The 57,169-nt window shown below is 37.8% G+C and carries 56 protein-coding genes, 3 tRNA genes and 1 rRNA gene; 5 read left to right on the top strand and 55 right to left on the bottom strand.

Annotation, left to right across the window (positions count from 1 at the left end; all coding sequences use genetic code 11):
• Positions 1 to 563: 563 nt before the first annotated feature.
• From lysS to ACIP9G_RS22390, 17 genes are all read right to left on the bottom strand, one after another.
• The gene (lysS, locus tag ACIP9G_RS22470) at positions 564 to 2,066 is read right to left on the bottom strand and encodes a lysine--tRNA ligase (RefSeq protein ID WP_340821416.1); all 1,503 of its coding nucleotides are present in this window, start codon (positions 2,064 to 2,066) and stop codon (positions 564 to 566) included.
• 237 nt (positions 2,067 to 2,303) lie between these two features.
• Positions 2,304 to 3,344 (bottom strand): tRNA dihydrouridine synthase DusB, encoded by a 1,041-nt coding sequence (dusB, locus tag ACIP9G_RS22465; RefSeq protein ID WP_401022437.1) that lies wholly within the window; start codon positions 3,342 to 3,344, stop codon positions 2,304 to 2,306.
• 117 nt (positions 3,345 to 3,461) lie between these two features.
• A complete protein-coding gene (gene folK, locus ACIP9G_RS22460; RefSeq protein ID WP_340821418.1) occupies positions 3,462 to 3,983 on the bottom strand; it encodes a 2-amino-4-hydroxy-6-hydroxymethyldihydropteridine diphosphokinase in 522 nt (173 codons plus the stop codon).
• Entirely contained in the window at positions 3,983 to 4,348 is a 366-nt protein-coding gene (gene folB, locus ACIP9G_RS22455) for a dihydroneopterin aldolase (protein WP_340821420.1), read from the bottom strand. Before folB ends, folK begins: the two co-directional genes overlap by 1 nt.
• The gene (folP, locus tag ACIP9G_RS22450; protein WP_401022433.1) at positions 4,348 to 5,202 is read right to left on the bottom strand and encodes a dihydropteroate synthase; all 855 of its coding nucleotides are present in this window, start codon (positions 5,200 to 5,202) and stop codon (positions 4,348 to 4,350) included. Before folP ends, folB begins: the two co-directional genes overlap by 1 nt.
• Positions 5,203 to 5,215: 13 nt before the next feature.
• Positions 5,216 to 6,055: an aminodeoxychorismate lyase gene (gene pabC / locus ACIP9G_RS22445; RefSeq protein WP_340821423.1), complete on the bottom strand. Its 840-nt coding sequence runs from the start codon at positions 6,053 to 6,055 to the stop codon at positions 5,216 to 5,218.
• 1 nt (position 6,056) lies between these two features.
• The gene (gene pabA, locus ACIP9G_RS22440; RefSeq protein ID WP_401022431.1) at positions 6,057 to 6,638 is read right to left on the bottom strand and encodes an aminodeoxychorismate/anthranilate synthase component II; all 582 of its coding nucleotides are present in this window, start codon (positions 6,636 to 6,638) and stop codon (positions 6,057 to 6,059) included.
• Positions 6,635 to 8,044 carry an anthranilate synthase component I family protein gene (locus tag ACIP9G_RS22435; RefSeq protein ID WP_401022428.1) on the bottom strand — a complete coding sequence of 470 codons (1,410 nt, stop codon included), beginning with the start codon at positions 8,042 to 8,044 and terminating at the stop codon, positions 6,635 to 6,637. The genes pabA and ACIP9G_RS22435 overlap by 4 nt, the downstream gene beginning before the upstream one ends.
• 538 nt (positions 8,045 to 8,582) lie before the next feature.
• Positions 8,583 to 9,512 (bottom strand): cysteine synthase A, encoded by a 930-nt coding sequence (gene cysK, locus ACIP9G_RS22430; protein WP_337980132.1) that lies wholly within the window; start codon positions 9,510 to 9,512, stop codon positions 8,583 to 8,585.
• A gap of 152 nt (positions 9,513 to 9,664) precedes the next feature.
• Entirely contained in the window at positions 9,665 to 10,630 is a 966-nt protein-coding gene (locus ACIP9G_RS22425) for a peptidyl-prolyl cis-trans isomerase (RefSeq protein WP_340821425.1), read from the bottom strand.
• On the bottom strand, positions 10,614 to 11,495 hold the full coding sequence (gene hslO, locus ACIP9G_RS22420; RefSeq protein ID WP_401022425.1) for an Hsp33 family molecular chaperone HslO: 882 nt from the start codon (positions 11,493 to 11,495) through the stop codon (positions 10,614 to 10,616). The genes ACIP9G_RS22425 and hslO overlap by 17 nt, the downstream gene beginning before the upstream one ends.
• A 21-nt stretch (positions 11,496 to 11,516) precedes the next feature.
• Positions 11,517 to 12,284: a type III pantothenate kinase gene (locus ACIP9G_RS22415; protein ID WP_340821428.1), complete on the bottom strand. Its 768-nt coding sequence runs from the start codon at positions 12,282 to 12,284 to the stop codon at positions 11,517 to 11,519.
• A gap of 239 nt (positions 12,285 to 12,523) precedes the next feature.
• Positions 12,524 to 13,357, bottom strand: a complete 834-nt coding sequence (locus ACIP9G_RS22410; RefSeq protein WP_401022423.1) for an aldo/keto reductase — start codon at positions 13,355 to 13,357, stop codon at positions 12,524 to 12,526.
• Between the two features lie 121 nt (positions 13,358 to 13,478).
• Positions 13,479 to 15,506 carry an ATP-dependent zinc metalloprotease FtsH gene (ftsH, locus tag ACIP9G_RS22405; protein WP_340821431.1) on the bottom strand — a complete coding sequence of 676 codons (2,028 nt, stop codon included), beginning with the start codon at positions 15,504 to 15,506 and terminating at the stop codon, positions 13,479 to 13,481.
• A 292-nt stretch (positions 15,507 to 15,798) separates the two neighbouring features.
• A complete protein-coding gene (gene hpt / locus ACIP9G_RS22400; RefSeq protein WP_228134267.1) occupies positions 15,799 to 16,341 on the bottom strand; it encodes a hypoxanthine phosphoribosyltransferase in 543 nt (180 codons plus the stop codon).
• A gap of 69 nt (positions 16,342 to 16,410) precedes the next feature.
• A complete protein-coding gene (gene tilS, locus ACIP9G_RS22395) occupies positions 16,411 to 17,817 on the bottom strand; it encodes a tRNA lysidine(34) synthetase TilS (protein WP_401022419.1) in 1,407 nt (468 codons plus the stop codon).
• A 28-nt stretch (positions 17,818 to 17,845) separates the two neighbouring features.
• Positions 17,846 to 20,239: a SpoIIE family protein phosphatase gene (locus ACIP9G_RS22390; protein WP_340821434.1), complete on the bottom strand. Its 2,394-nt coding sequence runs from the start codon at positions 20,237 to 20,239 to the stop codon at positions 17,846 to 17,848.
• A gap of 371 nt (positions 20,240 to 20,610) precedes the next feature.
• Between ACIP9G_RS22390 and ACIP9G_RS22385 the strand changes: the two genes are divergently transcribed.
• The 4 genes from ACIP9G_RS22385 (at position 20,611) to ACIP9G_RS22370 (ending at position 21,250) form a co-directional block, all read left to right on the top strand.
• Positions 20,611 to 20,685, top strand: a tRNA-Gly gene (locus ACIP9G_RS22385).
• Positions 20,686 to 20,695: 10 nt separating this feature from the next.
• Positions 20,696 to 20,772, top strand: a tRNA-Met gene (locus tag ACIP9G_RS22380).
• 5 nt (positions 20,773 to 20,777) lie between these two features.
• Positions 20,778 to 20,849, top strand: a tRNA-Glu gene (locus tag ACIP9G_RS22375).
• Positions 20,850 to 21,001: 152 nt separating this feature from the next.
• On the top strand, positions 21,002 to 21,250 hold the full coding sequence (locus tag ACIP9G_RS22370) for a hypothetical protein (protein WP_340821435.1): 249 nt from the start codon (positions 21,002 to 21,004) through the stop codon (positions 21,248 to 21,250).
• A gap of 202 nt (positions 21,251 to 21,452) precedes the next feature.
• Here ACIP9G_RS22370 and ACIP9G_RS22365 read toward each other — a convergent pair whose 3' ends face one another.
• The 25 genes from ACIP9G_RS22365 to metG all read right to left on the bottom strand — a co-directional run bounded on the left by ACIP9G_RS22365 (position 21,453) and on the right by metG (position 46,175).
• Positions 21,453 to 21,881: a S1 domain-containing RNA-binding protein gene (locus ACIP9G_RS22365; protein ID WP_219363866.1), complete on the bottom strand. Its 429-nt coding sequence runs from the start codon at positions 21,879 to 21,881 to the stop codon at positions 21,453 to 21,455.
• A 134-nt stretch (positions 21,882 to 22,015) separates the two neighbouring features.
• Entirely contained in the window at positions 22,016 to 22,420 is a 405-nt protein-coding gene (locus ACIP9G_RS22360) for an FtsB family cell division protein (protein ID WP_340821438.1), read from the bottom strand.
• A 16-nt stretch (positions 22,421 to 22,436) separates the two neighbouring features.
• Positions 22,437 to 22,928 (bottom strand): spore cortex biosynthesis protein YabQ, encoded by a 492-nt coding sequence (gene yabQ, locus ACIP9G_RS22355; protein WP_340821440.1) that lies wholly within the window; start codon positions 22,926 to 22,928, stop codon positions 22,437 to 22,439.
• Positions 22,925 to 23,224, bottom strand: coding sequence for a sporulation protein YabP (gene yabP / locus ACIP9G_RS22350; protein ID WP_004229167.1), 300 nt, complete (start codon positions 23,222 to 23,224; stop codon positions 22,925 to 22,927). The genes yabQ and yabP overlap by 4 nt, the downstream gene beginning before the upstream one ends.
• 285 nt (positions 23,225 to 23,509) lie before the next feature.
• Complete coding sequence (locus ACIP9G_RS22345) at positions 23,510 to 23,800, bottom strand: RNA-binding S4 domain-containing protein (RefSeq protein ID WP_228134262.1); 291 nt, start codon at positions 23,798 to 23,800, stop codon at positions 23,510 to 23,512.
• A 4-nt stretch (positions 23,801 to 23,804) separates the two neighbouring features.
• Positions 23,805 to 25,265, bottom strand: coding sequence for a bifunctional methyltransferase/pyrophosphohydrolase YabN (gene yabN / locus ACIP9G_RS22340; RefSeq protein WP_401022412.1), 1,461 nt, complete (start codon positions 25,263 to 25,265; stop codon positions 23,805 to 23,807).
• Between the two features lie 9 nt (positions 25,266 to 25,274).
• Positions 25,275 to 26,894 (bottom strand): putative polysaccharide biosynthesis protein, encoded by a 1,620-nt coding sequence (locus ACIP9G_RS22335; RefSeq protein ID WP_340821442.1) that lies wholly within the window; start codon positions 26,892 to 26,894, stop codon positions 25,275 to 25,277.
• A 161-nt stretch (positions 26,895 to 27,055) separates the two neighbouring features.
• Positions 27,056 to 27,592: a stage V sporulation protein T gene (gene spoVT, locus ACIP9G_RS22330; RefSeq protein ID WP_107896456.1), complete on the bottom strand. Its 537-nt coding sequence runs from the start codon at positions 27,590 to 27,592 to the stop codon at positions 27,056 to 27,058.
• A gap of 187 nt (positions 27,593 to 27,779) precedes the next feature.
• On the bottom strand, positions 27,780 to 31,292 hold the full coding sequence (mfd, locus tag ACIP9G_RS22325; RefSeq protein ID WP_401022408.1) for a transcription-repair coupling factor: 3,513 nt from the start codon (positions 31,290 to 31,292) through the stop codon (positions 27,780 to 27,782).
• A 278-nt stretch (positions 31,293 to 31,570) separates the two neighbouring features.
• Positions 31,571 to 31,798 carry an anti-sigma-F factor Fin gene (locus ACIP9G_RS22320; protein ID WP_228134495.1) on the bottom strand — a complete coding sequence of 76 codons (228 nt, stop codon included), beginning with the start codon at positions 31,796 to 31,798 and terminating at the stop codon, positions 31,571 to 31,573.
• A gap of 60 nt (positions 31,799 to 31,858) precedes the next feature.
• Positions 31,859 to 32,422 carry an aminoacyl-tRNA hydrolase gene (pth, locus tag ACIP9G_RS22315; protein ID WP_401022405.1) on the bottom strand — a complete coding sequence of 188 codons (564 nt, stop codon included), beginning with the start codon at positions 32,420 to 32,422 and terminating at the stop codon, positions 31,859 to 31,861.
• 213 nt (positions 32,423 to 32,635) lie between these two features.
• Positions 32,636 to 33,226, bottom strand: coding sequence for a 50S ribosomal protein L25/general stress protein Ctc (locus ACIP9G_RS22310; RefSeq protein ID WP_340821445.1), 591 nt, complete (start codon positions 33,224 to 33,226; stop codon positions 32,636 to 32,638).
• Between the two features lie 313 nt (positions 33,227 to 33,539).
• Complete coding sequence (locus ACIP9G_RS22305; protein ID WP_340821447.1) at positions 33,540 to 34,499, bottom strand: ribose-phosphate diphosphokinase; 960 nt, start codon at positions 34,497 to 34,499, stop codon at positions 33,540 to 33,542.
• A 24-nt stretch (positions 34,500 to 34,523) separates the two neighbouring features.
• Entirely contained in the window at positions 34,524 to 35,894 is a 1,371-nt protein-coding gene (glmU, locus tag ACIP9G_RS22300) for a bifunctional UDP-N-acetylglucosamine diphosphorylase/glucosamine-1-phosphate N-acetyltransferase GlmU (RefSeq protein ID WP_340821448.1), read from the bottom strand.
• A 272-nt stretch (positions 35,895 to 36,166) separates the two neighbouring features.
• The gene (spoVG, locus tag ACIP9G_RS22295; RefSeq protein ID WP_340821449.1) at positions 36,167 to 36,469 is read right to left on the bottom strand and encodes a septation regulator SpoVG; all 303 of its coding nucleotides are present in this window, start codon (positions 36,467 to 36,469) and stop codon (positions 36,167 to 36,169) included.
• 698 nt (positions 36,470 to 37,167) lie between these two features.
• Positions 37,168 to 37,542, bottom strand: a complete 375-nt coding sequence (locus ACIP9G_RS22290; RefSeq protein WP_340821450.1) for a RidA family protein — start codon at positions 37,540 to 37,542, stop codon at positions 37,168 to 37,170.
• Between the two features lie 3 nt (positions 37,543 to 37,545).
• Complete coding sequence (purR, locus tag ACIP9G_RS22285; protein WP_340821451.1) at positions 37,546 to 38,373, bottom strand: pur operon repressor; 828 nt, start codon at positions 38,371 to 38,373, stop codon at positions 37,546 to 37,548.
• Between the two features lie 56 nt (positions 38,374 to 38,429).
• Positions 38,430 to 39,296 (bottom strand): 4-(cytidine 5'-diphospho)-2-C-methyl-D-erythritol kinase, encoded by an 867-nt coding sequence (ispE, locus tag ACIP9G_RS22280; RefSeq protein WP_340821452.1) that lies wholly within the window; start codon positions 39,294 to 39,296, stop codon positions 38,430 to 38,432.
• A 213-nt stretch (positions 39,297 to 39,509) separates the two neighbouring features.
• Complete coding sequence (locus ACIP9G_RS22275) at positions 39,510 to 39,689, bottom strand: small, acid-soluble spore protein, alpha/beta type (protein WP_004229193.1); 180 nt, start codon at positions 39,687 to 39,689, stop codon at positions 39,510 to 39,512.
• Between the two features lie 113 nt (positions 39,690 to 39,802).
• On the bottom strand, positions 39,803 to 40,063 hold the full coding sequence (gene veg / locus ACIP9G_RS22270; RefSeq protein WP_010857021.1) for a biofilm formation stimulator Veg: 261 nt from the start codon (positions 40,061 to 40,063) through the stop codon (positions 39,803 to 39,805).
• 156 nt (positions 40,064 to 40,219) lie between these two features.
• Positions 40,220 to 41,101, bottom strand: coding sequence for a 16S rRNA (adenine(1518)-N(6)/adenine(1519)-N(6))-dimethyltransferase RsmA (gene rsmA / locus ACIP9G_RS22265; RefSeq protein WP_340821453.1), 882 nt, complete (start codon positions 41,099 to 41,101; stop codon positions 40,220 to 40,222).
• On the bottom strand, positions 41,094 to 41,660 hold the full coding sequence (rnmV, locus tag ACIP9G_RS22260) for a ribonuclease M5 (protein WP_340821454.1): 567 nt from the start codon (positions 41,658 to 41,660) through the stop codon (positions 41,094 to 41,096). The genes rsmA and rnmV overlap by 8 nt, the downstream gene beginning before the upstream one ends.
• Positions 41,661 to 41,827: 167 nt before the next feature.
• Complete coding sequence (locus ACIP9G_RS22255; protein WP_340821455.1) at positions 41,828 to 43,039, bottom strand: resuscitation-promoting factor; 1,212 nt, start codon at positions 43,037 to 43,039, stop codon at positions 41,828 to 41,830.
• Between the two features lie 135 nt (positions 43,040 to 43,174).
• Entirely contained in the window at positions 43,175 to 43,945 is a 771-nt protein-coding gene (locus ACIP9G_RS22250) for a TatD family hydrolase (RefSeq protein ID WP_401022397.1), read from the bottom strand.
• 253 nt (positions 43,946 to 44,198) lie between these two features.
• Entirely contained in the window at positions 44,199 to 46,175 is a 1,977-nt protein-coding gene (metG, locus tag ACIP9G_RS22245) for a methionine--tRNA ligase (protein ID WP_401022394.1), read from the bottom strand.
• A 346-nt stretch (positions 46,176 to 46,521) separates the two neighbouring features.
• On the opposite strand from metG, the gene ACIP9G_RS22240 reads away from it, so the two are divergent.
• Positions 46,522 to 46,800: a transition state genes transcriptional regulator AbrB gene (locus ACIP9G_RS22240; RefSeq protein ID WP_024362580.1), complete on the top strand. Its 279-nt coding sequence runs from the start codon at positions 46,522 to 46,524 to the stop codon at positions 46,798 to 46,800.
• A gap of 266 nt (positions 46,801 to 47,066) precedes the next feature.
• Here the strand turns inward: ACIP9G_RS22240 and rsmI are convergent, their stop codons facing one another.
• From rsmI to rrf, 13 genes are all read right to left on the bottom strand, one after another.
• Positions 47,067 to 47,942, bottom strand: a complete 876-nt coding sequence (gene rsmI / locus ACIP9G_RS22235) for a 16S rRNA (cytidine(1402)-2'-O)-methyltransferase (RefSeq protein ID WP_401022392.1) — start codon at positions 47,940 to 47,942, stop codon at positions 47,067 to 47,069.
• Entirely contained in the window at positions 47,939 to 48,202 is a 264-nt protein-coding gene (locus ACIP9G_RS22230; RefSeq protein WP_340821460.1) for a GIY-YIG nuclease family protein, read from the bottom strand. Before ACIP9G_RS22230 ends, rsmI begins: the two co-directional genes overlap by 4 nt.
• The gene (locus tag ACIP9G_RS22225) at positions 48,186 to 48,935 is read right to left on the bottom strand and encodes a tRNA1(Val) (adenine(37)-N6)-methyltransferase (protein WP_401022390.1); all 750 of its coding nucleotides are present in this window, start codon (positions 48,933 to 48,935) and stop codon (positions 48,186 to 48,188) included. The genes ACIP9G_RS22230 and ACIP9G_RS22225 overlap by 17 nt, the downstream gene beginning before the upstream one ends.
• A gap of 63 nt (positions 48,936 to 48,998) precedes the next feature.
• Positions 48,999 to 49,355, bottom strand: a complete 357-nt coding sequence (gene yabA / locus ACIP9G_RS22220) for a DNA replication initiation control protein YabA (RefSeq protein ID WP_228134245.1) — start codon at positions 49,353 to 49,355, stop codon at positions 48,999 to 49,001.
• A 27-nt stretch (positions 49,356 to 49,382) separates the two neighbouring features.
• Positions 49,383 to 50,198, bottom strand: coding sequence for a PSP1 domain-containing protein (locus ACIP9G_RS22215; RefSeq protein WP_340821463.1), 816 nt, complete (start codon positions 50,196 to 50,198; stop codon positions 49,383 to 49,385).
• Positions 50,191 to 51,195, bottom strand: a complete 1,005-nt coding sequence (gene holB, locus ACIP9G_RS22210) for a DNA polymerase III subunit delta' (RefSeq protein WP_401022387.1) — start codon at positions 51,193 to 51,195, stop codon at positions 50,191 to 50,193. Before holB ends, ACIP9G_RS22215 begins: the two co-directional genes overlap by 8 nt.
• Positions 51,196 to 51,347: 152 nt before the next feature.
• Positions 51,348 to 51,788, bottom strand: a complete 441-nt coding sequence (locus tag ACIP9G_RS22205; protein ID WP_340821465.1) for a YaaR family protein — start codon at positions 51,786 to 51,788, stop codon at positions 51,348 to 51,350.
• A 112-nt stretch (positions 51,789 to 51,900) separates the two neighbouring features.
• A complete protein-coding gene (locus ACIP9G_RS22200; RefSeq protein ID WP_024362572.1) occupies positions 51,901 to 52,230 on the bottom strand; it encodes a cyclic-di-AMP receptor in 330 nt (109 codons plus the stop codon).
• Between the two features lie 311 nt (positions 52,231 to 52,541).
• Positions 52,542 to 53,171 carry a dTMP kinase gene (tmk, locus tag ACIP9G_RS22195; RefSeq protein WP_401022385.1) on the bottom strand — a complete coding sequence of 210 codons (630 nt, stop codon included), beginning with the start codon at positions 53,169 to 53,171 and terminating at the stop codon, positions 52,542 to 52,544.
• A gap of 17 nt (positions 53,172 to 53,188) precedes the next feature.
• Positions 53,189 to 54,613 carry an aminotransferase class I/II-fold pyridoxal phosphate-dependent enzyme gene (locus tag ACIP9G_RS22190; protein WP_401022383.1) on the bottom strand — a complete coding sequence of 475 codons (1,425 nt, stop codon included), beginning with the start codon at positions 54,611 to 54,613 and terminating at the stop codon, positions 53,189 to 53,191.
• Between the two features lie 191 nt (positions 54,614 to 54,804).
• Positions 54,805 to 56,373 carry a S26 family signal peptidase gene (locus ACIP9G_RS22185; RefSeq protein WP_401022381.1) on the bottom strand — a complete coding sequence of 523 codons (1,569 nt, stop codon included), beginning with the start codon at positions 56,371 to 56,373 and terminating at the stop codon, positions 54,805 to 54,807.
• On the bottom strand, positions 56,366 to 56,899 hold the full coding sequence (locus tag ACIP9G_RS22180; protein WP_401022379.1) for a sigma-70 family RNA polymerase sigma factor: 534 nt from the start codon (positions 56,897 to 56,899) through the stop codon (positions 56,366 to 56,368). The genes ACIP9G_RS22185 and ACIP9G_RS22180 overlap by 8 nt, the downstream gene beginning before the upstream one ends.
• A 176-nt stretch (positions 56,900 to 57,075) precedes the next feature.
• Positions 57,076 to 57,169: ribosomal RNA gene (gene rrf, locus ACIP9G_RS22175) — 5S ribosomal RNA — on the bottom strand; the annotation flags it as partial.

Raw genomic sequence — 57,169 nt, 5'->3', positions numbered from 1 at the left:
ACTCTCCATAAAAGAAATTTGATTAGCTCAAATTGTTTTGCTGGCATCAATTTTGATGTCCAAAATTTTGTTTCGTTCACTAACGAAGTTAGCTACTAAAAACTATATTGATTACGTTTTGCTTGTTCAGTTTTCAAGGTTCATTTCGTTACCAGTTATTTTCAGTAACTTTTATATAATAACATTTTCGATTTTCTTTGTCAACAACTTTTTGAAATACTTTATTTCCTTAAGAAGTGACAACTTTTAAATCTTACCACTATGTAATGTTGGTGTCAACACTTTTTTTGTGATGTTATTAATAGTTTGTAATACTTAATGTTGCGTCGTCTTAGCGACAAGTAATAATTTAACACGATTCTTTAATCTCTGCAAGTGTTTTTCTACAAAAATATCATTTTATAAAAAAAACGTCATTAGTAAGCTATTAATAGCTTATTCTAGCTACAATGTTTTTGCATTTATTGTTCCTCTAAAACATTAATTTTACTATACCTCTGTTTTTGTAATTTCACAATAAAATAAGGAGACCCTTTTTATAAAGGATCTCCTTATATAAGATATTATTTTGTAGTGTGGCGCATTGTTGGGAATAATAATACGTCACGAATTGATGGAGAGTTTGTAAGAAGCATGATTAAACGGTCGATACCTATACCTAAACCACCTGTTGGCGGCATACCGAATTCTAAAGCTTCAATAAAGTCATTATCCATTTCGTGTGCTTCGTCATTACCAGCTTCTTTTTCAGCTAATTGCGCCTCAAAGCGTTCGCGTTGATCGATTGGGTCATTTAGTTCTGTAAAGGCATTTGCATGCTCACGTCGCACGATAAACAACTCAAAACGATCTGTAAAACGCTCGTCCTCTGGATTTTTCTTCGCTAAAGGAGAAATTTCTACTGGGTGACCGAACACGAATGTTGGTTGTACAAGAGTTTCTTCTACTTTTTGCTCGAAAAATTCGTTAATAATATGGCCGACTTCATGCGCAGCCTTTACTTCTACTCCATGCTCTTGAGCAAGTGCCTGAGCTTGTTCTTTCGTCATCGGTTGCCAGAAATCTACACCTGTAGCTTCTTTAACAGCATCTACCATGTGAACACGTCTCCAACCAACTGCTAGGTTAATCTCATCTTCACCGTATTGAACTAACGTTGTGCCAAGTACTTCTTGTGCTACATGTGCAATTAAGTTTTCTGTTAATGACATAATATCTTTGTAGTCCGCGTAAGCTTCGTACAGCTCAATCATTGTGAACTCTGGATTATGACGAGTTGAGATACCTTCGTTACGGAATACACGACCGATTTCATAGACTTTTTCTAGTCCACCAACGATTAAACGTTTTAAGTGCAACTCGATAGCGATACGCATATATAGTTCCATATCAAGTGCGTTGTGGTGAGTAATGAATGGACGAGCCGCTGCACCACCAGCAATAGTATGAAGCATTGGTGTTTCCACCTCTAAATAACCTGCGTTATCTAAATAGTTACGAATAGCACGGATAATTTTAGAACGTGTAATAAATGTATTTTTGCTATCTTCATTTGTCATTAAATCTAAATAACGTTGACGGTAACGTTGTTCTACATCTTGTAAGCCATGGAATTTTTCAGGCATAGGACGTAGCGCTTTTGTTAGGAATGTAAATCCTTCAGCTTTTACTGAAAGTTCTCCCACTTGCGTACGGAATACGTTACCACGTACACCAACGATATCGCCTAAGTCAGCTTGTTTAAATAAGTTATAAGCATCTTCACCAACATGGTCCTGGCGAACGTAGATTTGAATTTGGCCACCTAAATCTTGAATATGTGCAAATCCAGCTTTCCCTTTACCGCGCTTTGTCATAATACGACCTGCGATAATAACTTCTTGTAAGTTTTCTTCTAGCTGTTCTTTTGTTTGATCTGCGAATTGTTCACGCACTTCTGTAGATAAATGTGTACGTTCAAATCGACTACCAAATGGATCTTGTCCGTTCTCTTGAATAGCAGTCATCTTTTGACGTCTCACCAAAAGCTGATCATTTAACTCTTCTATGTTTGACACTTGTTTCACTCCTTATTAAATTGTCCGCGTTTACGTCCATAATATTTCTATTGTACACAATTTTAAAGCTGTATTCATCTGTTTCGGTTTAATTTCCAAAAGAGTTAAAATTATTAATAATTCCAAAAATTAAAGTGAGCATAAAAAGTTTTATTCCTTATACACTAGTTTGTTCTATATCTTTCTTTCCATGAATCACATAAAAAAGAGGCATCTCAAAATAAAATTGAGACGCCTCTTTTCACTTTATACGATTAATTCTTTCTGCTCTGGCACAAAAATTCCAGACTCAAGCTCTTCATATTCTTGCACAATCCCATTTAGTATAGCACGTAGCTCTACTGCTGTTTCCGTTTGGTTAATGGCACTACGAGCTTTACCATTACCGCGAATACCTTTTAAATACCATGATGCGTGTTTACGCATTTCGCGCACAGCCACACTCTCGCCTTTTAGTTGCAATAGACGTTCAAAGTGCAGTAAACATACATCCATTTTTTCACGAACCCCAGGCTCGTCTTTTAACTCACCTGTTTCAAGATATTGAACGGTACGATAAATCATCCACGGATTACCTAATGCCGCACGTCCTATCATAACCGCATCCACACCCGTTGTATCAAGCATACGTTTTGCATCTTGCGGTGTTTCAACGTCGCCATTGCCAAGCACAGGAATATTTACATTTTCCTTTACTTGACGAATAATATCCCAATTCGCTTTACCTTCATACATTTGCACACGGGTACGACCATGAACCGCTACCGCTGAAGCGCCAGCACGTTCTACAGCTTGTGCGTTTTCTATAGCAAAGACATGTTCATCATCCCAGCCGATACGCATTTTTACGCTGACTGGCTTTTTCACAGCATCTACAACTGCTGCTACCATTTCGTAAATTTTATTTGGATCTAAAAGTAAACGAGCGCCTGCTTCACACTTAATAATTTTATTAACTGGACAGCCCATATTAATATCAATAATGTCAGCAGTTGTGTTTTCGTCTACATACTTCGCCGCTTCTACTAATGTCGTTTTATCTCCACCAAAAATTTGTAATGAAAGGGGGTTTTCTCGTTCATCGATATACAGCATACCTAACGTTTTTTCGTTTTTATTAACGATCCCTTTATCACTAATCATTTCGGCATATACAAGCCCTGCTCCGAATTCTTTTACTGTTAATCGGAAAGCAGAGTTACAAATCCCAGCCATTGGTGCTAAGACGACACGGTTGTCCATGACAATATCGCCAATTTGAAACGGCTTCTCAGTTGTCTGACTCAACGTCGATTTCCTCCTTCTACGGGCTTTTACCCTACATTCCTAAAGATCTATTGTTAATGCTTAGACAGTTATTGTTAAGTTAACCACAAATAATAAGGCATCACCCACTTATGCTCGCTACTTCATAGACGGCATAAATCTCGTATCTGATGATTCCTTCCATAGCATTATGCCTTCCTCTTGGCAATTTAACTGTTTCAGCGTTTCATGCGCTCGTTGTAATTGCTCTCCTACTGGTGTAGGCGTAATTTCTATTAGTGGCACTAATACGAAAGCTCGTTCATACATTCTTGGATGTGGCACAAGCAAACTCTCTGTTTCAATATTTTCGTGATTGTAGAGCAAAATGTCAAGGTCAATGATTCGAGGTCCCCATCGAAACTCTCTAACACGACCTAGCTCATTCTCTACTGACTGACAAACCTTTAGCATTTCCGAAGAAGAGTAGCTAGTTCTAATATAAACCGCAATATTTAAAAAATCCGCTTGGTCAGTGTAACCTACAGCCGCTGTTTCATATATAGAAGATATACGAACAACCTCTACCCCTTCTTCTCCTATCAAAAGTTCGATAGCATGCTGAAGGTTTTCATAGCGTTCACCAATATTTGTTCCAATTGATAGATATACATCATTCATTAGAAATCACCTCTAATAAGCTCAACTGAAACTTCTTTATAATAACCATGTATTGGAGGATCTGGTTTGATGAGCTCAACTCGAACACCTTTCACCTTGTCAGGATAAGCAGAAAGTATACTGTTTGCAATTTTCGATACAAGTGCTTCAATTAACTTAAATGGTTCACCTTCAACAATGTCACGACATAGCTCATACACTTCCGCATAATTTACAGTGTACTTTAAATCATCTGTTTCTCCCGCCTCGGTCATATCAACTGCAAGCGAAACATTGGCACGAAAGCGTTGACCCAGTGTTGTTTCTGCCGCTAAAACACCGTGGTAACCATAAAACTGCATGTCCTTTAAATGAATATAGTCCATTATGCTTCCTCCTCATATACACGTTTGCCGACTAACACATCTGTCATCTGCGAAGCACGTGCCATTTCCTTCACATCATGCACACGAATCATATGGCAACCTTTTTCAATACCGTAAACAACGGTTGCAGTCGTACCTTCTATTCGTTCTTCTACAGGAAGCTGTAATACATTGCCGATCATCGATTTACGTGAAGTTGCTAATAACACCGGATAACCCATGTCCACTAAATCAGCAAGATGCTGCATCATTGCAATATTATTGGGTGTTGTTTTAGCAAACCCAATACCTGGATCTAAAATAATATGCGTGTCCGGCACACCCGCCTTTTTCGCAATTGCGATACTTTCTTCAAGATCAGCCTTTGCTGTTTTCCAAAAATCAGTTCCGTAGTCCATATTTTCACGATTATGCATTAAAATTATAGGTACATTTAGTTCTGCAGCAACCTGTGCAATTGCAGGTTCTGACTTTGCACCCCAAATATCGTTAATAATGTGCGCACCCGCTTCAATTGCGGCACGCGCTACGTTCGCTTTATAAGTATCAACTGAAATAATCGCTGGCACTTCTGCTATTAGTGCCTGAATTACTGGTACAATGCGAGCAATTTCATCTTCATCAGAAATGCGCTCATAGCCAGGGCGTGTCGATTCTCCGCCTACATCAATAATTTTCGCACCATCAGCGACCATTTTTTTAGCTTGTTCTACTGCCGCCTCGACGTTATTGTATTTCCCTCCGTCTGAAAAAGAATCCGGAGTGACATTTAAAATACCCATTACGTATGTTTCGCTTGTATAGTCTAATGTAATCCCGTTAATCGTTAACGGTGTTATATATTTTTCTAGCATTTTGACGCTCCTTCTATTCTTGTTCCACTTCTTTGACAAACGCTTCATGTAAACGCAAATAAATAGGTCCTTTATTACCTAACAACTGTATATCTTCTATTCTGCAAATGGGAACAAGCTCTTGCACAGAGTTTGTAATAAAACATTCGCTACCTTGTTCCACATCATTTTTAGTAAAAAGACCTTCTTGTACTTCAATTCCAAGTGATTGTGCGCGCTCAATTACCCACGCTCGTATAATCCCTGGCAAAATACCAGCTTCTAATGAAGGCGTATATAGTATATCATCTTTCATCCAGAAAATATTTGATGTGACACCTTCAGCAACATAACCTTCTTCTGTTAAAAAGAAACCTTCCTGTACGGCTAATGAAGGCATTTCAAATCTTCCTAAAACGTTATTGCCATAATGATGTGACTTTACACGATAGACTCCTTCAGGCGTATTGCGTCTTGTCTCTAGCCATTGTGCTGTTTTTTCTTGCCCACGAGGTGCATCAAGTAATTCCTTACGAAAGACAATAACATTTGGTTGCGTATACTCCCTCGGCTGTAACCCAATACCATGCTCACCAGCAGAGACATTTACACGAAAATAACCATCTGTTCCATCCGCCGAAGCATTTAGTTGTTCAAAAACAGCAAGCAAATTCTGCTTTGTATATGGCATGTGAATATGGAATTGCGATAGTGCCGCTTGTAATCTTTCCATATGCGCATCCCAAAATAGCACTTTTCCATTGTAAGTACGAAATGTCTCAAAAAAACCTAACCCATATAAAAAGCCGTGGTCAAATGGTGAGATTCGTAATTCATCCGCCGCTACGTAGTTTCCATTAATCCAGCACTGCATTTTACTTCGCTCCTTGTACGTACAATTCGATAAAATGACGCAGCAGCTTTTTCCCCTGTTCCGTCATAATAGATTCCGGATGATATTGCACACCTTCAATTGGATAGTCTTTATGGCGAATACCCATAATTTCTCCTTCTTCAGTCCATGCAGTTACGTCAAAGCATTCTGGTAATGACTCTTTCTCCACAATAAGGGAATGATAACGTGTTGCTTTAAACGGATTTGGCATACCTGCATGTAGACCTATTTCCGCATGTAAAACGGGAGACGTTTTACCATGCATTAAACGCTCAGCACGAATTACATTACCACCAAATACTTGAGCAATTGCTTGATGTCCGAGACAAACACCTAAAATAGGAATATTTCCCGCGAAATATCGAATGATGTTTAAACTTTCACCAGCTTCGTTCGGACTACAAGGTCCTGGTGAAATAACAATCATATCTGGCGCAAGTTTTTCAATATCTTCAACTGTTAACGAATCATTTCTTTTCACTATTAACTCATGTCCAAATTCTCCAAAATACTGCACAAGATTATATGTAAAAGAATCATAGTTATCAATCATTAAAATCATTTTGCTCGCTCCTCTGCCATTGCCTTAGCCTGCCACATTGCTTTTGCTTTATTTAAAGACTCTTGGTATTCTCTTTCTGGAACAGAATCTATAACAATACCTGCACCAGCTTGTATATGAGCCATTCCGTCTTTTACAAATGCTGTTCGAATAACAATATTCAATTCCATATCCCCTGTATAGCCTAGCCAGCCAATGGAACCTGTGTATAATCCTCGACGTACTGGTTCCAGTTCTTCAATAATTTCCATCGTACGAATTTTAGGTGCCCCCGTAATCGTACCGCCTGGGAACATTGCTCGCACAACATCTGCATTTGTCTTTCCGTCAGCTATTTCACCACGTACATTTGACACAATATGCATGACATGTGAATAGCGTTCAATCACCATAAACTCGTCTACTTCAACAGTACCGTATGCTGAAACTCTCCCTAAATCATTACGCTCTAAATCTACAAGCATTACATGCTCAGCTCGTTCTTTCTCGTTATCAATTAATTCTTTCGCCAATGCAATGTCTTCCTCTTCTGACTTTCCTCTCGGACGCGTACCTGCTATTGGTCGTGTTGATAACTCATTACCTTGGCGCTTCACTAACAACTCAGGAGATCCCGACACAACAGCAAACTCAGGCGCTTCAATATATGCCATATATGGTGACGGATTAAACGCACGTAATGCCTCATAAACATCCATTGCAGTAGCATTTAACTTTTTAGATTGACGCACCGATAAATTCACCTGAAACACGTCACCCTGTGCTATATACGTTTGGATTTTTTCCACTGCATCTTCAAAATCTGTTCCTGCGAATGACACAAGTAATTCACTTTCATCATTCACCACTTCAACAGCACTTGTCTTTTCAAATTTCCGTAAATGTAAACCTTCCTGTGCCGCAAATTGCCAAGCTTGTGCGCGCTCCTCTAAATCTACATCACTGTCTGCTAACTTCATAAGCGTCACTTCATTTGTCGTGACATCATGTACCGCCCAACAGTCAAATAAATAAAAATAAATATCTGGCACCATTAAATCATCCGATGCCACTATAGGCAGCTCTTCAATTTTTCGAGCGTAATCGTAAGACACAAAGCCAATTGCACCACCCTGAAAAACTGGTAGCTCATGGTCATAAGTTAATTGATAGGTAGCTACTAATTGTTCTAGTAAATCAAGCGGCTCGCCTGTTAACATTTCACTGTTCCCATTTCTCCACTTCACTAGCAGACCACCTTCAATTGATTGGGCTGTTGCTAAAGGTTGCCAAGCAGCAATCGAATAATGCCCCCCACGTCCACTCTCTAAAAAAACATGGGCTTGTTCATGTTCTGTTTGCTTCTTATAGCTATAAAAAAACGCATCTGCGTCCATCTTCATCGTTTTGGTTGATAATGTATTCACGTCGCTATTCCCCTTTGAATCATATGATGTGATTCCATCTTAACTAGAAAAATGAAAAGATGCGAATTTTTTTTGCTAACAAAAAATAACTATAAACACCCCACTAATTACAACCGATTGCAAGCACAATGCAAATACCATTTAGTAACAACCGCACCGTTTCTTTCACAAAAACGCAAAAATAAAAAGACTCCTATAATAGGTGTCCCTTTAGAGTATAGACAAACTGTTAATTTCGGTTTCATGCACTCCCTTTCAGCAGGTACGTCTCCAACTATTTTTGGTGGCGCCTGCCGCAAATATTGATTTTCCTGCTGGAGTGTCACACATCCCACAAAACGCAGCGTGCTAAAAATTTCGAGCTGAGTATAAACCTACTTCTTCTGTCTAAAGTAGTTTTCGCAAAAGGACAAACATTTAAGATAAGTCATTTATTTTCACGCGTCGTCACCGCCGTTCCAAAAAAAGTAGGCAAACTCAATAAATTGAGTTTGCCTACTTTTTGCAAGACTCATAGGTGAGCCTTTTTATATTCAAATTAGTCTTCGAATTGATATAAAGGTGTAGATAGGTAACGCTCACCGTTTGAAGGTACAATTGCAAGAACATTTGAGCCTTTACCTAAACGTTTTGCAGTTTCGATAGCTGCATAAATCGCCGCTCCTGAAGAAATACCGCATAGAATACCTTCTTCACGCGCAACTTTACGAGCTACATCAAACGCAATTTCATTTTCCACAGGGAATACTGATGAATAAACATCTGTATCTAATACTGCAGGCACAAATCCAGCACCAATACCTTGGATTTTATGTGGACCTGGTTGGCCTCCTGAAAGTACTGGAGAGTCTTTCGGCTCAACAGCAATAATTTCGATTTCTGGATATTTCTCTTTTAATACGCTACCAGCACCTGTAATCGTACCACCTGTACCAACGCCCGCAATAAATGCATCCAATTTTAAGCCATCAAATGCTTCTACGATTTCTGGACCTGTAGTTAAACGGTGTACAACCGCGTTAGCTGGGTTTGTGAATTGTTGTGGTAAAAAGTATCCGTGTTCTGCAGATAATTCTTCTGCCTTTGCAATAGCACCTTTCATACCTGCTGGTCCAGGTGTTAACACTAAATCGGCACCGTATGCACGCAATAGGTTACGGCGCTCTAAACTCATTGTTTCTGGCATTACTAAGATTGCTTTATATCCTTTAGCTGCAGCGATCATTGCTAATCCAATCCCTGTATTACCTGAAGTAGGTTCAATAATAGTGCCACCTGGTTTTAACGTACCGTCTTGTTCAGCAGCTTCGATCATTGCTAACGCTAAACGGTCTTTTACAGAGCTTCCCGGGTTAAAATACTCTAATTTAACATAAACAGTACCTTCGTTCTCACCTGTTGCATGATTTAATTTCACGATTGGTGTTTTACCAACTAATTCAGCTACCGAGTTTGCTAATCTACTCATTTATTAATCCACTCCTAATCCCTACTATTTTTATAGGTTTTACTTATTTTGTATTTTATCAATTTTTTAGTTGAATTGTCAATCAATAAAACTTATATTTTCAGAATATTTATTAGAAGCCAGAAAGTACGATACTCCCTGGCTTCCATTTATCATTTCTTTGCCTCACCATAGTACCAAGTTGCCTTAAACTCCGACCAAAATGCTTCTGGTGTTATAGATTGTTGCAATTGCTCCAACGCAAGCTCTCGTTCGATATGTTCTTTCACATCGTCATATGTAAAGGATTGACCTTCTATTACTTCTTGAACTTGCACAATTCCGTAATGTCCGTTATCTAGCTTAAATGCCTTACTAACCTCATTAGCTGATAAAGCTTTCGCTGCCTTCAAAATAGCTGGATCAATATTGCCCTGCTTTTCAGTTAGGAAACCGATATCTCCACCTAAGCTAGCTGATGCGCTATCAATTGAAATTTCGCGTGCAAGCACAGAAAAATCAGAGCCATTTTTCAGTTCACTTAACGCTTCGTCAGCTGCTTTCTTTGAATCCACCTCAATGAAATTCGTACGATAGCTTGTTTCAGTATTGTATAACGCTTTGTTTTCTTCATAGTATTTTTTTATACTATCTTCTTTAATAACTACATCTTTAGTCAGTACTTTATCTAAAATAAGACCTGAGCGAATTTTCTGTTTTAGCTGCTCAGCTGATAAATTTTGCAATGCTGTATCGAATTTATCTTGAGCTGAACGCATTAACGCAAGCTCTAAATCAATTTCTTTTTCAGACACTTTTATTTTATATTTATCTGCTGCCTTTTCCATCACTGATTCATTCACTAAATTTTGGAGTGTCTCTTTACCATAGCGTTCTTCCATAGCAATCATCCACTCTTGGCGTGTTATGACATCGCCATCAACGGCAGCGACTTGTTCGTCGCTACCGATTTCCTGACCGTTATTTGGAATTAACCAAGCAATGAACCATAAAAGATTTCCTAATAATAATATGGTAAAAATTATTAAAGCCGGTTTTGTTTTTAAACGGCGTTGCAATAAAGGCGTTTGGTTTGATGTTGAAGATGGTTGTGGTCTACGATTACGCGTTGAGCTCATCAATAAACCCTTCTAATTCTTCTTTTGAGAAATGGTATGTTTCTAAGCAGAAGTGACATTGTGCTTCTGCCTCGCCATCTTCATCGATCATTTCTTGAATTTCCTGTGAACCTAAGCCTAAAATTGCTGCTCCAAATCGCTCTTTTGAACATTGACATTTAAATTCAACCGGCATTGAATCTAAAATTTGGACTTTTCCTTCTCCTAGTACAGCCTCTAAAATTTGCTCTGGTGTAAAACCTTTTTCAATCATTTTTGATACAGGTTCAATTGTTGCTAAATGCTGTTCGATTGCATCAATCGTTTCTTCTTCACAGCCTGGCATAAGCTGAAGAATAAAGCCACCCGCTGCAAGAATTGAATTATCCGGATTTACTAATACGCCTAGTCCTACAGATGAAGGCACCTGCTCAGATGTAGCAAAATAGTAAGTAAAGTCTTCTGCAATTTCGCCAGATACAATAGGTGTTTGTCCAGAGAACATATCACGTAAGCCGAGATCTTTTACAATCGTTAACGCACCTTCTGTCCCAACACCAGCTCGTACATCTAATTTGCCTTGTTCGTTCAAGTCAAAATGCACGTGAGGATTTGTCACAAAACCGCGCACTTCACCACGTGCGTTACTGTCAATCACCATAGGACCGATTGGACCATTGCCCTCGACTTTAATTGTGATTTTCTCTTCACCTTTTAACATAGCACCCATCATTACACCAGCCGTCATTGAACGACCAAGAGCTGCCGACACAACAGGCCAAGTATTATGACGACGTTGTGCTTCCCCTACTGTTGCAGTTGTACATGCTGCAAAAACACGCACCTGCCCATTGAATCCTAACCCGCGAACTAAATAATCTTTCATAAATGAAAAGTCCCTCTTTTCTTATTGGTTACGTTTATATAATTTATATAAACCTTTTAATGTTAAAAATGGATCAACTACATCTATAGCTTGCGTCTCTCCAGCAATTAAATTTGCTAATCCACCTGTTGCAATAACAAGCGGCTCTTCCTTACTTTGTGCTTTCATGCGATTAACAATGCCCTCAACTTGCCCAACAAAACCATAAAAAATGCCCGCCTGCATCGCAGAAACGGTAGTTTTTCCAACAATATGTGTAGGACGCAGTATTTCAATACGCGGTAACCTAGCTGCCTGCGTATAAAGTGCCTCAGTTGAAATCGAAATTCCTGGTGCAATAGCGCCACCCATGTAATCGCCTTTTTCATTCAAATAACAATATGTTGTCGCTGTACCAAAATCCACAATAATTAACGGCGCTTTATAAGCATCTAGTGCTGCTATAGCGTTTACAATACGATCCGAACCAACCTCGCGAGGATTTTCATATTTAATATTTAATCCTGTTTTTACACCTGGTCCAACTACTAGTGGTTTTTTACGAAAATACTTTTGACACATCGATTCTAATGAAAACATAATTGGTGGTACAACCGAGGATATAATAATGCCAGTAATTTGTTCAAATGAAATGCCTGCATGATTAAAAAAAGCAAGTACTTGCATCGCATATTCGTCTTCTGTTTTACGAAGATCTGTTACCATTCGCCAATGGAAAGCTAGCTGGTCATTGGTATCATAGACTCCCAATACTATATTTGAATTTCCTGCATCCAAAACTAAAATCATGGACGATGCCTCCATATCAAATTCACCTTTATGCCATGTGCTAATTTGCATTTAACATTAGTGCAAATCCACTTCCATGACTAGTCGCTCCTACTTTATTTTAAGAAGGCGCTTCAATGAACGCCAAATAAAGTTTGAACACTTTAGAAAATGATACCACACTTTTAAGTCAATGAAACAGCATTCCTACTTACGATAAAAGGAGCTACTCTACATTTTAGAAGGTAGCTCCTTAATCATTATTTAAAATTAAATTTTTCAGGATCAGGACCACAACGTAGACCGTCGTTCATTGCATCTAACTGTGCCATTTCCTCATCTGTTAAAGCAAAATCAAAAACATGTAAGTTCTCTGTCATACGTGCTGGTGTCATTGTTTTTGGAATTGTTACAACATCATGCTGAACATCATATCGCAAAACAATTTGCGCTGGTGTTTTACTATATTTACTTGCTAACTGTTGAATCAACTCTTCCTCTAACAATGAACCATTCATTAAAGGTGACCACGCTTCTACTTGAATACCGTGTTCTTTACAGTAGTGACGCACTTCTTCTTGCGTTAAATGAGGGTGGAATTCAATCTGATTGATGACTGGAATAACCGTAGTTTCTTTTAATAAAAGTTCTAAATGATGCACATGGAAATTACTTACACCTATCGAACGAACACGGCCGTCCTGATAAATTTTTTCAAGTGCTTTATATGCCTCAATATAGTTCGTATCTAAGCCTGGCCAATGAATTAAATATAAATCTAAATAATCTAAGCCTAGTTTTTCTAAACTACTATCATATGCGGCAAGTGTCTCTTCATAAGAAAGTCCATCATTCCAAACTTTAGAAGTTACAAAAAGTTCATCGCGCGAAACGAGTCCTTCATCAATTGCTGCGCGAATTCCTCGCCCAACACTTTCTTCATTACGGTACACTTGCGCAGTATCTATACTACGGTAACCTTTTGCGATAGCAGTTTTAACAGCCTCAGCCAAATCATCTCCATCTGGCACACGGAAGACACCATAGCCTACTAAAGGCATTTCTAGACCATTGTTCAATGTTACATTTCCCATGTTCAACACTCCAATCCATTATGCAGATGCATAATATACTATTTATATCCTAATGCTTCATACTAAAAAAAGGCAAAGAAAAAGACTGCTTATGAAAATTCATAAGCAGTCTTTTACGTGATTACTCACGTTTTTCGTCGATTCCTTTTGGAGAATCAGTTTGATCCAAACCTTCTTTTGGTAAATCCGCTGTTGTTGGAGTTGGCGCATCACTTAGCAATTCTTTTTCAAGAACAGGTTTTCCGACTTTTTCTAATGACGGTTGTGCTTCAGCTTTTGGCGCTTCGTCTTCAGCGTTTTCCACCGCTTCCGGTTCTGGCAGGACACCATGATCACGTAAATGCTCAATTTCTTGCGCATTTAATGTTTCTTTTTCCATTAATGTTGTCGCAATTAAATCAAGTAACTGACGGTTTTCTGTCAGAATACGTTTAGTACGTTCATATTGCGTATCGATAATTTTTTGCATTTCTTTATCGATTTCATAAGCAACTGAATCAGAGTAGTTTTGATCTGAATTGAAGTCACGACCAAGGAATACATTCCCACCTTGACTTGACCCAAACTGCATTGCTCCAAGATTTTCACTCATACCATATTCAGTAACCATAGCGCGCGCAATACTTGTTACCTTTTGGAAGTCATTATGAGCTCCTGTAGATACTTCACCTAGCACAATTTCCTCCGCCACACGACCACCAAGCAGTCCTGCAATACGGTCTAAAAGCTCTTGTTTCGTAGTGAAGAAACGCTCTTCCTTCGGTAACATAATTGCATAACCACCCGCTTGACCGCGTGGTACAATCGTTACTTTATGAACTGTATCCGCTTCATCAAGTTCTAGACCAACTACAACGTGACCAGCCTCATGGAAGGATACAAGTTTTTTCTCTTTTGCTGAGTAAACGCGGCTAGCTTTTGCTGGACCTGCGATTACACGGTCAGATGCCTCATCGATATCTGCCATATTAATCGAACGTTTACTTTTACGAGCAGCTACAAGAGCGGCTTCGTTTAATAAGTTTTCTAAATCGGCACCAGAGAATCCCGGTGTACGTTGTGCTACAGCTGCTAAATCCACTGAATCAGAAAGTGGTTTATTGCGTGCATGCACTTTTAGAATTGCTTCACGACCTTTTACATCAGGATGTCCTACTGTAATTTGACGGTCAAAACGACCTGGACGTAATAACGCTTTATCTAAAATATCTGGACGGTTTGTTGCAGCGATAATAATAATACCTTCGTTCGCACCGAAGCCATCCATTTCAACTAGTAATTGGTTCAATGTTTGCTCACGTTCATCGTGTCCACCACCAAGACCGGCGCCACGTTGACGACCAACAGCATCAATTTCATCAATGAAAATGATACATGGAGCATTTTTCTTTGCATTTTCAAATAAATCACGCACACGCGAAGCACCTACGCCGACAAACATTTCTACGAAGTCAGAACCTGAAATCGAGAAGAATGGAACGCCAGCTTCACCAGCTACTGCACGAGCAAGTAATGTTTTACCTGTACCCGGAGGACCTACAAGTAAGATACCTTTTGGAATACGAGCACCAATTTCAGTGAATTTGCGGTGATCTTTTAAGAAATCTACAACCTCTACAAGCTCCGCTTTCTCTTCATCTGCACCCGCTACATCAGTAAAACGAACTTTTTTCTTTTGGTCATCATAAAGCTTAGCTTTACTTTTACCAAAGCTCATTACTTTATTGCCGCCACCTTGAGATTGACTCATTAGGAAGAAGAATAAGAAGATGATAATGATGAATGGAATAATACCTGTAAAGAACTGTACCCATCCACTCGTTTCTGGTGCTTTCAAGAAATCTATATTGCTATTCTTATCCTTAGCAGCTGCATCGATTCGATCCATCAATGATTGGTTATCACGGGGAAGGTTAACTGTAAAACTTTCGCCTTTTTCATAACCTTTCATGGAACCTTCAACAATATATACTGATTTATCAGGTTGAATTTTTGCTTCTGTAATTTCATTCTTATCAAGAGCTTCTAAAAACTCTGGGTAAGTAATTTCATTCGTCGGTGATTTACCACCGTTGAAAGTACCAAATATACCAATGATCACTAGGAAAATCAGTAAATAGAATATGGTATATCGAAATATTCGATTCATCTCCAGCCTCCTCATTACAAACAGAAAAATTATAAGTAAAATCTTAACATATCATGATTTCATCATACAACGAAAAGCCTTACTTAAAAAAAGTTTCGTTCGAATTTTGTCGAAATCTAAACATATTTATTCCTACTAATTAAAATCCCAGCCTATTTGCACCCGGTGATTCCTTTTTGGCACAGCTTTTGTGTGCCCGTAATTGAATTGTATCTTAACAACACAACACCTATGTCAGCCGCTGGAGGCATTAACTTGTACCCACTCGTAAAATTGAGTGGATATTTAAGCATTAAAACGAATAAACTTCCGGTTTTAAAATACCGATGTATGGTAAGTTGCGGTATTTTTCCGCGTAGTCTAAACCATAACCAACTACAAAGCCATCTGGAACTTTGAAGCCAACATAGTCAGCAGCAAGATTTACTTTTCGTCCTGACGGTTTGTCTAAAAGAGTAACAATTTTGATTGATTTTGCTTTACGATACTTAAATAGATCTACTAAGTAGCTAAGCGTTAATCCGCTATCGATGATGTCCTCGATAATTAATACGTCACGCCCTTCAACACTTGTATTTAAATCCTTTAAAATCTTTACTTCGCCAGATGAAACAGTGGCATTACCATAGCTAGAAACATCCATAAAATCTAGCTCAATAAAAGAATCGAAACGTTTCATCAAGTCTGTCATAAATGGCATCGCACCTTTAAGTACGCCAACAGCTAACGGGAATGAATCTTTATATTCCTCTGTTAATTGGGCACCTAGCACAGCGATTCTTTCTTGCAGTTGTTCTTCAGTAATCATAATTTTTTCGATGTCATTTTGTAACATATCGATTCCTCCTCGTGTTGTTTCAAAAATTTTCAACCTGTATGTAGGTGAAATATTTTACAAAGACCATTAGTCTACGATGAGCACTGTATCATCGCTTGGCTGCGGGGTAGTTGAAAAGTAAATACCCATACGCACACCAATTACCGCTACGACCTCGTCAGATTGAGAAATCAGTAACGGCCAGCTATTTCGCTCATTTAAAGGAATCTTTTCATCTATAAAAAGGCGAGATAAACGTTTGGGCTTATCCATTCCTTTTAACAGCATTCGGTCTCCTTCCTTACGTGCCCTAATATAGAGTGGAAGTGTAAGTTTATTAGCGTTAAAGTAAAAAAGTTGTGCAGAGTCCGTAAGCAATTCAGGTGCTAATTCAGATAGCCGAACGACAGATAGATGAACACCATTTGTCAACATCGTCCCTCCATTAGCAGTCAAAACAAATCCATTTTCAGGATAAATTTCACTTTCTAATGTTTCGCTTTTCTGAATCGTCAATTTGCCATAACGGCGAACTGCTATAAAACCTTCTGGCAAGTGAATTTCAGCATACCCAGATGTTGTTTCACAAAGCTTTGAAAGCGAAGTTAAGATAGCATAACTTTGTATCGTATTTGAATCTTTGTAAAGATAGTTTAATAGTATTAAAATGAGCCTCCTTTGTAAAGCAGGTGCTACCATTTCAAACGTTTCTATCTCCATACTATACATATTTCCATTGTATAATTTTACTGTTTTTGAAAATATGTCTTGCGCAAGTGTCATTAAGTACGCATCATCCTCTTGTAAATGCTTTGTAAAACGACTCGTCTGCTCAGCTACCCGTGGGTTTTCCGCTTCCAATAGTGGTACTACGTGGTGTCTAAAGCGATTTCTTACGTAGGAATCTTTCGTATTGCTCGCGTCTTCACGATAATTCAAGCCTTGCTTCTGTAAATATTCCCTTATTTCGGACTTTGTAACCGTTAAAAACGGACGAATTAATGATTTTCCTTCAAAAAAACGCTGTGAGCGAATACCTTGCATACTATTCATCGTGGCATTTTTCGTCAGGGCCATTAATACTGACTCCAGTTGGTCGTCCGCATGATGTGCAGTTACAAGCTTGGTTGCCTTCGTTGTATGTATGATCTCTCCAAAATAACGATAACGTTCTCTACGACAAATCAGCTGTGAGTTGCCATTTTCTGACGCTATAATTTCTGGAATTGGAATCGCTGTTGAATGCAAGACAATACCATATTTATCACAATATTTTTGCACAAAAGCTCGATCCTCAGCTGATGCCTCACCTCTTAACATATGATCGACATGCACTGCCTCGATTTCAATCCCCCATTGTTCTTTTGTTTTAACAAAGTAATGGAGTAATGCCATTGAATCTACACCACCCGAAACGGCGATGAGAAGATGATCGTCTTGCTGTAGTAATTGCTCTTCATCAATAAATTGTTTAACTTTTAATTCAAATGACAAACGCTTCTCCTCCCCTTTTCGTTTTCTGTTATGACGATTTACTCATGGAATATTGAACCGGTTTAAATACCGCCCATGTTGGTACGACGTGGGTAACTTCTAACATCAACACTGTACAGTCATCTTCTATTTCATAATACGTCTGGAAGGACTGCATAATGGTTGTTAATTTATCTTGGATTGTTTTATTTGTGCTTGCTACCTGTTGTGCGAACGCTAAAAATGCTTCTTCCTGTTCATCCCAATCGGCAACACTTGAAAACAGACCATCTGAATGCATAAGAATGACGTCGCCTGCCTTAAGCTTTCTTTTTTCAGCCTCAACCGCTGAAATCGACAAAAAGCCAACTGGCGCTGCGTTACTTTCTACTTTCAACACCTCTTTACCTCGTAAAATATAGGTGGACATTCCCCCCGCCTTCCACGACCATAAATCACCATGTTGTAAATCCACTAGAGCAAAATCAAGTGTTGCATACATATCATCTTGTTGTTTAAGTGACATCACATAATGCAATGTATGCATAGCAGTCTCGGGATTCATATTAAAATTCAAACATTCCCGCATTAAATGAATCAATTTTCTACTCTCATGCTGTGCTTCTTTACTCTGACCCATACCATCGGACAATAATATTGCAAATAGCCCTGGATGCAGTTGAAACAGCGCATGGGAGTCACCAGAGTAGAGTGTTGCATCTTTTGACATGCTATATATATCATACTCTACTTCAAAGCTAATAGCTGACCTAAAGCTTACTTGTATGTGACGAAATGGTACATCACATTCAACTACTTTTTCAATTTCAAATGGTTCATCAAAAATATCGTATAAAATTGGTAAAATCATACGTTCAGCCAATGTCGTATCCTCTTCCCAATCGACACGTGCAGGTGCTAATGCACACACTATTTTTCGCGCTCCTGCCTTATTGCTCAGCACATCAAGTTGAAAACATTCTATATGGGCATCCTTCAATCGTTGCACAATATCCTTCTCCACACTAACGAATGAGATCGTTTCTTCTTTCATCTCAGCGATGAGCTGATTAAGGTGATTACTCATATCACGTAGCTGTAGTGCGATCATTTTTTTACCATGGAAATACTGGCCATTAATACGCTCTCTATAAAGTTCAGTATCTAACTCCTCGAATATTTTCGTTGATTTAACACATTTATAACGTATTTGTTCTTCCACTCGGTGAATAGCTGATTCCTTCCCTACCCCTTTCATATGAAACCAATCCGTCATAAGCTTGTCCATGCCATTATTTTGTGCCCCCCAGCACCGATCATGGCGAAAACAGCTTAAACATGTATTCATAGGGGCTACTTCCTCTTTCACCGCTACAGGGGCTGTCATAAAGCGTTCAAAGACTAGCTCTTTCATGAAATGAACAAAGTGTTGAAAGTGCTCTAGCTTAAATGTAACATGCTCTGTCAACCAATGCTGCCTTGCTAATAGCACTTCTTCCCGTTTTGGAAAAAGCTTATTCCGTACTTTATCTGAATAGCTTTTAGGAATAACTAAAAAAATAATACTGCCTATAGCAATTGAAGTGAAATACACGCTATCTAAAGGCAATGTTGCATCATAAAATAAAAAAAACACACTTGGCAAAATACTACCGATTGCCACACCAAATCTTCCTGCACGTGCTCCCATACCTGCACAAAGACCTGTTAAAGTAGCTACTGATAGCATCCCTGTAAACGATAGCTTGGCCACCCCGATAAGAGTTCCGAGTATCGCTCCTATAACTGTCGCTAGTGGCACACTTCCTACAAATGCACCAAAACAAATTAGTAGCTGCAATAAAAAAATTGGCAATGAAAAATAGCTAATGACGACCGCTTGCATTCCTGTTAGCATAGCTGCAAATACAACTAGTGCTGAGCCAAGCCGTTCATATGTCCAATTGCTTGTAAACCACTCATATGAGTTGACGAAAAGCACTTGCATAAATAACGTCATAATAAGTGCTAATGCTACCTCACACCCTACATAAAATTGCACAAGCACCGGCGGAAGACCCTGGTACATGATGCCCTGCCACAATACTTGCACGCTTAGTACAGCAAGAGAAACGGCAATGCTTTGAGGGAGTCGCCAATATCGGAAACGCATTATACACTCGTACATGCCTATTTGTAATGCTAGAATGAGGACTTGTCCAAAACCTAGGAAATAGCAGCCTATTAAACCGCCAAATAATACGAATTTCGCATACTCTTTATACTTACTGCGAATTATCGCCCAAAAAGGTACAGAGAAAGGTACAGCTGCTTCAAACACAACAGATTGAGCTAAAAAGAAGGATGTTAAAAAAAATAGGGAACCTATAAATAATTGCCTTTTTCTCGCCCCCGATTTTTGGTCGTCTACATTCGCTGTTTCATACCATTCAACACTAGTCATTTCATAATCCCCTTTCTACACTTTTTCGTTATTATAAGAAATTATGTGTGGAAAGATTGTCTGACGATGGCAAAAAAAAATATAAACATTTCGACGAATACATATGCATAAATACGATAAATGTCAGTAACTACTAAAAAAATGGGTAGCTGTACTTGTTTGCAGTAATTATTTTTCGCAATATTCCACTATTAACTGTATTTATGGTACTAATGTCAATTTTCGCGTTCAAATTATTCATTTCTTTGTCTTTTCATTAAGCTAATACACGTTTTTTCAACTTTATTAGATTTTTATTAAACTTTTTTTATAAAGATATTGACACTTTGTTTAATGGATTGTATTATTTAACTTGTCCTTTAAAAAGACATGCGGAAGTAGTTCAGTGGTAGAACACCACCTTGCCAAGGTGGGGGTCGCGAGTTCGAACCTCGTCTTCCGCTCCAATAATATTTTGGCGGCCTAGCTCAGCTGGCTAGAGCGTACGGTTCATACCCGTAAGGTCGGGGGTTCGATCCCCTCGGCCGCCACCATAATTGGCCCCTTGGTCAAGCGGTTAAGACACCGCCCTTTCACGGCGGTAACACGGGTTCGAATCCCGTAGGGGTCATACATAAAAAAACGTCTCAGATGTACATCTGAGACGTTTTTTTATTGTTTCGGACATAGTAATAAGTATCGTTAGCATTTTAGTATGCTTACCTTCTCAAAATATGGCATACTTATTATAAAATGCACATGTTACTAGGAGGTTCACTGTTTTTGGGTTCATTAACTAAAGCTGCTTTAACATGCGGGAGTGGCTCAATGATCATTCTCGTATCAATACTTATCAACTTACCCTTTGCCATTCAAATTTTCTTACTTCTTGCAGGTCTCATCATAAGCGTATATGGTGTGTACTTACTCGTAAAAATGGTGACTAATCCTGTAGAGAAGACACCTGAAACAACATCGGAGCAGCCTGTGTCAGCTCCAAAGAAGAAAAAAGGACCGACTTCAACTTTATAGGTACGCCCTATCCAAAATCGTACTTCACCACGTAATTTCAACTACATGAAATTACGTTTTTTAATTCCAGTAATACTAACTGCCCTTTAGATACTGTATCGAATTTGTGCTTACAAACAAAAAAGATTAGCCTTTGTTATAAACAAAAGCTAATCCCCGTTCTATTTAATACACTTTTTCTACGATTAAAACAGTCAGCAAACTACCCTCTTCTAGCCCCGCGACCACCACGTTTTGACTCTGTAGCACGTTTTAATGTTGCTAGACGTTCATCACTATCTTTTAAGAAACGTGCCATTTTTTGCTCAAAGTTTTCCTTCGGCTGATGGCGTTCGTTACGATCATTAGAACGATTGTCACGACGCGGACGTTGAGGACGCTCTGGTCTCTCAACTTGAGGCTTTGCTTTACGGATTGAAAGACCAATCTTTCCATCCGCTTCAACATTCATCACTTTTACTTCAACTTCATCTCCAACTTTTAGATGCTCATTGATATCTTTTACATAATTGTCAGCAACTTCACTGATGTGTACTAAGCCTGTTTTGCCGTCTGGCAGCTCAACGAATGCTCCAAAATTTGTGATTCCTGTTACTTTACCTTGTACCTTGCTGCCTACTTCAATTGACATAAAAAAAATGCTCCTCCTTAAAAATTAAGCGACTCTTTTGAGCCATGTAATCAATTTAATCAAACTTTTTACTTCAATAAGTTTCTCTTTTCATTATATATAACTAAAAAAGTGTGTCAACAATACATAGCTTTTCAGTCGTCTTTTTTATCTTCCTTATCAGGAATAATGAAAATAATTTCACCTTCTTCTGATAGGAAGTACTCTTTGCGTAAAAGCTTTGCAATATACTCATCATCTTCTAATTGTTTAATCTTAAGATTTAACGAATCCTGCTCATCTTTTACCTTTACCAAATGCTGAGTTGCCTCTTGTTTTTTCTTTTCTTTTTCAGCTAGCGTCTCAGATTGATGGACTAGAATATTTATGAGGAAGGCGATAATGACGACTGGCACAATCGCAAAAAAAACAATACGGCGCATTTTTCGTTTACGCGATTGCACTTTACGATTCATAGCTTTATCCGTGTTACGGACATAGTCATTATCAAGCTTTGTGTAGTTTTGTTGTTCATCTTTTGATGAATGACGTTTAGTCATGCCCGCACCTCCGAAGTTATTGTTGTCTTTTATTATACTTGATATATCGAAATTTTTTTAATAAAGTGTAGGACAAATACGAATAAATTTTGACAAAAGGTCTTAAGACGAATGCACCAATTTTCATTAATATGTGTAGGATTTGTCGAATAATAGCGATTATTAAACGTACGATAAACCAAAATGGTTTCCATGTTATATTCACTATTATACGTGCAATGAAACGTAAAAAGGTTTGAAAAAAGGTTTGATATAAAAATATACCAGCAATCTGCGCAAGCGGGTCGTAAGCCCGCCATGCGCCATCTTTTAACCAAAACAATAAATAATACGTTAACCCTCCGAGCAGAATCCAAGTCAACAATTCTAAAACCATCATCCACTTTCGGAGGCTTGACCTTTTTGGAGTTGAAAAAACAATGAGCCTTACACTATCAATAATAAATCCAACTGCGATACCGCTCACAACCATGACTAATAGCTGAACGAATTGCTGACTAACAATCATCCAAACAATTTATGAAGGAAACCTTTCGAGAAGCCACTTTCCTCCTCGTCATACTGCAAGGTTTTTACAGTTCCTTCAAGCGTCAATAACCCTTTGTCAACATCTAAGTGAACGATATGCAGTTCCTCTCCACGAATCAATAAATGCCCTTGGGACGTCTTAATAAAAAACTCTTCCTGATCAAAGCGTTCAATTGATTTTACAGAAGTCATGTCCATTCTTTTACGATTACGAATCGTTAAAATATGTTCTCCAGATGGAATTGTGTAACGATTACTTTCTTGATGTAGCGTCATTTTTTTCCTCCTTTAGTCGTCCTAGCTTCTGTTCACTTTATGCGGACAACCTTAAAAGCATGACAAACTTTATGAAAGTTGCCTTACTTTTATTAAGAAAAAATTTTTAACGTTACTAGCAAATCAATTACAACTCGGTATAATTGCGCTCAGATTTTTTCGAGCACAATTAAAATTTGAAACATCTGCAGGAATCTTTAACTTGGTTCAGCCAGCGTTTAAACCCTAAGAAATCCGTATTGGCGTTTATCCCCATAGTGAACTTCTGCTCAAACAAAGTGAAAATTAGTCTTCGTCATCAATAAATTCAGGCTCAACCTTTTCAAGACGCTCTTCTTTTAATATTGTAAACATCTTTGCTGCATCTTCTTTTTTTACAGTATCACGTAACTCTTCCACGCGAGCTGTGACAATTTTTTGGCCAAAACGAATAGCTAGTTCATCACCAGCCTTCACACTACTACTAGCCTTCGCTACTTTACTATTAATCGTAATACGACCTTGGTCAGCAACTTCTTTTGCTAACGTACGTCGTTTTATTAATCGTGAAACTTTTAAATATTTATCTAATCGCATATTATTACTCCTTCTCAAGTTGCTTTGCTTCATGCCAAAAAGCATCTAATTGTTCCAGTGTATAATCTGAAAATGGCTTACCACTAGCTTTTACTTTCGCTTCAACATAGCCAAAGCGTCTTGCAAACTTCTCATTTGCATGCAGCATGGCCTCTTCGGGTGATAGCTTGTAAAAGCGAGCTAAATTAACGAGCGTAAACAACACATCTCCAAATTCATCGAGACGCGTCATATTAGACCCTTTCGCCACTTCATGACGGAATTCCTGCCACTCTTCTGCAAACTTATCCCATGCGCCATCTACATCTGGCCAATCAAAACCAACTTTAGCTGCCCTTTTTTGATAATTGTACGCTGTTTGCAGCGCAGATGACGCTCGATATTCCTCTTCCAATAACGGCTTGTCACTAATCCCTTTTTCTTCAGCCTTGATTGCTTCCCAATTGGCAATGACACCATCAGCATCTTCAACTGTGACATCTCCAAATACATGAGGGTGACGACGAATCATTTTCTCACTAATTGAAGCTAAAACGTCCTCTAATGTGAAATAGCCTTGATCTTCTCCAATTTGCGCATGTAGAAATACTTGTAATAACACATCCCCAAGCTCTTCAATCATCGCAAAATCATCTTCTGCATCTACAGCGGCTAAATATTCATGTGCTTCCTCTAGTAAATATTTCTTTAACGATTCATGTGTTTGCTTTTGATCCCACGGACACCCATTTGGTCCACGCAAAGTAGCAATAATTTGGCGGAAAGTTGCCCAATCACGTAATGCTTCCTCCTGAGAAGTCACCGGAGGTACATAAACCGTTGTTAAATTATTTACCTCAACACTTTGGTCAAGCTCATATAGCGGAACGGTCACTAGCTTTTCTTGAGAGGAACCCGCTGCTGTAACGACCGTTACTGGATATTCATCATCATATTTCTCCATCAATGTCAGCTTCACTTCCGACGCGCTGAATGTATCATACACTTGTGCAATTAAAATGTGCTGGCGCATATTAATGTCATGCATCGAAAAGCTTGTGCCATCTAGTAATTGAAAGCCCTCAATTGGGTCAATTTTTAAAGCACCAAAAATAGGGTCTAAAAAGCTCTGACCACCTTCTATTACTACATTGACCTTTTCTTCTTGCGCTGCTCGAATAAGAAGCTGCACCGTTTGCTCTGCAACAAGCGGATGACCAGGTACAGCGTACATCACGTCTCCCATTGCAGTAGCCTCGATTAATCTTTGCGCAATTTCTTCATACACCGGCTGGAATGTACTATGCTTCTCATATACAGCGTCAAAGCTTTCAAATTGTAAGCCTTCGTTAGCTAGCTCCTCTAATACAGGGTGATCAACCGTCCTAACAAACAACTTCTTTGCCGCTATTAATTTTTTATAAACGCCCATTTGCAACTGATTGAAATCACCAGCGCCAAGGCCAATTATCGTTAATGTATTCAATAACTCCACCTACTTCTTTCTATTTAACCATAGTTGATAAACAGCCATTCTACGACCAAAAGGTAGTAAATACCATTCTTTTTCAGCAAGTACTCGTAGTTTTGCAATGCAAGTAATCATCACTATTGCGCCAATACAAACCGCACTGAAGCCAGCAACCACAGCGACAAGGCGTTCAGATAAAAATCCATTTAACAAAGCTGGGATAAATTGAAGCCAAAGGATTACTACCACTGACATACATAATGAGGCAATGCCAAGCTTTTGATAAAAGCTTGCAGGTGCCAATTGAATGCCTGTAATTTTCTTTAAGTACAGCACGAGCGCTAATGCTGTGAACAAAAGTCCCACATTATTAGCAACAGCAGCGCCTAGAACACCAAACGGTGCAATTGTGAAGACATTTAGTAACACTTTTAATAAAAAACCTACAAATAAAAACAGAGCTGGCATTTTTAATTTCCCAAAACCTTGCAAAATAGCTGTAAATGTCAAAATAATTGACAACGGTACAATTTGTAAAACATATAACATAAGTACTTCTGATAGTGCATCTGTTTTAAATAGCATTGCATTAATATAAGGCATGACTAGTATTAGCCCTAGTGAAGCTGCCCACCCAAACAATACGGAGGCCCTATACGTAAGCTGTATAAACGGCATCGCACTGCGCCCATTTTGCTTGTTAGACATATGTGCAACAAGTGGCACAATAGCAAGCGATAATGAGGCTGCAATGACAACCCCTAATTGAACTAATGGTTGTCCGCGGTCATAAATACCTTTTGTTTCCTTAGCTAATGTCTCGTCCATTCCGCTATCTATGAGTAGCGAAAAAATAGTAAATGAATCGACAAGCTGATAGCCAAGCAATAACAAGCTACTCATACTCACACTTAAACTAAGCAATGTCACCTCTTTTAACACAGGAAAGCTTGCTATTCGTTGTTGTTGTTTGCCAATAAAAGAACCAAAGCGTTTTTTAAAAAGAAACGCAATTAATAATAAGCCAACTACTTCTCCGACGACCGTCCCAATAATAGCCATTTGTCCTGCCCCATAGAGGGACTTTGTCGTTGTCATAATTATAAACGTACCAGCTAATATAACGGAAACTCTTACCGTTTGCTCCAGTACTTGTGCATAAGCAATTGGCTCCATAATCCCTCTTGATTGAAAGCCACCCTTAAAAATAGCAAGTGCAGGCATTACTAATACAATAAAAGATCCTGTGCGTAGTAATAGCGCAAGATTGGCATCACCCATCATTTTCGCAAGTACATCTGCCCCAGCAAATAAAACACCAAAAAATACGAAGGAAAGTACTGTTAAATAACGAAAAATAATCCGCATAATGCTTCGTCTTTTCTGTGTACGTTCTTCCTCATCTACAATACAATCATTATCTGCAAGCATTTTTGAAATAGCTACCGCAAAACCGCTTGATGTCCATACTACAAAGATGGATATTACAGGATACACTTGTTGATAAATGTAAAATCCTTCGTCACCAACTAGATTTTGAAAAGGTACACGATAAATTGCGCTTAAAACTTTCACAATGAGGGCTGCAATGGTTAGTAATGCCGCGCCCTTCATGTAACTTTTCATACCAAATCGTTCCGACATAAATTGTCCTCTTTCCTTCATTTAACAATGCCAATAGTATAGCATACCTCAAAAGTATGACGCTCACGTTAACACTGTCTCCGCTATCGGTACAGCATTATGTATACAAAAAAAGTTATTGTTCACCCTAAAAGAGTCATGACAATAACTTTCGATGTTCATCAATTATTCATTTGTTTTGCTAAGAAATTAGCAGCTGTTTCCACTACTTTTACTTCTACTTCGCCAACAAAATGTACTTTAGATAAAACAATGATACAACCAATTGGATCACCATTCACCATGATTGGTGTTGCACAATATGATTTAACTTGTTCATATTGTCCAGGAACAATTTCAATAGTTGTTTCCATTTTCTCAATTTTTGTTGAGCGTTCGTCCATAAATCCTTCTGCAAAAGATGTAATACGGCGATTAATATATTCTTTCTTGCCGATCCCTGCAACAGCGATTACTTCGTCTCGGTCTGTTACAAACGCTGGAGTACCTAGCGTTTCATACAATGTTTCTACATACTCACGTGCGAATTCTCCTAAATCATTAATTGGAGAATACTTTTTCAAAATGATTTCACCTTCACGGTCCGTATAAATTTCTAACGGGTCACCTTCGCGAATACGTAGCGTTCTACGAATTTCTTTCGGTATTACCACACGTCCTAAATCATCTATACGACGAACAATTCCTGTTGCTTTCATGCTAAACTGCCTCGCTTTCGTATTCATTAAAATTTTTCTACAACAATAGTATGGTTTTTCTCAAGACAATCTATGCAAAAAATGAACGAAAAGGATTTTGAATCCAACATTATTTTTTTTAATAAAAATTTGTCTTTTCATACAATAAGGCTGAACTTGCCAATTTGTCAACAAGTTCAGCCTTTTTTCACATATTTTTTTTCGATTTTGCAATAATCTGCATTATTTCTTCTAATATATCAAAATGATGGTATTTATTGCATTTACGCTCATCAATTGTCAATATCAACTGCATACTATCCATACCGAAGCCAACAGCTCGCTCAAATTTCATCGTTTCAGTTACAATTTTACTACCATCTACTTTTGCAGAACCCTCTTCAGATATCAAAATAGAGATAACCTTTTGCTTTTCTTTAATAGAGGAAACGCCCATTTCTAAGCCCCAAATTTTCATACGTGCAATTCGCAGTAAACGTTCTGTTTCAATTGGTAAATCACCGAAACGGTCTTGCAATTCTTCAATAATTTCTTCGTATTCATCCACTTGGTCCATCGCTTTAATGCGTTTATACATTTGAATTTTTTGATAGCCATCTGGAATATACGTATCAGGAATATAAGCATCGATGTTCAGTAAAATTTCTATCTCTGGCTTATCCTCTTTTTTCACGCCAGTTTGTCGTTCTGCAATGGCCTCTTCTAGCATTTGCGAGTACAAGTCAAAGCCAACAGAATCAATAAAGCCATGTTGCTGTGCACCCAATAAATTACCAGCTCCACGAATCGATAAATCACGCATCGCAATTTTAAAACCAGATCCGAGCTCCGTAAACTCTTTAATAGCTTGTAGTCGTTGCTCCGCTACATCTGTGAGTACTTTATCACGCTGATACATAAAGTAGGCATACGCTACTCGATTTGATCGCCCTACACGACCTCGTAATTGATACAGTTGGGCTAAACCCATTCGATCTGCGTCATGGACAATAAGCGTGTTGACATTAGGAATATCTACTCCAGTCTCGATAATTGTCGTCGTAACAAGAACATCATAATCCCCTTCAATAAATGCTAAAATGACAGATTCTAATTGTGATTCAGTCATTTTACCGTGTGCATGTCCGATACGCGCTTCAGGGACAAGCGTTTGAATCTCATCAACCTTCCGTGCCATATCCTCCACTCGATTGTATAAGTAAAATACTTGGCCACCACGTGCCATTTCACGCTCAATTGCTTCTCGTACTAGTGCACCGCTATGCTCCATAACATAAGTTTGCACAGGGAAACGGTTTGCAGGAGGCGTTTCAATAACCGATAAATCACGTACACCAACCATCGACATATGCAGCGTTCTTGGAATAGGTGTTGCTGTTAAAGTTAACACGTCAACATTTGTTTTCAGCTGTTTAATTTTCTCCTTATGTGTAACACCAAAGCGCTGTTCCTCATCTACAATGAGTAGACCAAGATCTTGGAACGTTAAATCTTTAGATAAAATTCGATGAGTTCCTATTACAATATCAACTTGCCCGTCTTTTAAACCTTTTAATGTCGCTACTTGCTCTTTTTTCGTGCGGAAGCGAGATAGTAGACCAACATTAATTGCAAAGTCCTGGAATCTCTCGCGGATTGTCTCGTAGTGCTGCTGCGCTAAAATCGTCGTAGGCACGAGGAAGGCAACTTGCTTACCATCTTGAATGGCTTTAAATGCCGCACGAATGGCAACTTCTGTTTTGCCATATCCTACGTCGCCACATACTAGGCGATCCATTGGGCGTTCTCGTTCCATATCACGTTTTACTTCAATAATCGAACGTAGCTGATCTTCTGTTTCTTCATAAGGGAATGATGTCTCAAAATTACGTTGATCATCATTATCAGGCGCAAAAGCATGCCCTTTTTCCGCTTCACGCTTAGCATAGAGTTTAATTAAATCATCTGCAATATCTTGAACGGCAGAGGAAACCTTTGCTTTAGCTTTTTTCCACTCCGCTCCACCTAATTTATGTAGCTTCGGTTCGCGATCTTCAGATGCCACATATTTTTGAATTAAATCGATTTGCTCCACAGGCACATATAATTTATCATCTGCGCGATATCGTATGTGCAAATAATCTTTATGTGTCCCATTGACTATTAGTGTTTCTACACCGATATATTTCCCAATCCCATGGTGCACGTGCACGACATAGTCGCCCGGCTTAATTTCTGTATAGCTTTTAATACGCTCTGCATTTGTCATTTTTTGAGGGCGTGATTTTTTCTTTGCTTGCTGTTTAAATAATTCATCCTCTGTTACGACTGCCAAACGCTGCAAAGGCAATTCAAATCCGCTTGATAATCCGCCTTCTACAATATAGAGACCAGACTCAGTCGGCTCCCCAATCGTTGCATGAATATCGTATTCCTCAAGCATTTGCTGTACACGTTTCACGCGGTTTTTATCCCTAGCTACGATAAGCACTGTAAATTTACCGAGCTGCCAGCGTTCAACTTCATTTTGTAATAACGCCATTTGCCCGTGGAATTGCTGCATCGGCTTACATGAAAAATTAGTTGTCTTATTAAAGGTAATACCAGCAAACGTACGTGAAAATAATGAGAAATATAGCTTCTGCTGTGACAGCATAGCCAAAATCTCCTTTAAAGAAAAGGCTGGCTTCACATCGTGTACCATTTTCCCCTCTTCAATCAGTGATAAAAACCACTCTTCTTCTTCACGCTCCCATGCATCCATTACTTCTTGAATGCGGCCAAGCTCATCAAATAATACGATGCCATCCTGTGCAAAATAATCACCTAAATATGCCGTTTTATCATATAACAACGAGCCATATTTATTAACGAAATCTGGGAGGTTTCCTTGTTGCAACAGTTCAATATCGTATTGAATATGTTGATACAGAAGCTCTTTCGTCTCCTGTTTCTTTACTTTTTTCAAGCTTGTCGCTAATGCAATTTCTAAACGACCTGCTAAAGCTATTCGTTCTTCCTTTGTCAAAATTACTTCTGACGCAGGTAAAATACGAACTTTTTGTAATTTATCTATTGAACGCTGATCATCTGCAGAAAACGTACGAATCGAGTCTACTTCCGTATCAAATAACTCGATTCGAATAGGTGCTTCTAAATACGGAGGATATATATCTAAAATGCCTCCACGCAACGCAAATTCACCAGGCGTCGTTACCATTGAGTTACGGACATATCCCATCGCTACAAGCGTTTGGAGCCATTCCTCTATTTGTACTTCCTCGCCTATGGCAGTCTGTAAAAAATAATGTATCCAATGTTCTTTCGGGGGCATCATTTTTCGCAAGCCAGCAATAGGTATAATGTAAACGGCTTTTTCACCTCTCGCTAGACAATCAAGCGTTGCGATACGCTCTGCTCGAAGCTCCGGAGAGGCTACTGATAAGTCTGCAGCAATAAACTCATCTGCTGGGTAATAGTGGACATATTCCTCTCCTAATAACCCTACAAGCTCATCCGCCATTTTTTGTGCCTGCAATAAATTGGGTGACACAATATAAATTGGTTTTTGTACATGGTCAAATAACGCATCGACCATAATTGGCCGTGCGCTTCCTGTTAAACCTGTAATGAGCTGAGATGCTGTATTGCCGCTCTGAATCTCCTGTAAAAATGATGTGATATGTTTGTCCTGCGACACAATCTGTCGTAAAACTTCCACAGTCAAAAACTCCTTTCAGCGCGAAAATTCTAATTATTCAATGTGCCTCATACTATCAATCTAGTACAATATTACACATTTCATTTGTCTAATTATCAAGTTCACCTTTGTGTAATTGTCCTAGTCATTAAACTCTCGGTTTAGAAAACATAACGCACTACTATACAACATGTTTATTATCCTTGCATTACTATTGAAAGCAGCGTATATTTCTACTTCAAAAAATAAAAACGGAAAAAGCTTTGAACGCACGCAATGTGCGCCAAAGCATCCTTCCATTATTGAATCCATTTATTGAGTGCGTGATAATCTGGATATTGTCTAAGCGAATCCTCACATTGCTCACAAATGCAGTGTACAGTCGTTTGCCCATGTTGATCCTTTTCAACATAATCATCTGCCTCACCTAATTCGAAAATATGCAACTTTCGAATTGTATCATCTGCATCAAATGGTAGTGTTCCTATTTCTACTTCACAATGCCTACAACGGTAGCGAATTGCCATCTCCAAATCATCCTCCTTTAAGCAACTTACTACTTAAAGTATAGACATTTTGGAAAGAGATTATGCACCGTTAAATTGGCTCATCACATCAAGAAATGGTTTTGAAAGAGACGCTTCTATTGCATTAACACTATTATCAATAGCATCTGCCATAACAATATTGTCTTCTTTAGAAAACTTTGATAGCACATAATCCGCTACCTTCATGCCAGCCGGTGGACGACTTACACCAATACGAATTCGATTAAATTCCTGTGTTCCTAAATGTTGAATCAAAGATTTAATGCCGTTATGTCCACCCGCACTACCTTTTTGACGCAAACGCAATTTTCCTGTTTCTAAATCTAAATCATCATAGATTACAATTAAATCTTCTACATCAATATCAAAATAGTCCATGAGAGGTCTAACGCATTCACCTGATAAGTTCATATATGTTAAAGGCTTAACAAGTAGAACCTTGCCTTCAGGACGATGTACTGTTGCATACATGCCATTGAATTTTGAAGTTGCTAACGGTGCATCCCACTTTTTAGCTAATGCATCAATTACATCAAACCCAATATTATGTCTTGTATGCTCATAAGGTTTACCTGGATTTCCTAAACCAACGATAATTTTCATAAGTACCTCACTTCTTTCAATCTAATAGTCATTATTTTACCATACTGAGCTATAAGAAAACATTTCGTTCATCCCCGTTATGAACAAATATATGTATGATAAAAATTTATCGGTCCGTTGTAAAAACTGTTCATTTTTACGACAACAAAAAAGCTATCAAGTCCGTCTTTTACGACTTCCTCGATAGCCTTCCCTTCAAACATACATTTAATCTTATGACTCAACGCTTTCTTCAACTTCAGTATCGTCTGCAGAAACTGTTGGCGCCATAATTGTTACTAAAATATGATCATCTTCGTTCACAATTTCAAAATCTACATGATCGCGAATATCCGCTACCATAATAGTTTCTCCAATTGCTAGTTTCGTAATATCAATTTCTAATGTTTCTGGAATATCAGTAGGTTTAACTTTTATTTTAACTTCCAAATTCGGCTGCATTAAAATGCCACCTTCACCTACACCAGCTGATTCTCCAACAAGTGTTACCGCTACGTCTACTTCTAATTCTTCAGACATATTAATTGCTAAAAAATCTACATGATTCACTTCATCTTTCAGTGTACATCTTTGTACTTCTGATACAACGACATTTACCCTTTCACCATCTAACTCCACCGGAATGACACCATTACGCCCGTTCTTTTGAACAAACTGTCTAAATTCTTTCGCTGAAATAGAAATTGGGGTTGAATCTAGTTTGTAGCCATAAATAACTGCAGGAATGGCTCCCCCTTTTCTAAGTTGGGTTAATGTCGAACGATGCCCAGCTTCGCGCTTATTTACACTTAAGACTGTACTCATACTATACCTTCCCCTTCCAAGAAAATTATTTATGCCTTAACACTGATGCCACATACCAATTACAGAATTCAATATAAAAAACGCTATTTCTTCTGTTATTAGTTTATGACAGCCGCTAAAGGCTTTTATAATATTTATCTCTCTTTTCGAAAGAGCGTAAATATTACACAGTAACAAATACTATTATACCCTCTAATTTGAATATTCAAACTTAATAGCTATACAAAAAGGACAAATCTACTCATAAATGTAGATTTGTCCCTTTTTTGTCACACATTATGCTATATCAAATATAAATTTATTCTAATTAAAATTAATCGAATAAAGTACTTACTGATTTGTTTTCGTATACACGAGAAATTGCATCTGCCATTAATTTAGCTACTGAAAGCTCTGTAATTTTTGGTGATTTTTTCTCTTCAGAAAGTTGAATTGTATTTGTTACTACTAATTCTTTAATCGCAGAGTTTTCAATACGCTCGATTGCTGGACCTGATAGTACTGGGTGTGAGCAGCAAGCATATACTTCTTTTGCACCAGCAGCACGTAAAGCGTCAGCGCCAATTGTAATTGTACCTGCAGTATCGATAATATCATCAATCAAGATTGCCACTTTACCATCAACATTACCAACGATATTCATCACTTCCGCAACATTTGGTTTTGGACGGCGTTTGTCAATAATTGCAATCGGTGCTTTTAAACGTTCTGCCATTTTACGCGCACGCGTTACTCCACCGTGGTCAGGTGAAACAATTACGATTTCCTCAGAAGGAATACCTTTAGATTTGAAGTAATCAGAAAGTAAAGGTACCGCCATTAAGTGGTCAATTAAAATATCGAAGAAACCTTGGATTTGTGGTGCGTGTAAGTCTAAAACGATAACACGTGTTGCACCAGCCGTTTCAAGTAAGTTTGCCACTAATTTAGCTGTAATTGGCTCACGCGCTTTTGCTTTACGGTCTTGACGAGCATAACCATAATAAGGCATTACAACGTTAACTGTACGAGCAGATGCGCGTTTCACAGCATCTACCATAATTAAAAGCTCCATTAAATGTTCGTTTACAGGTGCAGAAGTAGACTGCACGATAAACACATCACAACCACGAATACTTTCTTCAATACTAATTTGAATCTCTCCATCGCTAAAGTGCTTAACTGAAGATTTCCCTAATTCAACTCCCATTTCTTGCGCAATTTCTTGGGCTAGTGGGTTATTAGAATTGAGTGAAAATATTTTTAATTGTGAGTTTGCATATTGATACGGCATGATGGCCTCCTGTTTATTTGATAATTATTTTGAATTTAATTTGCTTACATAATTCGGTTTGTTTTCTTGTCTTGCACGCGCAATTGCTAGTGCATCCTCAGGAACTTCTTTTGTAATTGTAGATCCTGCTGCAATAAATGAACCTTTTCCAACTTTCACTGGCGCTACTAAGTTAGTATTACATCCTACAAATACATCATCTTCAATAATTGTTTGGAACTTGTTCTTCCCATCATAGTTTACTGTAATAGAACCACAGCCAACATTGACGTTATTACCTATTTCAGCATCTCCAATATAGCTTAAATGAGATACCTTTGTGTCGTTACCTAATTTACTTTTCTTCACTTCTACAAAGTTACCGATTTTAACATGGCTACCGATATCAGAAAGTGGACGAATATGTGCAAACGGTCCAATTGCTGTATCTTCCGCTACAGTGCTTTCTCGTACAACAGATGAATGCACAGAAGTACGGTCACCAATACGGCTATCGATAATTTGTGTATTTGGACCGATTAAACAATCTTCTCCAATTACAGTTGCTCCTTCAATCATAGAGCCTGGTTGAATCACTGTATCACGACCAATTACTGCATCTGAGCTAATGTACGTAGCATTTGGGTTAATGATTGTCACGCCATTACGCATATGACGCTCATTAATACGCGCACGCATTAACTCTTCCGCTTGTGACAATGCCACACGGTCATTCACACCGAGTGTTTCTTCAAAATCATCCGTTACATAAGCTTCAACGATATCGCCTTGTTTTTGTAAAATTTCAATTACATCAGGTAAATAAAACTCACCCTGTGCATTATCATTTTTCACAAGTTTTAACGTTTCAAATAATGCTTTATTATCGAAGCAATATGTCCCAGTATTAATTTCTTTTACTCGTTGCTGCTCTTCACTTGCATCTTTTTGTTCAACAATTTGCTCCACCTGTCCACCATCGCCACGTAAAATACGACCATAGCCAGTTGGATTTTCTGCAACAGCTGTTAAAATTGTTGCTTTTGCATTTTTTGCTTGATGATGCTCAAATAAAGCTTTCATCGTTTCAGGGCGAATAAGTGGCGTATCACCGCAAACAACTAATGTTGTTCCTTGTTCGCTACCTAAAATTGACTCTGCTTGTTGTACTGCATGTGCTGTACCTAATTGTTCAGCTTGTAAAACATACTCGCTCTTATCTCCAAGTTGTTGTTTTACTTTTTCTGCACCATGTCCTACAACCGTTACGATGCGGTTCACATCTAACGTTTGAATGTGATCCACTACATGCTGTACCATGGGTTTCCCACATACTGGATGGAGCACTTTATATAATTTGGACTTCATACGTGTACCTTGACCTGCAGCCAAAATGACAGCAAAAATATTGCTCATCAGTAAGTCCTCCAATACGCTCATTTTCTCTTATGACTATATAGCAAAATTCATCTATTTTCAAGGCATGTAGAATTGACTAAACGGTGAATTCCTAAATCAAACACACCTTATGCTCGAATGTAATGAGCTATACACTACAATTTGCTGTTTTTCTCTTTTTTGAAAAATAAAAAGAACTCCTCAATGATTGAAGAGTTCCTTTTATTTTCTTCCGCCAAAAGGATACTTATTTGTAAATAACCTTTAAACGAGCATTTATTTTCATAAAACTATACGCCAATTCCTTCTAATTCAGCTGCTTGTTCCGACTCTGGCACATTGCTAGAGTTATGATAAGCGTTTAAAATAATCTCTTGAATTTTGTTACGTGTCGTTGAGTTGATAGGATGCGCAATATCTCTAAATTCGCCATCTGGTGTTCGTTTACTCGGCATAGCGACGAATAAGCCTGTATTCCCATCAATAACGCGGATATCATGTACCACAAACTCATTGTCGAGTGTAATGGAAGCAATCGCACGCATGCGACCATCCGTTTGTACATGACGTAATCTTACATCAGTAACTTCCATTTTCTCACCACCTCTCATCTTAGATGCCTAAATGAAAATATTATATTCATATTACCGAATATTTCCCTTTTCATAGTCTACCAAATTTTCTAAAAAATTTGAATACTTCATTTTTAATTCGTTACAATATTTTCTCTAGTTTACGGTAAATTTGACAATTGTTTGTCAAATTTTTAAAAACTAATTAAATACACGGCGTAATGACTACCTTTTTGCCTACTAGATACGTCCATCTAAAAATTTGTGACATTCAATGAATCCTTTAACTTGTTTCAGCAAAGGTTTGAGTCCACACTAAAATCAGTGCATATTTAGTTTTTATTCGCCTCTTTTAGAATTAGAACGCATATGCTAAAGCTAGTTAATAAAAGCACTATAAATGACCTTTTAGCGTATTCTTAAAAGCCATCAAGAAGTTCAACTCGATGGCTTTTTTCTTTTTTATCCTTTTATGCTCCTAAATTAGAATTACGCTACCAACGTGTTCAGTTGATTGGCGTGAAAGGCCGCGACGTGACTTCTGCTTAGTACAGCACACAACGTAATGCGCAACAAACCGCGCGTTAACGAGTTGCGGCTTACAGAGTGCTAGGCAGAGGGCGCCACATGCACCGTAAATCAATAGCAGTATAAATCTATAATAAAAGAATAAAAGCCCTTTAAAAGAGCTTTAAGTTCTTTTAAAGGGCTACTAATTTTTATTTTACGATTGCGATAACTTCTATTTCTACTTTCACATCTTTTGGTAAGCGTGCTACTTCCACTGCTGAACGAGCTGGTTTATGCTCTCCAAAATGACTTGCATATACTTCATTCATAGCAACAAAGTCATTCATATCCTTCATAAAGACTGTTGTTTTTACTACATTGTCTAGTGATGAGCCTGCAGCTTCTAGTACTGCCTTTAAATTAGCAAATACTTGGTGTGTTTGAGCGACAATATCACCCTCTACTAATTCGCCTGCTGCCGTTAATGGAATTTGACCTGAACTATAAAACATCCCATTAACGATCATTCCTTGTGCATACGGTCCAATTGCTGCTGGTGCATTCGTTGTAGATACTACATTCATTTGTCATTTCTCCCTTTTTGTAAAATAATTGCCTTCACTTAATGCAATCGTACGATCTTTTTCATTGACCTCATGAAGCTTTACAAGTGAATAGTAATCATCTACTAAAGTTTCGTCTGCATGCTCTGCCTCAACTAGCACAGCGATGCCTGCTAATTGACAGTCAAACTCTTCTAATAGATTCTTCATGCCGTTCATCGTACCACCGACTTTCATAAAGTCATCGGTAATAAGTACACGCTGTCCACTCTTCATGCTTCTTTTAGATAATACCATTGTCTGAATTCTTCGAGAAGAACCAGATACATAGTTTATACTAACTGTAGAGCCTTCTGTTACTTTGCTATCTCTACGAACGACAACAACTGGAACATTTAAATGCCTTGCAATGGCATGGGCAATAGATATCCCCTTTGTTGCTACTGTCATAATAACATCGATTTGCTGGTCAGCAAATGCAGATGCAAAAACCTTCCCAACTCGATTAATTAAATCTGGATTGCCCAATAAATCCGTCATAAATAAATAGCCACCAGGTAACAAACGATCTGAATGTTCAAGCTCAGCTTTTAAATCCTGGATGACTAAACGAACTTCCTCTTCGGACATTTTAGGAATATACTTCACACCACCTGCTGCTCCTGGCACTGTTATCAATAACCCGATTCCTTTTTCTTCGAAAGTTTCTTTAACAATCGTTAAATCTTCACTGATCGAAGACTTTGCGGATTGATATAATTCTGAAAAATAAGTTAGCGGGATCAGCTGATGTGGATGTTCTAGTAAATAGTACGTCATATCAACTAGTCGTTCACTACGCTTCCATTTCATGCGACCCTCTCCTAAACACGAATATTTATAGGTAAAATTAACACAATTATGCGTTTTTAAGCAAGCGTATTACGCTCCCCTAATATGCGCACAGCATATACTTCTTCACAAAAACCTCGTAAGCCATTGTAAATTCTGCTCACTCTCGCCTCAGTATCCACGAGACCAAAGACCGTTGGACCGCTTCCGCTCATTAACGTCGCATCTGCGCCAAAACGTTTCATCTGTTCTTTTAACATAATAACTTCAGGATGTAACTTAAATGTTACAGTTTCCAAAACATTTCCTAAAGATGCACATAGTAGCTCATAGCTTTCTGTTTCAATTGCTTGGATCATTTGCTTTGTATTAGGATGCTCAAGCCCTTCAACCTTTAAGCCACCATATACTTCTGCTGTTGACACACCAATTTTAGGCTTAGCTAACACGACCCAACAACTTGGCGGTGCAGGTAATTCCTGAATTTTCTCCCCTCGCCCAGTTGCTAGTGCAGTACCTCCGTATACACAAAAAGAAACGTCTGAACCGATTTTAGCACCAAGCTCCGCTAGCTCGTCTATTGATAGTTTTAAATTCCAAAGCTCATTTAAACCTTTTAGCGTTGCCGCTGCATCGCTACTGCCTCCTGCAAGACCTGCTGCAATCGGTATTTCTTTTTCAATTGTAATGGATACACCTTGTCTAATGCCGTATGTATCTTTTATAAGACGCGCTGCTTGATAAGCAAAATTGCGGTGATCATTTGGTACGAAATTATCCGTTGAAATAATTTCAATTACTCCATCTTCTCGAGATTCTAAGCTAATGCGATCTGCCAAATCGACAGTCGTCATGACCATCTCCACTTCGTGATAATTATCTGGTCGTTTATAAAGAACATCTAATGTTAAATTAATTTTTGCAGGCGCCTTTACATAAAGCATCTTACTTCCTCCCTCATAACTACACGCATAAACAGCCGTTCGTTTTTCGCGCAAGATAATTCATTTTATTTTACCATAATGAGAAAGCAAACTGAAAAAAGAACCGTTATAAAAACGGTTCTCTCTCGTCAGTTGTTTTGTTGTGTTCAGCATCGGCTCAATTCCTAGCTGAATGAAGTAAAAATGTAAGCAAGTTATTTAATGCGAAGTACACTACTTACGCTCTTGCTCACTGCTTGCTCTTTCTGCCATCTCAATGGCACGTTTCACCATATTACCAGCATCTCGAGCTTTAATTCCGCCCCAACCTTCTTTTTGCACAACATCATAAAATCCAAGTTCTTTGGCGATCTCTTCTTTTAAACGAGGTGACATGATTCCCTTTCTAGGCATGCAAACTCCTCCTTTAACAACTGACGAAATTAGTATGTCCGATAAAACGAAAAACACTCATGTAGTTTTTAACATACATGAGTGCTTCAAAATATAGAAATAAGTACTAGAAACTATTTCGCGACAGCAGCCTGTGCTTCGTCTAAAAATGTAATCTCTACTGCCTCAGTTAAAATATCTGTGTAGCTATACGATACGCGTTTGCACGTATTGTCTTCTTGATCAAGTTCAACTACAAAAATTGCGCGATATGTTTCACGCAATATCCCTGCACACTCGACCGTTTTCTTGCGACCTCCGTTTGCTTTTAACTGCAAACGTTTACCCAAATGACAATCCAACGACTTTTTAATGTCCGCTAAAGTTTTTGGCATTTTCGCTTACACCTCACTATTACCTAGTATAAGGGATACGCCCAAAAATGTCAACAAAATATAATATTTTATCAGCCCTCTATAAATGTTGTCAACTTATTTTTTTCAAAAAAATACGTTTTTTTTTCATTTCGACTGAAAATGTAACATATTTTTTCACTTTGCAAAGGTTGGATATAAGGCATCCGCTAACTTTCCAAACTCTTGAATTGACAACGTCTCACCACGACGAGTTGGGTCAATATTCACAGATTCTAAAGCTTCAATTATTTTTTCTTTATTTGCTTTACCATTTGGTAGACCCGATTGTAAATTATTTAAAATTGTTTTACGGCGCTGTACAAATGAAGCACGTGTTACTACGAAAAGGAAATCCTCGTCAATAACATTTACCGGTGGCTCATTATGCTTAATAAGGCGAATAACTGCTGAATCTACATTTGGTTGTGGCATAAATACAGTTTTCGGCACAGTCATAGCAATTTCAGCCTTTACATAATACTGAATTGCAATAGATAGTGAACCATATTCTTTTGTTCCTGGTTTTGCTGTAATGCGATCAGCGACTTCCTTCTGCATCATCACAACAAATCCACGTATTGGTAAACGATCATTTAGCAATTTCATTAAAATAGGCGTTGTAACATAATAAGGCAAATTAGCTACAACCATAATATCTTCAATGCCTGGCATTTCTTCCTCAATGACCTTCGCCACATCAGCCTTTAAAATATCAGAATGAACGATAGACACGTTATTATATGGACTTAACGTATCTGCTAGTACTGGTAATAAGCGCTGATCTATTTCAAACGATACGACCTTTTTTGCGCTGCGTGCTAGATGCTCTGTTAATGCGCCAATGCCTGGTCCTACTTCAATTGCGCCACTATTTTCCGTTAAATTTGCATGACTAACGATGTTTCTTAAAATATTTGGATCGATTAAAAAATTTTGTCCTAAACTTTTTTTAAACGAAAATCCATATTTCTTCAAAATTTCCTGTGTTCGAATCGGTGTTGCAATATCCTTATGCATTATTTTCCTCCTGATCTACCTGTGCGACAGCTGCACCAAATTGCAGTTCTGTTATTTGAAACATTTTCAATCTTTTATGAAGTTGTTTACCATTTGTTGCACCTATATTTAAAATTTCTCCTAGACGATCTCGGCGACTTTTCGCCGATGGATGACCAATTAAGCGAGCAGTCATTAAATCTTCTAGTGTAATATCATCAGCAATGGGCTCAGTGCTATTTGGCGTATAAACAAGACTTAACGCCTCACGAATATCCTCATCTGCCGCATGCTCAATACCTAAACCTTTACCATTCTTCGCAATTGTTTTGGATTTCGGTAAAAAGGCATGTTTAACACCTTGTACGTGTTGTTCAATAATTGCTCGAATTCTGCGTCCTGGGTAATCAGGGTCTGTGAACACTATGACACCTCGTTTATCCTGTGCATGCTGAATACGTTTAAGCGTCTCTTCTGAAATGGCAGATCCATTCGTTTCAATCGTATCTGCCTGAACAGCTCGCTTAATGGCGGTTGTATCATCTTTTCCTTCAACGACAATCACTTCTTGTATTTGCAAAAAGGCTCCTCTTTTCTACCTTATCTTCAGACCATTTTACAACTGCCCTGTATGATTGTACAGAAATACAAAGCTATTGCGTCGTATACATGAAAAAAGCTTTCCTGCCAGTCAATACAGGAAAGCGAATGCTTAGTGAAAACATTTTGATATTTTTTACAATTTTTTTAATTTAATACTTTAATGCGCACTTTCTTGCGTCCCCAATTACGAGCTTGTGCATCTGATTGTACTAGTATGTCGATCTTATTACCCTTAATTGACCCACCAGTATCCCCAGCAATCGCTGTTCCATAGCCTTCAACCCAAACTTTTGAGCCTAGTTTAATAACAGATGGATCTACTGCAATTACCTTTAAGCCAGAATCTGAACGTAAGTTAATGCCAGTAGCTGATGTTCCTGAACAACCCTTACAGTAAGGTGTATAAGCGGTTGCAGTCACATAAAACTCTTTCCCACTAGATGGCTCTGCTGAACCACGAGACACAGTTGTAGTGCTTGCTACTAATTGTTTAGTACCAACGGCAACTACTTGTTTCTTTGGCTCATTTATGACTTTTTCAGATTGTAAATTTTTCGCGACAATTTTGCCGTTTTCTTTAACGACTTCATACGTTCGAGAAATTTTACCCTTCTCGCCCGTAGTTACTACTTTTTGTTTTCCTTTTAGCAAAGAAGCATCCTGCTTCTTTTCAATTGCGAAATCTAATGAGTCTTCCACTACATCGATAACCTTTTCTACGCGAACTACTGCGATTTTACTCTCTGGAGTGATAACGTCCTCCAGGTTATTCTCGACACGATCGAATTCATTTAGCTGAATTCCCTGTTGTTTTAAAAAGTTAGCGACCGTAGTCGAAGTGGACCAAACTTGTCTATTTTCTAAACCATCGACAAGCGTTAACTGAAACGCTTTTTGAATATCGATTTTGTTATCTGCTCCTACTTCTGTATCCAAGCTCTGCTTTAATGTATCATGCTCTGATACTTCGATATTTGCTTCCTTCAAAATGTTCTTCACTAGTTTTTCAGTTGTCCAAACTTTTGACTGATTTCCATCAACTGAAATTGTTACTTCTTTTGCCTGTTCCCAAGTAATTGCTAATCCATTAACAATTTTGGCATTCAGAGAGGGTGATATTTTATCATGCGCTGCTACGTCTATATTTTGATTTTGTAATAGTTCTTCTACAGTTTTGGCATGTGTTGCTACTTCAATTGCTTCCCCGTTAGCGCTAAGCGTTACGGTTTTTTTAGTACCTTGGAAAAGTACGAATGAAATTACTGATACAAACAGGACAAGTGAAACAATTCTTATCACTGTTTGCTTACTCCTCAATGATCCTAAGAACAAGTTTTTCATGGAATTATTTGACATGAAAAAACGCCTCCTTAATACAAAGTTGGATTATACGGACTAGAATTAGCACTGTCAACCCGATTGTATTTCAAAAAAATTTGACCATGCTATTTTAGCCAACCGCAAACACAGTATTGGAGGCACTTTAGCTAGTTAATCGTCAATCCTAAAAATTTTTTTTGCATTGGCAGTCGTTACTTGTGCAACTTCCTCAATTGATATTTCTCTTAAACGTGCAATTTCCTCTGCAACTAACGGCACCAATGCTGGTTCGTTACGTTTACCGCGATATGGATGTGGCGCTAAATATGGCGCATCTGTTTCAATCATTAAGTGCTCTAAAGGTATTTCCATTGCGACTTCCTTCGGCATACGGGCATTTTTAAAAGTCACTGGTCCACCAAGACTAATCATAAAATTCATTCCAATGCATTGACAAGCAGTTTCTACACTTCCGCTATAACAATGCATTACGCCTCCAACAGTAGCTGCGTTTTCTTCGCGCAAAATGTTGACTACATCTGCTGTCGCCTCTCTGTTATGAATAATAATTGGTAAATTTACTTTTTGCGCTAAATGAATTTGCTTGCGAAAAAGGGCTTGTTGAATATCTTTTGGTGATTTATCCCAATAATAGTCTAATCCTGTTTCGCCAATTCCGACGATTTTAGGATGTGCTGCCAATTCTTCAATCCATTTTAAATCCTCTTCAGTACAATCAATGGCATCTACTGGATGCCAACCAATAACACCATAAATAAAATCATATTGCTCTACTAATTCCATTGTTTTTTCAATCGTTTTACGATCAAATCCTACAACTACCATAGTTTCAACTTTTGCTTCAAGAGCTCGATCAATGACTTCTTGTAAGTCTTCTTGATACTGCTCTGCATTCAAATGTACATGTGTATCGATAAACATTGCCATTCTCCTAACATTGATTTTATTAAAAAATATTATTTCATATTTTTCATCAGTATTACAATTTTGTTACAAACAATTTAGTATTATGACAATACACATATATATATTCGCCATAACTATTACCATATACCTAAAATTCGTCAATTTCCGCATTGCATAAATTATCCTAAAATAATTAAACAACCATTTTTAGTCCAAATTTACAATGGCCTGCTGAATATTTTCTACTCAGCAGGCCATTCTTCGTTTTTTATTTTACCTTTGCACCATTTTCAAGTTTTGGATCAACAGACGCAAGCTTTAAAATTCCATCTTTTTCGCCAGCTAATATCATTCCTTGTGATAATTCACCACGTAACTTAACAGGTTTTAGGTTTGCAACTACGATTACTTTTTGCCCGACTAATTCTTCAGCAGAATAGTACTTTGCAATACCCGAAACTACTTGGCGTTGCTCATAACCAAGGTCAACCTGAAGCTTTAATAATTTATCTGCTTTAGGGACTTGCTCACATGCTGTAACCGTTGCCACACGTAAGTCAACTTTCATAAAATCATCAATTGAAATTTCCGGAATTTCTGGAACCTCAACAGCTTTTGATTCTACGCTTGGTTCTTCCTCCTGAGAAGTTTTTACTGAGCCACGCATTTCCTCTCGAATATAAGTAATTTCAATTTCGCTATCTAAACGAGGGAAAATCGGCGTTCCTTTTTCTACCACTTTAATGTTTGCTGGAATAGTATTACCGAATGTTTCAATTGTTTCCCATGCTAAGAATTTGTCATCTAGACCCAATTGTTGGATAATACGTGTCGGTGAAGATGTCATAAATGGTTGTAACATGACTGCAATATGTTGCAAGCTCTCTGCCAAATTTCGCATAACAGCCCCTAATTTTGGCTTATCTGCCTCATCTTTAGCAAGAACCCATGGTTGTGTTTCATCAATGTATTTATTTGTGCGTGATACTAGCGTCCATAGGTCGGCTAATACGACACTAAATTGCATTTTTTCCATACTTTCTTCATATTTAATACGTACTGATTCTGCATGCACTTTTAATGCCTCATCAAATTCAGTAGATTGAAGATTTTCTGTAGGAATATTGCCATCAAAATATTTGTTAATCATAGAAATCGTACGGTTTAATAAATTGCCTAAATCATTTGCTAAATCAAAATTTGTTCGCTCAACAAACGATTCTGGAGAAAATACACCGTCAGAGCCAAATGGGAGCTCTCTTAATAGGAAGTAACGCGTTGCATCTAATCCATAACGCTCGATAAGCATCTCTGGATATACAACATTTCCTTTTGATTTAGACATTTTACCGTCCTTCATCATAATAAATCCATGTGCGAAAACTTTTTTAGGTAATGGTAAATCAAGAGCCATTAAGAATATTGGCCAATAGATTGTATGGAAACGTACAATATCTTTTCCAACTACATGCACGTCTGCTGGCCAATATCTGTTAAATAATGTTTCATCATCTGATAAGTATCCTAAAGAAGTAATATAATTTGTTAACGCATCTACCCAAACATAAATTACGTGTTTTGGGTCTCCAGGCACTTTAATACCCCAGTCGAATGAAGTACGGGAAACTGATAAATCTTCAAGCCCTGGTTTAATAAAGTTGTTAATCATTTCATTTTTACGTGATTCTGGCTCGATGAAATCAGGATTTTCTTCATAATAAGCTAATAGTCGATCAGCGTATTTCTTCATATTAAAGAAGTAAGATTCCTCTTTCACTTTGTGTACGGCACGTCCACAATCTGGACATTTACCATCTTCTAATTGTGTCTCTGTAAAAAATGACTCACAAGGTGTGCAGTACCAGCCTTCATACTCACCTTTATAAATATCGCCGTTATCTAAAAACTTTTGGAAAATCTTTTCGACAGTTTTTTTATGACGTTCCTCTGTTGTTTGAATGAAATCATCATATGAAATGTCCATTAATGTCCAAAGTTTTTTTGCTGCCACGGCAATCTCATTTACATATTCCTGAGGATGCTTGCCAGCTTCTGCTGCCTTTTCTTGAATTTTTTGTCCGTGTTCATCCATCCCTGTTAAGAAACGTACATCATATCCGCGTAAACGTTTATAACGTGCTATCGTATCAGACGCCACTGTCGTGTACGCCGTACCAATATGAAATTTTCCACTTGGATAATAAATCGGGGTTGTTATATAGAATGTTTTGTTTTGTTCGCTCACGAGAACTGCCTCCAATGTTTCACAGTATAATATCTATTCTATCGAAGTACGAAATTCGTTTCAATGAAAGTTTATTGAATGCGAAAATTGTCGAATATTATACTAATCCATTTAATGTATTTTATAAGAAGCTTTTTTACTATAAAATAAAATCTATAATAAAAACCTTTTAAAAAAATTGAAATAACAGTTTTCTTCTCAAAAATTTTTACAATTAAGAGATTATTACTGTATTAATTAATTGACGTTTATGGCATTACTTGGTATGATAACTATCAGACAAAGAAATAATGTCGAAATTTGACGAAATACAATATAACTTTTACTTTTAGGAGGAAAAATAATTATGAAATCAACAGGAATTGTTCGTAAAGTCGATGAATTAGGTCGTGTGGTAATTCCAATCGAACTTCGCCGTACATTAGGTATCGCTGAAAAAGACGCTTTAGAAATCTACGTAGATGATGACAAAATCATCCTAAAAAAATATATGCCTAATATGACATGTGCTGTTACTGGCGAAGTTTCTGATGATAACTTCCGTCTAGTTGGAGGCAAATTAATTTTAAGTCCTGAAGGCGCAGAAATGTTAATGAAAGAAATCCAATCTAGCTTAAAAAAATAATTTCTTTCTAGCACCTAAATCGAGAACAAAGATTTAGGTGTTTTTATTATTTGATAAAAATTTCTTTTTATAATGGAAAAGTAATATACATGATTCCCTTATAATGTCCATGTCAGACATCTTTTATTAAGATTACTCTTTTTTACAATTATTATCAATTTTAAATATTTTATTTTAACAAAGAAAATTACAGTATATTGTAAAATTTTGTATAAATTAATCAAAAAAGGTTGCCTCTATTGAGACAACCCAGCTTTTATTGACACTTACTCACTATGATAAGTATTATAAATATCTCGTTTTGCTACTTGACGTAGTTTTGCTACTTCTTTAATTGCTTCCTTAGAAGTAACGTCTGTTTCAGCAATAATATAATCGACGTGTTCCACAACACTCATGTCTTTCCAATATGCCTCTTCTTGATTGTCTTCTTCTGCATTTTGATTTCCTTCTAGAACAATGCAAAATTCTCCTCGAATTTCTTCGGTTTGTGACCACTCAACCGCTTCTGTTAAGGTACCACGAAGGAATTCCTCAAATTTCTTTGTCAGTTCACGTGCTAGCACAATACGACGATTGCCAAGAATTAATTCCATATCCTTTAACGTTTCCTTTAAGCGATGTGGCGCCTCATAAAATAAGATAGTTTCTTGTCGATTTTTTAATTGCTCTAATTGCTGTCGTCTCTCTTTTTTCCCCCGGTTTAAAAAACCGTAAAAGAAAAATGGCTGAGGTGTTAATCCTGACGCAATTAAAGCTGATATTGCTGCATTGGCACCTGGTATTGGTACTACCGCAATTCCTTCCGCGATTGCCTTTACGACAATATCTGCTCCAGGATCAGAAATACAAGGTAGACCAGCGTCACTAACTAATGCCACCGTTTTTCCTTCTCGCAAAAAGCCTAATAGCTTCTCTCCCCCAGCATCGATATTATGTTCGTGGTAACTCACAAGTGGTGTATCAATTTCAAAATAGTTACAAAGCTTCTTTGTATTACGTGTATCTTCAGCAGCGATCACATCCGCTTCTTTTAATATACGAAGTGCACGTACACTCATATCCTCTAAATTCCCAATTGGTGTTGCTACTAGATATAAGTATCCTTGATGAGTGTGCATCGTACTTTTTTGTGATTTCACGATTTATCCCTCCCTATATATTTTGTTTTTTGCGTCCGTGTTAACTGCTTAAAAGCATATTCTGCTCGCATCGCTTCTTGTTTTGTGTCGAAAGCTTCGACATATATACATTCTACAGGTCCCCTTGCCTTTGTATATTTAGCACCTTTACCTGCATTATGTGCGGCAACACGCTTGTCTATATTATTTGTATAACCTGCATAGTACGACTTGTCTGCACATTCTAATACATAGAAGAAATGGCTATTCGTTTTTTCCATAGAGCATTTCTCTCACTTCTGCTGTATATTCATTGTTTGCATCATAAACATAAAGTGGGGGTAATATTTTCAAATCCGGTTTACCATCCTTTATTCCTTCTATTAATAAGGTATTGGCTTCTTTCCCCTCTTTCGGATAAATTAGCTGCATTCGTTTTGGTTCTAATCGATTTGCCCGCATCGCAGTGACAATATCTAAAAGGCGGCCAGGTCGATGAACGAATGCTGCTTTTCCACCTTGCTTTAATAATTTACTTGCAGACTGAACCGCTTCATCGAGTGTTAAATGTAGCTCGTGTCGTGCAATAGCATGATGTTCACTTAAATTTTTATCACTCGCTTCATGGGCTAAGAAATACGGCGGGTTACATGTTACCACATCATATTTTTCGACCCCTAATTGTGATGGAATTTCTTTTACATCACCAAGGACCATTTGGATTTGTTCCTCTAAGTTATTATAACGAATACTTCGCTCTGCCATATCAAATAAACGTGGTTGTATTTCTACACCTGTAATTTGTCCTTTCGTTCTGGCACTTAAAAATAGTGGTATGACACCATTACCCGAACACAAGTCAACAATTTTTCCTTTATAATAAGGTACATTGACAAATTTCGAAAGTAGCACTGCATCCAATGAAAAAGAAAAGACAGATGGGCTTTGAATAATACGTAAATCCTCTGCCAACAAATAATCTAGCCTTTCATCATCCTTTAACCAATTTTCCACGAATCTTCCTCCTACTATACAAAACAAAAGACTGACACCACCGAAGCGGGAATCAGTCTTCTATTACACATTTTGCTTATTTAAAAATGATAGACAAAACAGACAGTCTTCACCTTTACGTGAACTCCCAAAATGAACATGACAAACGTGGAAGCCCTCTTGGTATAGACGTGCTAAGTTATCATATCCCTCGCCAATATCTAATGGAATCTCTTTCTTCTCATCTGCAGCCTGTACGGTGTTCTCTTTAGAAAGGAGTTCTTCTAGACGTGTACGAAGGTGATGATTTTCTGTTTCGAGTGCCTTATGTTCTTCCATCATTAACGCTACAAATTGCTTCAATGCACCAAATTGCTCCTGCATTGCTTCGAGCTGTTGTTCGAACTCCATAACGGTATCTAAGAAATTACGGTCCTTCACCCAAGCCACCTCGTTAAATTCTCTATCTTATATAAGATTTTTTTCGCATGCCAGCAGTTCTTCTAGTGTATACTCAACCGTGCGCTCCTGCTCTTGTAAATATACTTGAACAATTCTTTCCAGCACATTTAAACCTACAACTCTTCCGCGGCCATCTGGTGTCATTGTCATTTCACCAACATCTGGCATACCTTCTTTTGCTTCTTCATACTCATCGTTTTCATACTTTAAACAGCACATTAAACGACCACATAACCCAGATATTTTTGATGGGTTTAAAGATAAATTTTGATCTTTTGCCATTTTGATAGACACTGGATCAAAATCACCTAAAAATGTTGAACAGCATAGCATTCGGCCACATGGACCGATACCACCTAATAATTTTGCTTCATCTCGTACACCAATTTGGCGTAGCTCGATACGTGTTCTAAAAACAGAGGCTAAATCTTTTACTAAATCCCTAAAATCGACCCGACCTTCTGCTGTAAAATAAAAAATTATTTTATTACGATCAAATGTATATTCTACATCAACAAGTTTCATCTCTAGTTTGTGTTCTATGATTTTTGCACTTGCTAGCTCAAATGCCCGCTTTGACTCGATTGCATTTTCTTCAACTTGGATTCGATCCCGTTCATCTGCTGGTCGTAGTACTTGTTTAAGTGGTAATACGACATCATTTTCCCCTACTACTTTTTGAGGGACAACTACCTTACCATATTCTACACCGCGAGCTGTCTCTACAATGACATATTGACTGTCTTCTAGTAGAAATGATGCTGGATCGAAATAATATATTTTACCCGCTTTTTTAAAGCGGATTCCTACTACATTATACAAATGTATATCCCTCCTGCAGATTAAGCATTAGCTGCTCCATCATTAACGTCCTATTCATGTTACGCTGTAAAGATGCGCGCGCCTGTAAAATAGCCTCCATTTGACTAGATAGGCGTTCGAAAGTCGAATGTAACGCAGCTTCTTTAAAAGTCTGTAACATGTCTGGATAAGTACAAGCTGCTTCGGGATTAGCTTTTATTGACACTATATCACGGTAAGCAAATAGTAGTAAATCCAATGCTTGCTCCATTTCGCCTTTTTCCTTAAATAGTGGCAACCATTCCTCATGCACAACAATCATAGCTTCATGTACATTTTGGCGAATTGCCTCTACTAATTTTAACACTGTTTTTCGAGCCTGTGCAAACTGCTCATCTTTTGCTAAAAAAATAGCTGTTTCGAGCTCGTTCGTCATCATGCTAACTGTAGAAGCCATGGAGTGGGGAATTTCGTTTTCTTGCAAATGCTTTAACAATACTTGTCTAGGCATTTTTTGAAACTTAATATGCTGACAGCGCGAACGAATTGTAGGTAATATGGATTGCATCTGCTCTGTTAACAAAATAGCCGTAACTTCTCCATCCGGTTCCTCTAAAAACTTTAAAATCATGTTAGCTGATGCTATATTGAGGCGATCTGCGTGATGGAGTACGTAAATTTTCCGTCCTTGCTCTACACCCATCATCTTCATCTCAGCTATAAGATCACGTATTTGATCAATTTTAATAAATTGACCTTCAGGATAAATTTGATGAATATTCGGATGATTTCCCGAATCTACTCGTCTGCAATTTCGACATGTTTCACATGGAACATTTTTTTGCGGATGTTCACATAGCATTAATTTTACAAAAAAACGCATAATATCCACTTTTCCTGTCCCTTTTTCGCCATCAAAAATGTATGCATGGGCTAATCTATTTTTGTCAAAAATCGTTTGAAGCTGCTTCATTACGACTGGCTGTAGTGTGAAAAGCTCTTCAACATTCTTCGCCATTTTTTATTAAATTCCTTCCTATATCAAAGCCTTTTAGACTTGTACAAGTAATTTTATTTCAGTAGAAATACATTCCACCAATTTTAATATTTAAAACCCTACTGAATCAATTTGAAAAAAGCCCGCGCCTACAAGTGAACAAGACACGGGTTTTACATATATAAATTAATTAATAGACCTTTAATCTCTCCAATTTTATCGAGAAGGTCAATCGCTTCTTTTTCTTCATCTAAAATATCTTGTGCAAGTTCCACAAGACGACTATCAATTGTTTCAATAATTTTTAATCGTCTTCCCTCACCAAAGCGATTCCATGTATGTGATTGTTTTAATTCCATTCCATGTTCTACAGTTTCCTGTAAAAAACGCTTCACAAGCATTTTAAAACGAGCAAGCTCTCGCAAATTTCGGGATCTTGCAACACGGTCACCAGCAGTAGAAATATCCCCCAACAATCGTGTTAATTGTTCGGTTTGCAATTTTGAACCTTGCTTAACGACCATATCACCGAATCGGTTGTTTTGATTATTATTTTGAAGAGGCTCTGTACGATTAGTATTTAACCCGACACGTATATCTTGATTGATCTTCAAGCTGCTTTCGCCCCCAATTGCTTTCTTATAAAATTCATCTTTATATGTGAATTCGTACTGTCTGCTTGGCAATTCTTACTGAACAACATATTTATCTTTTATTTAAATACCGTTAAAAATGGTGAAATTGTTCAATCGGTAAAACAAATACAGTAGCGCCCCCTACCTCTACCTCCACTGGATATGGTATATAGGAATCTGCATTACCACCTAATGGTGAAACAGGTGCAACCAACTGTTCACGCGCTCGACAATTATCACGGATAATATCTAAAACTTTGGGTATGAGAGAGTCTTCTGTTCCAATTAAGAACGTCGTATTACCAGAGCGTAAAAACCCCCCTGTACTCGCTAATTTTGTTGCGCGAAACTGATTTTTCGTTAAAGCATTCGATAAGCGGCTACTATCCTGATCTTGTACCACAGCTACGACTAACTTCATTCGCACTCACCCCTTTTATATAATTGGCCTTGATAGAATTTATTCAAAAACAGCAACTTCTACCATCAATTTTAACTTCAATTAAAACAAAAGCACAAAATTATTTAAGCTTTCGTATTATTAACACGAAGTATAAATTGCGCTAGAAAAATTCACTTCTTCATTTTATCATTGATTTGCGTAACCGATGATAATTAGTTCAATTGCATTCTTCTTAGCACCTATAAGGAAAGGTCCTCTTCTATCCGATGCAGTTCATCTGTCACCGTATGTTACCATTATATCACAATATGGTAGCCGACTTCATGTTTTTACTGTATTGCTTCGTACAATATTGCCCATACATCTTCAACTACACGCTCAATACTTTGGTCTGCATTGACGACATTTATACGTTCTGGATAACGTTTTACTAATTGTAAATATCCTTCACGCACCTTTTTGTGAAAAGCCAGACTTTCAACATCGAGACGGTTCACTTCTCGGTCACCATGTGCATGAATACGTGCTAAACCAACCTCTGGAGAAATATCAAATAGAATTGTTAAGTCAGGTAATTTCTTCCCTATTGCAAATTCATTAATGGAAAGTACCTCATCTACACCAATGCCACGTGCATATCCTTGGTAAGCTAATGATGAATCGATAAAGCGATCACAAATTACCATTCTTCCAGCATCTAAAGCAGGTCGTACTTTTTCAAAGTAATGCTGACTTCTAGCTGCCGCATATAATAATGCTTCTGTACGCTCATCCATTGCTGTATGCTCCGGGTTTAAAATGATTGTACGAATCTTTTCAGCGATTTCAATGCCTCCAGGTTCTCTCGTTGCTAAAACATCTATATTTTCTAGTGATAACCGTTCAGCGATTTTTTTAATAACGGTTGTTTTGCCAGCACCTTCTGGACCTTCGAATGTAATAAATAAATTGCACTTCATGCTGTTATTGCCTCCAACTATTTAATGACCTCAATCATTTTCTCTTCTAATCGGTGATTTCCTTGGAAAGTTGCACCTGTTGCAAGTAATTCTTCTAGTTGACTTAGTTTAGCCACTGTAATTTTCTCACCTGGAACAAGTAATGGTATACCAGGAGGGTAAGGAATAATCATACTTGCAGCCGTACGTCCCATCGTTCGCATATAGGGTAGCCATTCCTTCTTCATATTCGCTATTTCATCGAACGAATACATTGGTTCTGTAATAGCTACAAAATTGTAAGCAGTTTGGGAAACAGCTTGTATTTCTGTTTTTTCAGTGTTTAATAATGCTGTAACAGCATCTTTAATGCGAACGCGTATATCTGCAAACGGGTAACTGTACCCTTGCTTTAAAAGTGGCAATACAAGTAATACTTGGTGTGCATCTGCAAGCTCGGCATAAACACGCTTAGCTTCTAATGCTTCTTGTAATTGATAACCACTATAACCTTTGACTCGGAGCAATAACTTTATAGGATCATCTACTTCAATTACTTCAAGTGAGCCAATTGCACGTAATGCTTCAGCCCATTGATTTTTTTTCTCTATTATATATGCGCCATCACTCTCCATATATGTCTGTATATAATAGCGTGCATCATCTAAAGAAGCTAACAATACATACGATGGACTGCTGGATTGTAACATGCGCAAATAGTGATGAATGCTTTCAACATTCACTAATTCTGAGTTCACATGCATAAAAGAAGCCATTGTCATAGCTGGCAATGTTTTGTGTGCTGACTGTACAACAACATCTGCACCAAAGGTCAATGCAGATGGCTGAAATAAAGAACAGGCACTAAAATGAGCACCATGAGCCTCATCTACCAAAACGGGTATTTTTTTTTCATGACAATATGCCACTTGCTGTGAAATTTCGTTCGATGTCATACCGTAATATGTGGGGTATGTTAATACAACTGCCTTTGCCTCTGGATAACAATCTACTGCCTGTTTTAAATCGTGATAAGAGACATGTGTTGCTGTTAATGTTCGATCATCCCACTGAGGAGAAACATATACTGCCTTTGCTCCAACTAGCTCAATTGCGTGAAATATAGACTTATGTGCATTACGTTGTACGATAATCGTATCGCCTCTTTTACATGTAGCATAAATCATAGCTAAATTTCCTACCGTAGAGCCACCTACTAAAAAAAAGCTTTTCATCACGCCATATGTATCAGCCAGTAAATTTTCAGCCTCTAAAATCATCTCTTCAGGGTAATGCAAGTCATCTAGTCCTGTTAATTCTGTCACATCGTAACGCATGACATCTTTAAAAGCTTGTGGTAGATGTGACAATTCACCATGTTTATGTCCTGGTACATGAAAAGATATATTTTGTTGTTGTCGAAAACGCTCTAAACCTTCTACAATTGGCTTTTTCTTTTGCAAAACAAGACACCCTTTTCAATTTATTATCCTTTAATTATACGGGATTATTGCAGGATAAAAAAGCTATCCTACAAAATAGGATAGCTTAAGATTTAAGTGTAGAAAAAAACAATTAAAGCATTTGATTTTAAATTCCCATTGATATAAAAACTCCCTGCTAAAACGATTCAAAAGAGTTCCACTAATTTTAGCTACTGAATTGGCATAAAGGCAACTTGCCAAATACCATTTTCATTTTTCACCATTTGATAGCCCATGTCACTTTCATTTTGTGTAAAAAGGATGACTCCTCCATGATCGGGCAATTCTTTAAAAGCCCCATTTTTCATCGCTTTCGCCATTTCCAATGCCCAAGATCTATTTCTTTCTGCCTCTACTTGTGTATGTTGACGCATATGCTCGGCCTCGCTCCATTTCGAATAGTTTTCCCGCGTTGTATATAGCCGATACACAGTTTGTTCATCGGCTAAAAATTTCGCGTATAACTGAACACGAGCTATCGTCAATGGATCTACATCACGAAATATTTCCACATCATTTTGTTCTCTAAAAGCATCATATAATGCCCTTTCACTTTTGGACCATTCATTAGCTATCTCTAATGCTTCATAACCTAGCACTTTCCCTATAATTAGAGAATCCGTAATTTTCGTCATTATACCGTGTCCCCAATTATCTGCTGCTACATAATATTCGCCTGCATCAAGGGGCAATTCATCCATATTCCAAAAAAAATATTTACGAATTTCATTTTCATCAAAAGTCGCACCATCCTCTTTCAGCTTGTCGATATATGCTTCAAACACATCGAAGCCCATTTGTGTGGCAAAACCATAGTATATATCTAGGGGTATTGTATTTACTATGATCGTTCCATCATGAATGGCAATCTTTTCTCCAGGCAATCCTACAATTCGTGCTATCGTCTTTGTTCCATCCTCGGCATTTACATATACAACGTCGCCTCTATTTAAATTTTCAACATTTGGTTCAATAACAATAGGATAGGACGTATATTCATGGTTACCACGGTTCATCGCATTACTTGTATACTGTATCTTATATTGTTGTCCCGTCATATTACCTATCACAGGGACCCTATCATCAATGTCTGTGGACGCCCATTCAATGGAATTCATCCGTTGCATTGATCCATCAATATATTCGTAAACTACACGTGCTACAGGTTGCTTGCTAAAGGCGAACCAAAACATCCCAGCATTGGCTATCTCCAATATCTTCCCTTCCTGTTTTCCAACTATAACTTTCTTTAAACCGTTGCTTCTCTCTGTACCACAATATAAATAAGGCGCCTGTCTAGAGTTTAAATAATGCACAGTTGCATCTTCTGTACCAAAACCATTTGTACAATGGTCTGTGGAAATCCATTCACCATCCTTAAAAATTAAATATGCAGCATGAACTAGCAAACTCGAACCTGTCTGTACTTTATAAACAACAAGGGCATCTTCCTTTTGCAACACATTCATTTCTTCATAAAGAATTTCATCTGCGCCACTTTCTTGCAACCATAATGCTAGTGACTCTTCTTTGGATATATTTGATTCAAACGACACAATCACGGCAAGCAAAACTATAAGAAATATAGAGCCACACATAATAAGAGGATACTGCCATGAACGTTTACGGCTAGTATTTCTTCTAGCTATTATTTCTTGCATGACTCGTTTCTCATTTGCCTCTGAAAATCTTGATTCATCACTAAATAACTTATCAAAATCATGCTTTATTTTATTCATGCCGTAACACCTCCCATTCTGCTTCATCTAACCTCTGTTTTAGCATCTCCCTTGCACGTCTCAATCTTGTTTTAATTGTATTCTCAGATAGATTCAGTAACTCTCCAATCGCCGCAGTGGTCAGTTCTTCATAATAAAACAATATAATTACTTCACGGTACTTCACAGATAACTGTAGAACACTTTTAGCAATATCCAGCTTTTCTAAACGTTGTAACATCTCACTATCTATTGAACACTTTTCTGCATAGATTTGATTTAACCAGTAGTTCGAAATTATTTGTCTTCTACTTTTCCAACTACGTAAATAATCATGACATCGATTAATTGTTATTTTAGCTAAGTAAGTTTTTAATGTAGCACGTTCCTCAAATTGATGATGCGTTTCGAAAAACTTAATAAAAACATCCTGTACAATATCTTCAGCTGTAGCCCAGTCCTTAACATATAAATACGATAATCTCATTAAATAGTCTCCATATGTATGCATAATTTCCTTCATAGTTTGTGCTTCATACTGCTCCATACAATCCCCCCTTCTATCATGTTGAAATTACTAAATATAAATTTTACTCAATAGACGGATACAAATGAGCTATAGTTTCATTTTCTTTTTATGTACTTTTTAACTAATGGGAAGGAATCAATTACTTTAGCAAAAACAAAAAAACACCGAAGATTTCTCTTCGATGTTTTGAATGTGCCTAGCGACGTCCTACTCTCACAGGGGGAAGCCCCCAACTACCATCGGCGCTAAAGAGCTTAACTTCCGTGTTCGGTATGGGAACGGGTGTGA

It is taken from the genome of Lysinibacillus sp. NPDC093197 (assembly GCF_044754025.1).
GTDB lineage: Bacteria > Bacillota > Bacilli > Bacillales_A > Planococcaceae > Lysinibacillus.
Note: the sequence above shows the minus strand (reverse complement) of the source record. Positions and strands in the feature narration are given on the sequence as shown.

What these genes read in the sequence shown, in the direction of transcription:
- folK (WP_340821418.1), bottom strand. Translation starts at nt 3,983, where the DNA reads ATGAATGATGTATATCTATCAATTGGAACAAATATTGGTGAACGCTAT.
- folB (WP_340821420.1), bottom strand. Translation starts at nt 4,348, where the DNA reads ATGGACTATATTCATTTAAAGGACATGCAGTTTTATGGTTACCACGGT.
- folP (WP_401022433.1), bottom strand. Translation starts at nt 5,202, where the DNA reads ATGCTAGAAAAATATATAACACCGTTAACGATTAACGGGATTACATTA.
- pabC (WP_340821423.1), bottom strand. Translation starts at nt 6,055, where the DNA reads ATGCAGTGCTGGATTAATGGAAACTACGTAGCGGCGGATGAATTACGA.
- pabA (WP_401022431.1), bottom strand. Translation starts at nt 6,638, where the DNA reads ATGATTTTAATGATTGATAACTATGATTCTTTTACATATAATCTTGTG.
- cysK (WP_337980132.1), bottom strand. Translation starts at nt 9,512, where the DNA reads ATGAGTAGATTAGCAAACTCGGTAGCTGAATTAGTTGGTAAAACACCA.
- ACIP9G_RS22425 (WP_340821425.1), bottom strand. Translation starts at nt 10,630, where the DNA reads ATGAGCTCAACGCGTAATCGTAGACCACAACCATCTTCAACATCAAAC.
- hslO (WP_401022425.1), bottom strand. Translation starts at nt 11,495, where the DNA reads ATGAAAGATTATTTAGTTCGCGGGTTAGGATTCAATGGGCAGGTGCGT.
- ACIP9G_RS22415 (WP_340821428.1), bottom strand. Translation starts at nt 12,284, where the DNA reads ATGATTTTAGTTTTGGATGCAGGAAATTCAAATATAGTATTGGGAGTC.
- ACIP9G_RS22410 (WP_401022423.1), bottom strand. Translation starts at nt 13,357, where the DNA reads ATGGGAAATGTAACATTGAACAATGGTCTAGAAATGCCTTTAGTAGGC.
- ftsH (WP_340821431.1), bottom strand. Translation starts at nt 15,506, where the DNA reads ATGAATCGAATATTTCGATATACCATATTCTATTTACTGATTTTCCTA.
- hpt (WP_228134267.1), bottom strand. Translation starts at nt 16,341, where the DNA reads ATGTTACAAAATGACATCGAAAAAATTATGATTACTGAAGAACAACTG.
- ACIP9G_RS22390 (WP_340821434.1), bottom strand. Translation starts at nt 20,239, where the DNA reads ATGACTAGTGTTGAATGGTATGAAACAGCGAATGTAGACGACCAAAAA.
- ACIP9G_RS22365 (WP_219363866.1), bottom strand. Translation starts at nt 21,881, where the DNA reads ATGTCAATTGAAGTAGGCAGCAAGGTACAAGGTAAAGTAACAGGAATC.
- ACIP9G_RS22360 (WP_340821438.1), bottom strand. Translation starts at nt 22,420, where the DNA reads ATGACTAAACGTCATTCATCAAAAGATGAACAACAAAACTACACAAAG.
- yabQ (WP_340821440.1), bottom strand. Translation starts at nt 22,928, where the DNA reads ATGATTGTTAGTCAGCAATTCGTTCAGCTATTAGTCATGGTTGTGAGC.
- yabP (WP_004229167.1), bottom strand. Translation starts at nt 23,224, where the DNA reads ATGACGCTACATCAAGAAAGTAATCGTTACACAATTCCATCTGGAGAA.
- ACIP9G_RS22345 (WP_228134262.1), bottom strand. Translation starts at nt 23,800, where the DNA reads ATGCGATTAGATAAATATTTAAAAGTTTCACGATTAATAAAACGACGT.
- ACIP9G_RS22335 (WP_340821442.1), bottom strand. Translation starts at nt 26,894, where the DNA reads ATGTCGGAACGATTTGGTATGAAAAGTTACATGAAGGGCGCGGCATTA.
- spoVT (WP_107896456.1), bottom strand. Translation starts at nt 27,592, where the DNA reads ATGAAAGCAACAGGAATTGTTCGTCGTATAGATGATTTAGGACGTGTG.
- ACIP9G_RS22320 (WP_228134495.1), bottom strand. Translation starts at nt 31,798, where the DNA reads ATGGCAATTCGCTACCGTTGTAGGCATTGTGAAGTAGAAATAGGAACA.
- pth (WP_401022405.1), bottom strand. Translation starts at nt 32,422, where the DNA reads ATGAAAATTATCGTTGGTTTAGGAAATCCAGGTAAACCTTATGAGCAT.
- ACIP9G_RS22310 (WP_340821445.1), bottom strand. Translation starts at nt 33,226, where the DNA reads ATGAGTACAGTCTTAAGTGTAAATAAGCGCGAAGCTGGGCATCGTTCG.
- ACIP9G_RS22305 (WP_340821447.1), bottom strand. Translation starts at nt 34,499, where the DNA reads ATGCCGTATCAATATGCAAACTCACAATTAAAAATATTTTCACTCAAT.
- glmU (WP_340821448.1), bottom strand. Translation starts at nt 35,894, where the DNA reads ATGAGCAATATTTTTGCTGTCATTTTGGCTGCAGGTCAAGGTACACGT.
- spoVG (WP_340821449.1), bottom strand. Translation starts at nt 36,469, where the DNA reads ATGGAAGTTACTGATGTAAGATTACGTCATGTACAAACGGATGGTCGC.
- ACIP9G_RS22290 (WP_340821450.1), bottom strand. Translation starts at nt 37,542, where the DNA reads ATGAATGTAGTATCTACAACGAATGCACCAGCAGCAATTGGACCGTAT.
- purR (WP_340821451.1), bottom strand. Translation starts at nt 38,373, where the DNA reads ATGAAATGGAAGCGTAGTGAACGACTAGTTGATATGACGTACTATTTA.
- ispE (WP_340821452.1), bottom strand. Translation starts at nt 39,296, where the DNA reads ATGCTTTATGTAAAGGCGCCTGCAAAAATTAATTTAACATTAGATGTT.
- ACIP9G_RS22275 (WP_004229193.1), bottom strand. Translation starts at nt 39,689, where the DNA reads ATGCCTAGAAAGGGAATCATGTCACCTCGTTTAAAAGAAGAGATCGCC.
- veg (WP_010857021.1), bottom strand. Translation starts at nt 40,063, where the DNA reads ATGCCAAAAACTTTAGCGGACATTAAAAAGTCGTTGGATTGTCATTTG.
- rsmA (WP_340821453.1), bottom strand. Translation starts at nt 41,101, where the DNA reads ATGCATAAGGATATTGCAACACCGATTCGAACACAGGAAATTTTGAAG.
- ACIP9G_RS22255 (WP_340821455.1), bottom strand. Translation starts at nt 43,039, where the DNA reads ATGTCAAATAATTCCATGAAAAACTTGTTCTTAGGATCATTGAGGAGT.
- ACIP9G_RS22250 (WP_401022397.1), bottom strand. Translation starts at nt 43,945, where the DNA reads ATGTTTATCGATACACATGTACATTTGAATGCAGAGCAGTATCAAGAA.
- ACIP9G_RS22240 (WP_024362580.1), top strand. Translation starts at nt 46,522, where the DNA reads ATGAAATCAACAGGAATTGTTCGTAAAGTCGATGAATTAGGTCGTGTG.
- ACIP9G_RS22230 (WP_340821460.1), bottom strand. Translation starts at nt 48,202, where the DNA reads ATGGAAAAAACGAATAGCCATTTCTTCTATGTATTAGAATGTGCAGAC.
- holB (WP_401022387.1), bottom strand. Translation starts at nt 51,195, where the DNA reads ATGGCGAAGAATGTTGAAGAGCTTTTCACACTACAGCCAGTCGTAATG.
- ACIP9G_RS22200 (WP_024362572.1), bottom strand. Translation starts at nt 52,230, where the DNA reads ATGAAGTTAGTCGTAGCTGTGGTACAAGATCAGGATAGTAGCCGCTTA.
- tmk (WP_401022385.1), bottom strand. Translation starts at nt 53,171, where the DNA reads ATGAAGTGCAATTTATTTATTACATTCGAAGGTCCAGAAGGTGCTGGC.
- ACIP9G_RS22185 (WP_401022381.1), bottom strand. Translation starts at nt 56,373, where the DNA reads ATGAATAAAATAAAGCATGATTTTGATAAGTTATTTAGTGATGAATCA.
- ACIP9G_RS22180 (WP_401022379.1), bottom strand. Translation starts at nt 56,899, where the DNA reads ATGGAGCAGTATGAAGCACAAACTATGAAGGAAATTATGCATACATAT.